Genomic DNA, 57,671 nt, shown 5'->3' on the forward strand with positions numbered 1-57,671 from the left:
CCCCGTGCCGGAACGCGGCGGCGTCGCCGTATCCGGCGTCCGCGATGGCCAGCGGCACCTCGATGCCCCACGAGCGGGTCTCATCGAGCATGTCCAGGGCCAGCTGCCACTTCTCCACATGCCCGACCTGCTCGGGGATGCCGCACGATGCGCGGCGGGCGACCTTGACCGCATCGGCTTTCGACGAGGCCGGGTCCCAGGCCTGCGGCAGGAACAACCGCCAGTTGACCGCCGCCGAGGCGTGGTCGGACGCGAGGTGGAGTGAGACGCCGACCTGGCAGTTCGTGACCTTGCCTGCGGTGCCGGTGTACTACCGCGCCACACACGCCGAAGCCGTGCCGTCCTTGAGGAACCCGGTGTCGTCGAAGACCAGGGCCCTGGGCCCGATCGCCGCCTCCATCCGCCAGGCGAGCTGGGCCCGGATGTGCGCCGGATCCCAGGGACTGGTGGTGATGAAATTCGCCAGTGCCTGACGGTTCCCGTCCTGCCCGAGCCGGGCGGCCATCGGCTCGACCGACTTGCGCTGCCCGTCGGTCAGCAGTCCCCGCAGGTAGACCTGCCCCCACCGACGCTGATCCTTACGCGCAAACGGCTCGAACACCTCCGCCGCAAACGCCTCCAACTCACCACGCACACCAGCAATCTCGCCCGGAGTCACACACCCTCAACGCCACACCAGGCCCGCAGGACACGCACCACCCCAACCAACCTGACCAAGCCCTACTAGGGCCTGTTTCGAAAGTGCGGGATCTGGGAGCATGGTGCGATGGATCATGTTCGGCAGATCGTCAGTTCTGGCTCACCACTCGAACCCCAAATAGGGTTTTCCCGGGCAGTCCGCAAAGGGGCGCACGTCGCGGTCGCTGGGACTGCTCCCATCGGGGACGACGGGGCGACCGTGGGGCGAGGCGACGTCTATGCCCAGACTGTCAGGTGTCTGGACATCGCAGACGCCGCGTTGAAGGCAACAGGGGCGTCGCTGGGTGACGTCGTGCGGACCCGCATCATGCTCACCGACGTGACTCGATGGAAAGAAGCCGCGCGAGCGCACGGAGAGCGGTTCGCGTCGGTCCGTCCAGCCTGCACCTTCGTTGAGGTCTCACGCTTCATCGATCCCGACTGGCTCGTTGAAGTGGAGCTTGACGCCATTCTCGACTGACCTCCTAAAGTGCTGGTCGCAGCCACTCGTTGATGGCCGTGACCAGCACTTTGGCTTCGTAGCGGACGGCGAGCTTGTCGTACCTGGTGGCCACGGCACGGTGGCGCTTGAGGCGATTGATCCCGCACTCCACCGCGTGGCGCTCTTTGTAGTCGTCCTTGTCGAACTTCGGGGGCCGTCCGCCGAGGGAGCCGCGCTTCTTCCGGTTGGCGATCTGGTCGCGCTTCTGCGGGATGGTGCAACGGATGCCGCGTCGGCGAAGATGGTCGCGGTTGGCGCGGGAGCCGTACGCCTTGTCGGCGCGGACCTTGTTTCGGGCGGGTGCGTGGTCGTCCCGGGCCGAGCCGGGGAACCCGGATGCGGCCCAGGACGACCTGGAACTGTGGGGAGTCACCGCGCTGTCCGGCCGTGATTACCAGGGACATCGGCTTCTGGGCTTGCTCGACTGCGAGGTGGATCTTGGTCGTCAGTCCGCCGCGTGAGCGTCCGAGGCCGTGGTCGTCGGGCTCGGTGAACACACCGCCGGGCGGCTCGACCTGCAGATCCCCTTTTTTACGGGCGCCGGCCGCATGCTGGTGGGCGCGAGCGATCGTGGAGTCCACCGAGATGTCCCAGCTGATCAGCCCCTTCGCATCGGCGCGCGCCTGAAGCTGCTCGAAGATCCGGTGCCACGTGCCGTCCCGCTGCCAGCGCCGGAAGAGCCCGTACACCGTCTCCCAGGGCCCGTACCGCACAGGAAGGTCTCGCCACGGGACGCCAGCCCGGGTGCGGAACCGTATCCCGTCGATCAGCTGCCGCTTGCTGTGAACCGGAGGCCGACCAGGCTTGATGCCTATCGGCAACAACGGTTCCAGCACTGCCCACTGCGCGTCTGTCAGATTTCCCCGAGCCACGGGCCAAGATCATCCCAGGTCCTTGATCCACTTCTGAAACAGGCCCTAGGTGTACTGACCCGTGAGGTTGGGGACGCGGCTGGCGGGTGGTTGGCCCTTGAGCGCGGTGTGTCCGCGGTGGTGATTGTAGGTGTGGAGCCAGGCGGGGTAGGCGTCGCGTCGTTCAGTCTCGTTGCGGTAGGGCTGTGCGTAGGCCCATTCGTCGAGGAGGGTGCGGTTGAAGCGTTCGACTTTCCCGTTGGTCTGGGGCCGGTAGGGCCGGGTCCGCTTGTGTGAAATCCCTTGCCCTGCAAGGTAGTTGCGCCAGAGGTGGGATTTGTAGCAGGCGCCGTTGTCGGTCAGGACGCGTTCGACGGTGATACCGGCCTGGGCGATGAACACGTGGGCCCGCTGCCAGAATCCGACGGCGGTTTCCTTCTTCTCGTCGGTGAGGATCTCGCTGTAGGCGAGGCGGGAGTGGTCGTCGACGGCGTTGTGGAGGTAGCTGTATCCGGCTCCGGAGCGGTTCTTGCGGCCGGCCTGGCGTCCGAGGGTCTTGTGACCTCCGCCGTCGGGGATGTTGCGGAGCTTCTTGATGTCGACGTGCACCAGCTCGCCGGGCTTCTCGCGTTCGTAGCGGCGTATGACGCGGCCGGTGGCACGGTCCAGATGGGCCAGGCGGGCGAGGCGGTAGCGGGTCAGGACCCGGTGGACGGTCGCGGGGTTCAGCCCCAGGAGGTAGGCGATACGGGCCGGTCCCCACCGGCGGAGCACGCGGACCTTGATGATCCTTCGTTCGGTGCGGGTCGGGGTCCGGCGTGGGCTGTGGTGCGGGCGCGAGGACCGGTCGCTCATGCCGGCCTCGCCGAGCTCGCGGTACCGGGCAGCCCAGCGCCGAGCCGTCGTGGGTGCCGCCGTCCGCGAGGCCCTCGGCCTCACAACCGGCCCTCCCCGGTCCGCTGACGTCACGCAGTGACAGCGGGCGGCGACGTTGTGGTTACGCCGACCGTGCCGTGGCGAGCGCCCGTGCCGTGGCGAGCGCCGGGGATGGGCTGTGTGAGGCGGGGTAGGTGGCCACTGCAGCTCTGAGCGGAGGATCGATGGCGGTTTGACCGCTGCCGGTAGCCTGCAACGGGTGCCCAACCCATGGTGTGGATCTCCGTGTCTGCGGCGATGGCTGGGCAGCAGTCCTACGGAGGCCCAAATGACCGGCGAGGCAGCACAGCAGCGACCCAACCTCGGGCTGGACGAGCTGCAGGCACGTCTCGATCTGGCCAGAGAGGCCCAGGAACGGGTGCACAGCCTCCTGGAGGCGGTGCTCGCCGTGGGCCGGGAGCTGGAGCTCGAGCAGGCACTGCGGCAGATCGTCGATGCCGCTGTGGTGCTGGTGGACGCCCGTTACGGAGCGCTGGGGGTGATCGGCGACGGCCGGCGGCTGTCGCAGTTCATCACCGTGGGCCTGGACGAGGCCCAGATCGCGGCGATCGGCCCGTTGCCGCAGGGGCACGGTCTGCTGGGCGAGCTGATCAACCATCCCGTCCCCTTGCGCACGCCGAAGCTCTCCGAGCACCCCGCTTCGTACGGTTTTCCGGAGCACCACCCCCCGATGCACTCCTTCCTCGGGGTCCCCATCCGGGTGCGCGGCGAGGTGTTCGGCAACCTCTACCTCACGGAGAAACACGGCGGCGGCGAGTTCAACGGCGACGACGAGTCCGTACTGTCGACCCTCGCGGTGGCGGCCGGGGTCGCCATCGACAACGCGGAGCTGTACCGCGCGGCACGGCAGCGGGAGCGCTGGCTGGCCGCGAACGCGGAGGTGACTCGCTCCCTGCTCTCGGGCAGTCCGCAGGGCGAGGTGCTGCATCTGGTGGTCGACCATGCCCGGGAGATCGCCGAGGCGGATCTGGCCGTGATCGCGCTGCCGGTCGGCGAGTCCGGTGAACTGAGGGTGGAGCTCGCCGTCGGCGAGGGCGCCAAGGTGCACCAGGGCCTGCTGCTGCCCGGTGACGGCTCCTTCGTGGGCGCCGCACTGCGATCCGGACAGCCCATCATCAGCCCGGATGTCCAGGAGGACCCGAGGATCACAAAGGGTTCTCCGCGCTGGGAGGGCCTGGGCCCGGCGGTCGCGGTGCGGATGGGCACCGACGAGGGAGGAGTGCGCGGGGTGCTGATGCTGGCCCGCACGATGGGTGCCGCCGAGTTCACCGGACAGGAGTCCACGCCGCTGCTGGGCTTCGCCGGCCAGGCGGCGCTGGCGCTGGAACTGGCCGAGCGGCGCCGGGACGCGGAACAGATCGCCTTGCTCCAGGACCGCGACCGTATCGCCCGCGATCTGCACGATCTCGCGATCCAGCGGCTGTTCGCCACCGGAATGACCTTGCAGAGCGCGGAACGTTTCATCGAGCACCCGGAGGCGACCGAACGGGTGCAGCGGGCGGTGGACGACCTTGATGCGACCGTGAAGATCATCCGGTCGACGATCTTCGGACTGCGCGCACGCGGGCCTGGCAGGCACGGGCTGCGAGCCGGCATCGTCGAGGCCGTTGAGCGCGCGGTCCCCGCTCTCGGTTTCACCCCAGGTCTCCGGATGGAGGGCCTGCTGGACACCGAGGTTCCGTCCGAGATCGCCGGAAACCTCCTCGCCGTGCTCGCTGAGGCGCTGAGCAATACCGCCCGCCATGCACGGGCCCACAACGGCGAAGTGACCATCTCGGCGTCCCGCACCGATCTCACCCTCAGCGTCGTGGACGACGGCGTCGGCATCGCGGACGGGGTTTCCCGCAGCGGCCTGGCCAACCTGGCCGAACGGGCGCAGCGGTGCGGCGGGATCTTCACTGTCGAACGTGGTGCCGCAGGCGGTACCCGCCTGCTCTGGCGCGTTCCCCTGAAACGGAACTGATGGTCCGCCGGTACGGGTGACCCCGGTTCCTCACCGCCGCCTGTCGGCCGCCGGTGCTCCGTCACTCGTGGCGACGCGGTTGGCGTGGCCGGACAGCATGGCGGCCTGAATGCGTCGTTCGACCCCGAGTTTGGCCAGGATCCGGGAGATGTGATTCTTCACGGTCTTCTCGGCAAGGAAGATCTTCTGACCGATCTGACGGTTGGTCAGCCCCTCGCCGATCAGTGCCAGGATGGCCAGTTCCCGCTCGGTGAGCGAGGCGAGGACCGGATCGGGCCGCGCCTGGGGCTCCTGCTGACGGCGCAGGCTGTCCATCAGCCGTCCGGTGGTCGCCGGGTCGAGCATCGACTGGCCCGAGGCGACCGTGCGCACCGCAGCGACGAGGTCGGAACCCTTGATCTGTTTCAGGACATAGCCGGCGGCCCCGGCCATGATCGAGTCGAGCAGGGCGTCGTCATCGTCGAAGGAGGTCAGGATCAGGCAGGCGAGCTCCGGCATCGCCGAGCGCAGCTCCCGGCAGACCGTCACCCCGTCACCGTCCGGCAGTCGCATGTCGAGCACCGCGACGTGCGGGCGCAGCGCCGGGATCCGGACCAGCGCCTCGGCGCAGGTCGAGGCCTCGCCCACCACCGTGATGCCGTCCTCGGCCTCCAGCAGGTCGCGCACGCCGCGTCGGACCACCTCGTGATCGTCCAGCAGGAATACCTGGACCGGTGCTTCCACCGATGGGAGAGCCGCGTTCATTGGATTCCTCGCAGGATCGGACGGTCATGGACGGGCACGACAAATGGTCCACTAGCCGCAGCATGACTCGGACCCCACCCGTTGCACAGGGCCGACCGGCCCTTTTACAGCGTCGCGATGCCGGATCGTCGGGCGTCCGCGGCCGGAGCGTCCACGGATGAGGTGTCACCCTGTCGCGTGCGCCCGGCCGTGATCGTGGTTCCCGCGGTGCCGTTCAGGACCGCGGTCGCCTCGGACAGCGATCCGATGGCGGCCGACCGGCCGGTGGCCGATACGAAATGGCGGCAGGCCGCGATCTTGGGACCCATGGAGCCGGCGGGGAAGTGCAGGCCCGCCGGCTCGTCGAGGTCCAGGTGGTCCAGCGGAGCGGCCTGGGGGGTGCCGAAGTGCTCCATCACCGCCGGGACGTCGGTAAGCACCAGCAGCCGGTCCGCGTGCACGGCGATCGCGAGGAGGGCCGAGGTGGCGTCCTTGTCGACGACGGCCTCCGCTCCCTGTAGCCCTCCCGCTCCGTCATCGATGACCGGTGCTCCGCCGCCGCCACCGCAGATGACCACCGTCCCGGCGTCCAGCAGCCGCGTGATCGAGGCCTGTTCGACGATCCGCTGCGGGTCGGGCGAGGGGACGACCCGTCGCCACCGGTCCCCGTCGGCGGCGACGGCCCAGCCGTTCCGGTCGGCCAGCACCAATGCGCGCCGATGGTCGTAGACGGGTCCGATGAACTTCGTCGGTGCGGCGAAGGCCGGGTCGGACGGATCGACCAGCGTCTGGGTGATGAGGCTGAGGACCGGCTTGGTCACCCCGGCGTTGCGCAGGCATTGGGCCAGCCAGTAGCCGATCATTCCCTGGGTCTGGGCGACGAGAACGTCCAGCGGGTAGGGGCGGGTCAGCGCGGGGTCGGATTCGCTCTCGCGGGAGAGCATGCCGACCTGCGGACCGTTCCCGTGACAGATGATCAGCTCGTGATGCTCGGCCAGCGGGGCGAGAGCCTGGGCGGCGGCGCGGACATGGTCGAGTTGGATGCCGGCGTCGGGCCTCTCGCCGCGTCGCAGGAGAGCGTTGCCGCCGAGGGCGGCCACGATGCGCATCTCAGCGGCCGAGCGCGGCGACGAGGACGGCCTTGATGGTGTGCAGCCGGTTCTCCGCCTGGTCGAAGACGATCGAGCGCGGTGATTCGAAGACGTCGTCGGTGACCTCCGCACCGTCCAGGCCGTGCTGGTCGAACAGCCGCTTGCCGAGCTGGGTGCTGCGGTCGTGAACGGAGGGCAGGCAGTGCAGGAACTTGGTACCGGGCTTACCGGAAGCCTGCATGACCTTCTCGGTGACCCGGTACGGCAGCAGCAGCGGGATGCGGGCGTTCCACTGCTCATCCGATTCGCCCATGCTGACCCAGACGTCGGTGTAGACGAAGTCGGCGCCGGCCACCGCCTGTTCGACGTCGTCGGTCACCAGCACCCGGGCGCCACTGGCCTCGGCGAGGCGTTCGGCGGTGGCGATGACGTCAGCGGGGGGCCACAGGTCGCGGGGCGCGGCTATGCGGACGTCCATGCCCAGCAGCGCGCCGGTGACCAGCAGCGAACGGGCGACGTTGTTGCGTCCGTCGCCGAGGAAGCAGTAGGCGATCTGCTCCAGCGGGCCCGGGTGGTGCTCGGTCATGGTGAGAATGTCGGCGAGCATCTGGGTGGGGTGCCAGGAGTCGGTGAGTCCGTTCCACACCGGTACTCCGGCGTGGTCGGCGAGCTGCTCGACGGTGTCCTGGGCGAATCCGCGGAACTCGATGCCGTCGAACATGCGGCCCAGCACGCGGGCGGTGTCGCGGATCGACTCCTCGCGTCCGATGTGGGAGCCCTCCGGGCCCAGGTAGGTGACATGGGCGCCCTGGTCGTAGGCAGCCGTCTCGAATGCGCAGCGGGTGCGGGTGGAGCTCTTCTCGAAGACCAGCGCGATGTTCCGACCGGTCAGCGCGGGCCGCTCGGCACCTTCAGCCTTCGCGGTCTTGAGCCTCCTGGCCTCGTCGACCAGCGCCAGGAACCTGGTTTTGTCCAGGTCGAGTTCCTTGAGCAGGGATCCGGGGCGGCGGTGGGGTGCGGTCTGCGTGACAGTCATGAAGGTGGTCCTTACGTCGGGGGTGCGCGGTGCGGTGCAGGGGTTCAGATGCCGTCGCGCCGGGTGGGGCAGGTCATACACCGGGCGCCGCCCCGGCCGCGGCCCAGTTCGCTGCCGGGGATGGCGATGACCTCGATCCCGTTCTCGCGCAGCATGGAGTTGGTCACGGTGTTGCGCTCGTAACCGACGACGACGCCGGGTGCGAGGGTGAGGAAGTTGTTGGCGTCGTCCCACTGCTCACGCTCGGCGGCCCTGGAGTCCTCGTCGGCGGACAGGACGCGGAGCGAGTCGACGCCCAGGGCGTCGGCGATGGCGGCGAACAAGTCGTCGCGCGGCTCGACGTGCAGGGCCCCGGTGTCGTGCTCGACGGTCTCCTCGGGGTCGGCGGGGACGATCACCCAGGTCCGCAGGTTCTTCGGGTCGAGGTAGGGGTAACGGACGAAGGTGTCCACGTCGATCATGGTCAGGACGGTGTCCAGGTGCATGAAGGCATGTGACTTGGGGAGCTGGACAACGATCACGGTGGTGGCCTGCCGGCTGCGGAACAGTTCCCTCGCCAGAATCTCCACACCCATCGCGGTGGTGCGCTCCCCCATCCCTATCAGCACAACACCCCGCCCCAGGACGTGGATGTCTCCGCCTTCCAGGGTGGCGGGCTGGTGGCTGACGTCGTCGTTGCCGACGTAGACCGGGAAGGTCGCGTCGGCGAACAGCGGATGAAACCCGTACACGGCCCGGCTGTGCAGGGACTCGCGCTGCCTGGCGGCCTTGGCCATCGGGTTGATGGTCACACCACCGTAGATCCAGGCCGAGTTGTCGCGCTGGAACAGGGTGTTGGGCAGCGGCGCCAGGACGAAGTCGTCCAGGTCCAGGGTCTGCCAGCGCAGGCTGCGCACCTGGAGCGGTGAGAGATCCGCCCGGGTCACTCCCCCTATGAGCAACTCGGCCAGCGTGACCGGATCGGCCTCGTCGGCAAGTCGGCGCAGCGGTCCGGCCAACGTGGGCCCGACCTGCTCGGGAGTACAAATGCGGTCCAGGACGAACGCCCGCGCCTGCGGGAGTTTCATCGTCTCGGCGAGGAGCGTGTCGAAATGATGCACCGTCACGCCCCGGTCGCGGAGCACCTGGTTGAACGTGTCATGCTCCTCTCGGGCCTTCGCGGCCCACAGCACGTCGTCGAAGAGCAGCTCGTCGCAGTTGCCGGGCGTCAGTCGGCTGAGTTCCAGCCCGGGGCGGTGGACGATGGCCTCACGCAGCCGGCCGACTTCGGAATGCACACCGAGGGTTCGGGTCACAGCGGTCTCCTTGAAAGGGTGGGTCAAGTGGACGCTCAGGCGTGCCGGGTCGGGGCGGGGGTGGCCGCGCTGTCGAAGGGGACGACCGGGCTCTCTCCGTACTCGCCGCGGCCCACCTTGAGCCAGATGTACACGGGCAGGCCCAGGAGCAGGCAGAACAGGCCGTAGTAGACGGCCTGATAGCCGCTTCCGGCCAGGGACCAGAACGCGAACGCCAGCGCGACACCGGAGACACCGCAGTCGCGAACCAGGTGGGACCACTGCGTCTGCCGCCCCCGGGTGAGCAGCCAGTACAGCTGCGCGCCCGCGCTGAACAGGTAGGGGATGACGGCGGTGACGACCGACAGCAGCACCAGCGTGGTGAAGACCTTCTCGAACTGGGTGTAGCTGACGGCGGTCAGTACCGAGGCGAGCAGGGTGGATCCGACGATGCCGACCACCGGGATCCCTCGGCGGGTGCGGCCGAAAGCCGCCGGGAACAGCCCGTCCTTGGCGGCGGCCATCGGCATCTCGGCCACGATCAGAGTCCAGCCGATCAGGCAGCCGAGACCGGAGACGATCGCGGCGACGGCGACGGCCTGGCCGGCCCACTGGCCGCCGAAGATGGCGTTGGCCGAGTCGGTGAAGGGCGCGGTGGACTTCCGCAGGTCCGCGTTGGACACGGTGCCGAAGACCGTCAGTGTGCCCAGGATGTAAACCACCGCGCACCCGATGGTGCCCAGCACGGTGGCCCGGCCGACGTTGCGCTGCGGATCGCGGACCCGGCCGGCGGCCACCGACGCGGTCTCGATGCCGAGGTAACTGAACAGGGCGATGGCGGCCGCGGCGGAGATCGCCGCACCCGTCGAGGTACCGCTGGCGTTGAAGGAGCCGAAGTTGTGCGCCTTGATGAACAGCAGGCCGATGGTGGCCATGAACAGCAGCGGCACGAACTTCAGCACGGTGGTCACGTTCTGGGTGACGGCCATGCTGCGTACGCCGGACAGGTTGATGACCGCCGGGATCCACAGACCGGCCATGGCGATGGCGATCGACCAGACCTTGGCGTGTCCGGTGTTCCAGAACACCTCGACATAGCCGACCCAGGCCACCACGATGGCGGCGTTGCCCGCCCACGCCGTGATCCAGTACGACCAGGCGTTGAGGAATCCGGCGAAGTCACCGAACGCGTCCCTGGCGTACACATACGGGCCGCCGGACCCCGGCACCCGCTTGGACAGCGAGCCGAACGTGAACGCCAGGGCCAGCGCGCCGAGGGTGACCAGCACGAAGGCGACCAGGCTGATCGGACCGTACGGGGCGAGGGCGGTCGGCAGCGCGAACACCCCGGTACCGATCACCGAACCGATGACCAGTGCGGTGGCGGTCGGCAGGCCGAACTTCTGTCTCGTCGCCATCTTCGCCGGCCCGTCCGGAGGACCGGGGGCGGCATCAGGCGCCGACGGCACCTCGGAGGCATCGTCCCTGGGGGCGTCGTCCTGGGGGGCGTCGTCCTTCATGTGGATGGCCATGTGCGTCTTCCTCGCTGCTCATTGCTTCCGGGGTCGGCGGGCCGGTCCCGTCGAACGTCAACCACCTTTCGGGCAACGCCTATCGGCCGGTGCCCTGGGGTGCGCCGTTGAGCGCGGGACTCGGCATCGCAGCCGCGGCAGCTGTCGGGGCAGCAAGGGGTTCCGCTGACGGCGGGGATGCCGGGGATACGGCGGATGCCGGGGATACGTCCACCGGGACGGGCGGGGTCGCGGCGGCGACCTCACGGGCGAGGAAGGAGCCCAGCTCGCCGATGGTGCTCATCAGCGGGGCGGGGAAGACGACGGTGGTGTTCTTGTCGACGCCGATCTCTACCAGACTCTGCAGATTGCGCAGCTGCAGCGCCAGCGGGTGGGCCATCATGATGTCCGAGGCGTCGCCCAGGGCCGCTGCGGCCAGGGACTCGCCCTCGGCGTTGATGATCTTCGCTCGCTTCTCCCGCTCGGCCTCGGCCTGACGGGCCATCGCCCGCTTCATACTGTCGGGCAGTTGGATGTCCTTGAGCTCCACCAACGTGACCTCTACGCCCCACTCGACCGTGGTGACGTCGAGGATCTCGCGGATGTCCAGATTGATCGTGTCGGTCTCGGACAGCGTCTCGTCGAGGGTGTGCTGGCCGACGACCTTGCGCAGCGTCGTCTGGGCGATCTGGTTGATGGCGGCGTGGACGTTCTCGATGGCCACGACGGACTTCACCGGGTCCACCACCCGGAAGTACGCGACAGCCGAGACGTCCACGCTGACGTTGTCGCGGGTGATGATGCCCTGGGACTGGATCGGCATGGTGACGATCCGCAGCGACACCCGGTGCATGACGTCGATGAACGGGATGATGATGCGGAGTCCGGGCTCCCGCGCGCCGAGCACGCGTCCCAGCCGGAAGAGCACCCCCTGCTCGTACTGCTTGACGATCTTCACTGCCAGTGCGAGGAGCAGCAGGAGTATCAGTACGACGACGATGATGATCAGAACGGCCATGGTGTGCCTCTGTTCGGATTCCGGTCGGTTCACGGCGGGGGCCGTTGGCACCATCCTCAGGCGGCGGCGTTCCTGGACGCAGGGCCTGCCGGGGCCGGGGTGGCGGGCCGTTGGTCCCGAAGACCGGGGCTGACCGGCGAGGAAGCCGGTATCAGGGGTGCTGGGGCGGGAGGGGTCCGCGGTGGCTGAAGCGGGCGGCGCGCCGCTGGATGCGGTGCCGCAGCGTGCGGGTGCGGGCCCGCGGCCTGGTGGGCCGGGCTTCGAGACGGCTGAAGAAGATCTGCTTGACCGCCTCGATCAGGGCCACGTAGAGGACGGTCATCACAGCGAGGGCCAGGAAGAAGCCGACCGGGAGCGCCTGGAAGCCGAGGGTGTCCGCGAGCGGTGACATCGGCAGAGCGACGCCCAGAGCCACGACGCCCAGCGCGGCGGCCAGCAGCGGGCGGCTGGGCCGGCTGCGGAAGAACGGGACCCGGCGGGTGCGGATCGCGAAGATGACCAGTGTCTGGGTGGCCAGCGATTCCACGAACCAGCCGGAGCGGAAGAGAGCGGGACCCGCGTGGAAGATCCCGATCATCACCCAGAAGGTGAGGAAGTCGAAGGCCGAACTGACCGGGCCGAAGACCAGCATGAAGCGGCGGATGAAGCCGATGTCCCAGTGCGAGGGCGCCCGCAGCTGCTCCTCGTCGACGTGGTCGGTGGGAATGGTCAGCTGACTGGCGTCGTAGAGCAGGTTGTTGAGCAGGATCTGGGAGGGCAGCATCGGCAGGAACGACAGCACCAGCGAGGCGCCGGCGGCGCTGAACATGTTGCCGAAGTTGCTGGAGGTGCCCATCAGCACGTACTTGATGGTGTTGGCGAAGATCCGGCGGCCTTCGGCGACACCGTCGGCCAGCACCCCGAGGTCCTTCTCCAGCAGCAGGACGTCGGCCGCGTCCTTGGCCACGTCGGTGGCGGTGTCCACGGAGATCCCGACATCGGCCGCGTGCAGAGCCAGGGCGTCGTTCACCCCGTCGCCCAGGAACCCGATGTCCCGGCCGCGGCGGCGCAGCGCGCCGACGATCCGTGCCTTGTCCTGCGGGGAGACCCGGGCGAAGACGGTGGCCTCCTCGGCCGCCTCCGTCAGCTGCGCGTCGTCCATCGCCTCGATGTCACGACCGGTCAGGGCCCGGCCGGAGGGCAGCCCGAGGTCGGCGCAGACCTTCTGGGCGACCAGCGCGTTGTCCCCGGTGCAGATCTTCACGGTGATTCCGAGCCCGGCCAGCCGCCGCAGTGAATCAGCCGCCCCCGCCTTCGGCGGATCGAGGAAGACCAGGAACCCGGCCAGCCGCAGACCCGACTCGTCCCCGGGAGCGATACCGGTGAGCGGGCCGGCGTCCTTGGTGGCCACGGCGACCACCCGGCTGCCGGCCGCGAAGCGGGCCTTGAGCACCGCGGCGGCCTGTTCGGGTACCTGCAGGCAGCGTGCCAAGACCTGTTCCGGGGCGCCTTTGGCGACCAGAAGGCGGCTGCCGTCCGGGTGTTGGAGGAGGGTGGAGGTCAGTTGCCGCTCGTGGTCGAAGGGCAGCACGGCCAGCCGGCGGACACCGTCAGGTGTCCGCTCGGCGGCGCCTTCGGCCTGCCACAGGGCGCTGTCCAGCGGGTTGCCGCCCAGATGGTCGCCACCGGGTTCGCCCTCGGTGGCCAGGAGACCCAGCCGCAGTACGTCAGGGGCGTCGGTTCCCACGGGGTCCAGGGCGGCCTGGAAGCTGATCCGGCCCTCGGTCAGGGTACCGGTCTTATCGGTGACCAGCACATCCATGTCGCCCAGGTCCTCGATGCACACCAGGCGCTTGACCAGGACCTTGCGCTTGGCCAGTTGCCGCGATCCGGTGGCCAGACTGGTGCTGACCACGGCGGGAAGCAATTGCGGGGTGATGCCCACCGCGATCGCAAGGGAGAAGAGCAGCGCGTCCAGCAGCGGCCGCTGCAGTACCAGGTTGATCGCGAAGATGGCCGTGGTCAGCACGACCGCGACCTTGAGCAGCAGCATGGAGAAGCGGCGCAGCCCGGTCTGGAAGTCGGTCTCGGGCTGGCGCTCCCCCAGTCCCAGGGCGATGCGTCCGAACTCGGCGTCCCCGCCGGTGGCCACGACCACCGCGGTGGCGGCGCCCGCGTGGACCACCGTTCCCATCAACGCACAGGAGGTGAGCTCGGCCAACGCGACACCTTCGGGCACCGGAGCGGTGCTCTTGTCGACCGGTGCGGACTCGCCGGTGAGCACGCTTTCGTCGCAGGCGAAAGCGGTGCACTCCAGCAGCCGCAGATCCGCTGGCACCACCTGGCCCAAGGTCAGACGCACCACGTCGCCCGGGACCAGCTCGGTGACATCCACCTCCACCGCGGCGGGAGCCGGTCCCGTCTCGTCCGGCTCAACGCTCCTGGCGTCTTGGACGTCGGCGCCGTGCGGTGCCTCCCGCGCGCGGGAGGGGGCGGCACGCAGGACGACGGTGGTGTGCCGTACCCGTGAGTGCAGGGCCTCGGCGGCTTTCTCGGCACGCAGCTCGTTGGCGAAGCCCAGCAGGACACTGAGCACCAGAATCACGCCGATGATGACCGCGCCGGCCCGCTCGCCGAAGGCGAACGACAGCGCGGCGGTGGCGGCGAGCAGCAGAAGCAGGGCGCTGCGCAACTGGCGGCCCAGCACGGCCCAGACGCGGACGTGATGCGAGCGGACCGCGTTGGGCCCCACCACGGCGAGCCGCTCACGGGCCTCGGAGGCGGACAGCCCCCGCGGACCGCTGTGCAGTGCGTCCAGGACGTCCTGGACGCTGCGTGCGGCGGCCTCTGCCACCCGTATGCCGGCTCCCGCGGAGTCGGTCACATCCAGGTCCAGTCCTGGACCTCGGGCATGTCCTCCAAGTGCTCGCGAATGTAGTGGTGGTGGCGTTCCAGCATGGCGCGGCAGTACTCCGCCAGCCGCGTTCCGCCTTCGGGTGCGCGCCGGGAGCGGCGCAGGGCCTCCAGTACGAGGTGGTAGCGGCTCATGCCGTTGAGGACGACCATGTCGAAGGGTGTGGTGGTGGTGCCCTGCTCGTTGAAGCCGCGGACGTGGAAGCGGCCGGGGGCGGTGCGTCCGTGCAGGAGCTCGTGGACGGCCCTGGGGTAACCGTGGAAGGCGAACACCACATCCGTGCTGGTGGTGAAGAGCTCGTGGAACTTCTCGTCGGTGAAGCCGTGCGGGTGGTCGTCGGCGGGGAGCAGGCCCATCAGGTCGACGACATTGACCGTGCGCACCCGCAGGTACGGAACGTACTCGCGGAGCAGCCGGGCGGCGGCGAGGGTCTCCAGGGTGGGAACGTCTCCGGCGGCGGCGAGCACGATGTCGGGTTCGTCGCGCAGGCTCGGGTCCTCCGTCTCGGTTCCGGCCCAGTTCCACACCGACGCTCCGGCGGCGCAGTGCGCGTCGGCCTCGGCCAGGCTGAGGTACTGCAGATGCGGCTGCTTGTCGACGACGATGAGGTTGACGTGGTCGCGGCTGCGCAAGCAGTGGTCGGCGATGGACAAGGTGGTGTTGGCGTCCGGCGGCAGCCAGATCCGCACCACGGCGGGAGCGAGTGGGATCGCGGTGTCGATCAGGCCCGGTCCCTGGTGGGAGAAGCCGTTGTGGTCGTTGCGCCAGCAGGTGGAGGTGAGCAGCACGTTCAAGGAGGCCACCGGCTCGCGCCAGGGCAGATCGGCGGCGTGCTGGAGCCATTTGGTGTGCTGGATCAGCATGGAGGCGGAGACCATGGCGAAGGCTTCGTAGGTGGCGAACAACCCATGGCGGCCCGACAGGAGGTAGCCCTCGAGCCAGCCTTCGCACAGGTGCTCCGAGAGGACCTCCATGACCCGGCCCTCGGGGGACAGATGGTCGTCGGTGGGCAGGACGGGCGCCTGCAGGCAGCGGTCCGTGGCCTCGAAGACGGCTTGGAGCCGGTTGCTGGCGGTCTCGTCCGGGCAGAAAAGCCGGAAGGTGCCGCCGCCGTCGGACTCCCGGGTGGTGGCGGTGTACACATCGCGCAGCAGGGCACCCAGCGGCCGGGTGTTCTCGTGCTCCAGGACCCCGGGTTTGTCCACGGCCAGGGCGTAGCGCTCCAGCGCCGGGAGGTCCAGGTCCCGCAGCAGGCGGCCGCCGTTGGCGTACGGCGTCGCAGCCATGCGCTTGTCGCCCTCGGGTGCGAGCGCCGCCAGTTCCGGCACGAGCCGGCCATCGGCGTCGAACAGGGTCTCCGGGCGGTAGGAACGCAACCACTGCTCCAGCCGACGCAGGTGGTCCGGGTTCTCACGGACCTTCGAGAGGGGGACCTGGTGCGCGCGGTAGGTGCCTTCGACCTGGACGTCGTCCACGACGTCGGGGCCGGTCCAGCCCTTGGGGGTGCGCAGGATGATGGCCGGCCACCGGGCGGGCCTGAAGTCGGCAACCGCGGGAGCGGGGGGCCCGGTGCGGGCCTGTTGCTGGATCGCGCGGATACGGGAGTGGGCGGCGGACATCGCGTGATGGAGGTCGGTGAACACCGTCGCCGGATCGTCGCCGCCGACCACGACCGGGTCCCAGCCCTGTGAGGAGAGCAGGCCGATGACGTCGGCGTCCTCCGCCCGGCCCAGCACCGTGGGGCCCGAGATCTTGTAGCCGTTCAGGTGCAGGATGGGCAGCACCGCGCCGTCGCGGCGGGCGTTGAGGAACGCGGGGATCTTCCAGGACGCGGCCAGCGGCCCGGTCTCGGCCTCCCCGTCGCCGACCACGCAGGCGACCACCAGATCGGGGTGGTCGAACGCGGCCCCTGCGGCGTGGGCCAGCGCATAGCCCAGCTCTCCGCCCTCGTGGATGCTCCCGGGTGTCTGCACACTGACGTGGCTGGGCACTCCACCGGGCGTGGAGAACTGCCGCACCAGCGCGGTCAGACCGTCCAGGCCCGCCGGGATGTGCGGGTAGACCTCGCTGTAGGTGCCCTCCAGATAGGCGTTCGCCAGCAGCGCCGGGCCACCGTGGCCCGGACCTGTCACATAGAGGCAGTCGGCGTCGGTGGTGCGGATGAGCCGGTTCAGCAGGGTGTAGATCATCGACAGGCCCGGGCTGGTGCCCCAATGGCCCAGCAGCCGGGGCTTGACGTCGTCGGCGGTGAGTGGTTCGCGCAGCAGCGGGTTGGACTTCAAGTAGATCTGGGCGACCGTCAGATAGTTGGCCGCCGCCCACCACCGCAGGTCCAACTCCCGGTCGCGGTCGGCGTACTCCTGCTCTCCGGTCATCGGTGTGTTTGTCGGCGTGGTGCGCTCCACTGTTCCCATCCCCTCATCCGGGTGGTGCGTGACTGACTCCATCGATACCGCGACGGCGCCCGGCTCTCCCGCTCTGTGGAACGGGTCGTCCCATTGGCTCCTCGGCCGTCTCCACCGTAGAGCCGGCCGAAGATCTCCCCCCAGTGCCGGACGGGTCCTGGGAAGGGACCGTTCGGCCCCCTCCCGGGCGACGCGGGGCATCGGGTGTGGGGCGTGGCACGCGATCCCGGACCGGACATGAGGTGAACCAGGACCGGTCGGCGGCGATCCAGGGACGGGTCGGCCCTCGTACCCGGGCACTTCGGGGGCCAGGCTCGGAGGTATGAGCCGCGACGGCTCATCGCCGGATGGACGCAGCCGTGAACCACCCGTCACACCTCGAGAACAGGGAGACACCGATGGCGACTTCAGTTCTTGCCACGCGCTCGCACGAAGGCGCAGAACAGACACTCCGCCTTCAACTGGCGCGCCACGGCGACCATCCCGGCATCCTGGACGGGGCCTGGTGGCCCCACTCCCGTGATCTGGCCCGGGAACTTCCGGTACTGCTCGCCGTCCTCGACCCGCTCTGGGGACGCATCACTCACGCCTCCGTACACCGGGCGACCTGGCCGCACATCCCCGGCAAGGTGCCGGCAGCGGGGCACATCCTGCGCCTGGGCTGGTTCGACGCCGAACAGGACGCGCACACGATCAGCCTGCTCTCCTATACGGTCGGCCGCTGGGACCTGCTGGTCGTCCCCCCGCCACGATCCTGCTACCTGCCGCGTCGCCGGGCAGCGGCTCTCAGTCGTGCGGGACGACGGCGACCGGCGCGTCGCAGTGGTGCAGTACCGCGTGGGTGATGGGGCCGATGTGCGTACCGATCGCCGAGTGGTTGGTGCGGCGGCCGACGACGACGAGGGAAGCACCGGATGCCGCCTCCACCAGATGCTCGGCCGACCTGCCGATCACGGCCTGTGCGGTCACTTCGACGCCGGGGAACTTGTCCCGCCACGGCCGCAGCGCCTCGGTCAGCGCACCCTCCTCCTGCGCCGCGAACTCGGCGTCCAGTCCGGGATCCAGGACTCCCGGGCAGTAGCCGTAGACCGACGGCGGCTTCCAGCCGTGGATGACGCGCAGCGTGGCACCGCGCTGGGCCGCGGCGACGAAGGCGAACTCCACCAGCCCCTCGCACGGCCTGGTGGGATCCAGCCCGAGCACCACGTCCCGGTACGGGGTGGCATTCGACGCCAGTCCGTTCGCGTCGGGCAGGTGCTCGTCCTCCGCCGCCTCCCCCGGCCGCACCAGAACGACCGGCCGCTCGGCGTGAGCGACGGTGGCCTGCGCGACGGATCCGACGAAGAAGCCGGCGATGCCGCTGAGTCCCCGGGAGCCGAGGACCAGCAGTTCGGCCTCCTCGGCCACGACGGGCAGGACCGCTGCGGGCCGACCCGTCAGCTGGTCCGCAGTGATCTCCAGGCCCGGGTGGCCGCGCCGGAGATCGGCGGTGGCGTCGCGCGGAATCCGCTCGGCCCAATGCTGTTGCGTCTCGGCAGCCGCGATGGGTGCCTGGGCGGTGGGATGCCGTTCCCAGACGTGGACGACCCGCAACGGCATTCCGCGCCGCAGCGCTTCGCGGGCGGCCCAATGGGCGGCGGTCATGCTTTCGGGAGAGCCGTCCAGGCCGACGGTGACGGTACGGGACATGATGCCTGCCTCAGGTCGGAAAGCCGCGGGATGTTCACCGGCTGGGGGATGTTTACTTCCAGCCTCGGTGCTGCCGGGCGCCGGGAGCAGGGGCCGCAAGGCCCTCATGGGGACCGACCGGCCCCTCAGGGCCAGTCCGTGCGGGGCCGTCTACCAGGACGGGACGATTTCGGGTGCCACGGGGACCAGTACGACCGGGCAGTGGGAATGGCGCAGCAAGGCGGAGGTGACCGGGCCGAGTTGCGGGCCCAGCCGGCCAGGCCGCCGGTGCGCGGCCACCACGATGACACCGGCCGCGCGCGTTGCCTCCAGCAGGGCATGCGCCGGTCCTGACCGTACGGAGAGGGTGTGCACGGGAACCCCCGGATGGCGGCACCTCAGCGTTGCCACCACGTGCCCTGGCACGGCGCTCTCGGTTCGTGACCGCAGGTCGATGTCGTCCTGCACACGGCTGGTGGGCATGGGTACGAGCCCGGCGGGGGCGAGGTGCCGGTAGGTCCAGGCGTGCAGGACGCGCAACGGTGATCCGCGCCGTGCCGCCTCTTCGAAGGCATACGCGGCGGCGTCGGTGTCGGTGTCGCTTTCAATGCCGAGCAGTACCTCACCGGGTCCCGCGCCGGGCTGCGGCAGGACGTGGTCACCCCGGACGACCAGGAGCGGGCTGCGGGTGCGGGCCGCCACCCGCAGGCTGACCGAGCCGAGCAGCAATCCGGCGAAGCCGGGCAGGCCGCGGGAGCCGACGACCGTGAGTGCGGCGTTCCGCCCCCGGCACACCAGTGCCTCGGCCGCGTCTCCGGCGACCGGTGTGGTGCTCAGCGGCAGTCCGGGGTGGCGGCGCCGTACCCGCGTCGCGGCGGAGGCCAGTACCGGTCCTGCCTCGTCGAGGTCGGGCACGGCGTGGACGATTTCCAGGCCGGCGCCGCGCCGGACCGCCTCCGCGGCGGCCTCGTCCAGTGCCCGCACCGCGACGACAGAGCCGTCGACTCCAACGACCACATGCCGGGTAGTCATGTCTGGTCCTCCGTGTGTTCGGTCAAGGGTCGGGGCGACCGCGGATCGCGGTCGTCGTCACCGTGGCACCGGCCGGACAGCGGGGGCGAGGGGCGGTTCGGGCCCCCTTGTGGGCCCGTTCGGCCCTCAGGCACCGGCGGGTGGGCGCAAAAGGCCGAACGGCCTCTCGCTCAGCCCGGCCAGCCCCTGTGATCCGCTCCGGATCCGCTGGACCGTGGAGCCGGGAGCCACAGGGCGCCCGAAGGAGAGAGGTCCGCGATGACGCACACCGCACACCGCACCGGACAGGTCCACGCACTGCTGACTGACGGCAGGACCGTCGGAATACGGCCCGCGGGGCCCGATGACCACGATCAGATGCGGCGGCTGTACGAGGAGATGTCGGCGGAGAACCTGCGGTTGCGGTTCTTCGGAGTGAGCCTTCTTTCGGGCCCTCAGGCCGCCGAGCGGGCCTGTGCCCCGCCCCGCCCCGGCCACCGCGCGCTGACCGCATGCTTCGACGGCCGGATCGTGGGAGTCGCCGAGTACGTATGCGGCTCCGACCCCGCCGAGGCGGAGATCGCGCTGGCGGTCGCCGACGCGTTCCACCACTGCGGCGTCGGCACCTTGCTCCTGGAACATCTCGTGAACGCCGCCCGCGAGGAGGGCATCACCTCCTTCACCGCTGACGCGCTCACGGCGAACCACCCCATCGTGACGGTCTTCGCCGAGCTGGGCCTCAACACCGCCCGCCGCTTCGAGGGCACAGAAGTGCACTACACGATCCGGCTCGACGAGGACGACGAGCGCTACCTCACAGCCGTCGACGAACGCGGCAGGACCGCCGGCACCGCGAGCCTGCGCCCGCTGCTGCGACCGCGCTCCATCGCCGTGGTCGGCGCGGGCACCCGGGCCGGATCGGTCGGGCGGGCGGTCCTGAAGAACATCCGCGACGCCGGCTTCCCCGGGCAGTTGTACGCGGTCAATCCGCACGCCCATGCCATCCTGCGGATCCCCTGCTATCCGGCCGTCACCGCCCTGCCGCACCCGCCCGACCTCGCGGTACTCGCCGTGCCCGCACACGCCGTCCCCGAGACCGCCCAGCAGTGCGGCAAGAGCGGAGTGGGCGCCCTGGTCGTGCTGACCGCCGGCCTGGACCGCCACCAGGCGGCCGACCTGCTCGACGCCTGCCGGCACTACGGGATGCGGCTGGTCGGCCCGAACTGCCTGGGCATCGCCAACACCGAGGACGACGTCCGCCTGGACGCCACCTTCGCCGCGGACCGGCCGCTGCCGGGAACCGCCGGGGTCGCCGTACAGTCCGGCGGCATCGGGATCGCGCTGCTCAGCGGGCTGTCACGGTTGGGGATCGGCGTGTCCAGCTTCGTTTCGCTCGGCGACAAGTACGACGTCAGCGGCAACGATCTGCTCCAGTGGTGGGAGGGCGACGGCCGCACCGACCTGGCCCTGCTGCATGTGGAGTCCTTCGGCAATCCGCGCGCCTTCTCCCGCACCGCCCGCCGGGATCGCCCGCGGGATGCCGGTCCTGACGGTCGACGCGGGGCGCTCCGAGGCAGGACGGCGGGCCGCCGCCTCGCACACCGCGGCCGCCGCGACCCCGACCGTGACCCGGCAGGCACTGTTCCGCCAGGCCGGGATCACCGCCACCGGCTCCATCGGCGAACTCCTCGACACCGCAGCGTTGTTGCACTCCCAGCCGCTGCCCACCGGCAGCCGGGTGGCCATCGTGTCCAACGCGGGAGGCGCGGCCGTGCTGGCCGCCGATGCCTGTTCAGAAGCGGGTCTGACCATTCCCGAACTCCCCGCCGACCTCATCGCCGAACTCCTCGCGCTGCTCCCTGAAGGGGCCTGCGCCACCAACCCCGTGGACGCCTCACCCGCCGTGGGCGCGCGGGCGCTGGGCGCGTGCGTGGACCGGCTCGCGGAACACGGCGCGGTCGACGCGGTGCTGATCGTCCTGGTGCCCACCGCGCTGGCCGCGGCGACCGGTGACGATCCCACCCGGGCACTGACCGAGGCCACTCCGGAACGGCGCTCCCGCCCGGTCGTCGCCGTCCTCCTCGACCAGGACGCACGCGTCCGTCTGCTACAGGCCGACGACGGTCCCGTCCCCGCGTACGCCGACCCCCAGAACGCCGCCCGCGCCCTGGCCCACGCCGCCGACCGGGCCCGGTGGCTGGCCCAGCCCGCGGGCACCGTCCCGGAGCTGTCCGGAACCGACCCGGCGGCCGCCCACACCCGCGTCGGGGAATTCCTCGCCGCCAACCCCGAGGGCGGCTGGCTCGACCCCCGCGGCTGCGCGGCCCTGCTCGACAGCTACGGCATACCGCGGCTGCCGCACGAGTGGGCCGAGGACGAGCAGACGGCTGTCGACGCGGCGGCCCGCCTGGCCGGCCCCGGACAGCACGTCGTCCTCAAGGCCCACTGGCCCGGTCAGCTGCACAAGAGCGACCAGGGCGCGGTTCGGCCGGATCTGAACGGAGAGGCCGACGTCCGGGCCGCCTACCGCGATTTCACGGCCCGTTTCGGCAAGGTCATGGATGGGGTCCTCGTGCAGCCCATGGCGCAGCACGGCATAGAACTCGTCGCGGGCGTCGTCCAGGACGAGGTCTTCGGCCCGTTGGTCCTGTTCGGTCTCGGCGGCACCGCCACCGAACTGCTCGCCGACCACGCCGCCCGACTCGCCCCGCTCACCGACCGGGACGTCCATGAGCTGATCACCGCACCGCGCTGCGCCCCGCTGCTGTTCGGTTACCGCGGCGGCGGCCCCGTCGAACTCGAGGGACTGGAGCAGCTGCTGCTCCGGCTGTCAACGATGGCCGGCGATCTGCCGCAGCTCGCCGAGGCCGATCTCAACCCGGTCCTCGCCCGGCCCGACGGCGTCACAGCCCTCGATGTCCGCATCCGCCTGCTCCCCCGAGAAGCCCACGACCCGTACCTGCGCCGGCTGCGCTGAGGAGGAGACAGCACGCTGTAGGCCGGGCCCCTGGTCCCGTCCGGCCTCCCGCTCCAACCTGCGAATCTCCTATGAATCCCGCCAGGGGCCCCGGTTCAGAGCCTGCTCAGAGGTTACGACGGCACAGTGGGTCGTCAGCCGATGAGAGGGGTTACATCGTGGCGACGACCTACGACCGCCGGGCGGCCGGGCACCGGTCCGCGCCGCCCGAGCCGCGCGGCCGCCGTTCACCGGCCGGGCCGGTGCTCGCCCTGATCGGGGCAGGGGCGATCGCGGTGCTCGCGCTGTGGTGGAACGACACCCCCGCGATCGTCGGCCCCGCGGGCTGGCTGATCGGCGCGGGCCGCATAGCCGGCCTCCTCACCGGATACGGATGCGCCGTCCTGGTCGGCCTGATGGCCAGGATCCCCGCCCTGGAACGCGGAGCGGGCAGTGATCGCGTGGCCCGCTGGCACGCGATGGCCGGGCGGTACACCATCAGCCTGCTCCTGGCCCAAATCGTCCTGATCATCACCGGTTACGCGGTCCAGGCCAGTACCTCCGTGGTGCACGAAACCACCACGGTGGTGCTCAACTATCCGGAGATGCTCAAAGGGACCGCCGGAGCCCTGATTCTGATCGCCGTCGGGGTGGTCTCCGCGCGCGCGATACGCCGCCGGGTCAGCTACGAGTTCTGGTACTACCTGCACGTTCTGACCTACCTCGCACTGTTCCTCGCCTTCGGCCACCAAATCGCCCTCGGAGCCGATTTCGCCGGGCACGCGGCGGCGCAGAACGCCTGGTACGCCCTGTATCTCGGGGTTACGGCGCTCGTGCTGTGGTTCCGGGTCCTTGCCCCGGTGCGCCTGAATGCCCGGCACCGGCTGCGCGTGGCGGCCACGGTCCGCGAAGCGCCCGGCGTCGTCTCCGTCCTGATCCAAGGGCGCCGGCTGGAGGAGCTGAACGCCGAACCGGGGCAGTTTCTGCGCTGGCGGTTTCTCACCTCCGGACTGTGGTGGACCTCCAGCCCGTACTCCCTGTCGGCCGCCCAGCGGCCGGACCGGTTGCGCATCACCGTCAAAGCGGTCGTCGAACCCAGTGCGGCCCTGGCCGCGCTGCGACCCGGCACCCGCATCTGGGCGGAGGGCCCGTGCGCTGACCTCGGACCGCAGGACTCGCCCCAAGGTGCTGCTGCTCGCAGGCGGAGTGGGGATCACCCCGCTGCGCGCGCTGTTCGAGACCCTGCCGGCCCGGCCGGGCGACCTGACCCTGCTGTACCGGGCACGTACATCCCGGTATCTGGCGCTGCGCGGTGAGCTGGAGTCGATAGCGGCGGCCCGCGGGGCCCGGCTGTACTACGCGGTCAATGATCCGGACGGCACCCGCGCCTCCATCACCGCGCGCGACGGCTGGTTCAGCGCCCGCTACGCGGGCTCCCTCGACCCGACCGGCCTCGTCAAAGGGTGGGCGGTGGAACGGGCCGCCGCGATGCTGCGTTCCTCCGGCGCCGACACCGTCTGCGTCAACGGCGGCGGTGATGTGCAACTGCACGGCGGACCGTGGCGTGTGGGCGTGGCCGACCCGCTGCGGCCCGGAAGGATCGCGGCCAGGATCGAGACGTCGCACGGCCTGGCCGTGGCCACCTCGGGCCCCGCCGAGCGCGGCTGCCACATCCTCGACCCGCGCACCGGCGCTCCGCCGGCCCCTTCCCTCGCTTCCATCACGGTCATCGGCCGCAGCCTGACCGAGGCCGACGCCTGGGCCACGGCCCCCTACGCCATGGGCGCCGCCCGGGCCCGCGGCTGGCTCGAGCAGCTCCCGGGCACGGAGGCCTTCGCCGTCGCATCCGACGGCAGCACCTGGCAGACCAGCGGGTTCGCCAGGACAGCCGTCCCGGGTCCGGCCCAGGTGTAGCCCGCTCAGCGCGGATTCAGACGAAACACACAGCGGAGCCGCCGCCCGCTGGACGACGCTTCGGGAGATGCTGACAGGACCATGGACACTCACCGCGCGCAGCCCTTCCTGCATCGCCCCGACGGGACGCCGGTGCGAGTCCTCGTGGTCGACGACGAGCCCGACCTGGCCGAGGTGCTGGCCGGCGCCCTGACCGGCGAGGGCTGGCACGTCCGCACGGCCGCCGACGGTGCCACCGCACTCAGCACAGCCCGCGAATTCCGTCCCGACGCGGTCGTCCTTGACTGGATGCTCCCGGACATGGACGGCCTGCGGGTGCTGCGCGACCTTCGCCGCGATGCCGCGCGCGTCTGCGTCCTGTTTCTGACCGCCCGGGACTCGGTCGAGGACCGGATCGCCGGCATCACCGCCGGCGGGGACGACTACGTCACCAAGCCGTTCAGCCTGGAGGAGGTGCTGGCCCGGCTCCGCGGGCTGCTGCGCCGGTCCGGTATGGCCACCGAGCCGGGCGAGAACTGGCTGGCTGTCGGGGATCTCATGATGGACGAGGAAGCCGGGGAGGTCAGACGCGGGAGCGAGATCGTGGACCTGTCCCGCACCGAGTTCGAACTCCTGCGGTACTTGATGCGCAATCCGCGCCGCGTGCTGTCCAAGGAGCAGATCCTCGACCGGGTCTGGGCCTACGATTTCGGCGGCCGTGCCCATGTCGTCGAGCTCTACATCAGCTATCTGCGGAAGAAGATCGACTCGGGCCGGCATCCGATGATCCATACGGTCCGCGGCGTCGGTTACGTCCTCAAGCCGGAGTCCTCGTGAGGCGACCGCCCCCGCACACCCTGCGGGGCCAGCTCACCGCCGGACTCGTGTGCCTCCTCGCCATCGCCTGCCTTGCTGTCGGCGTGACCACGGCCCTCGCCCTGCGCGGCTTCCTCATGGGACGTGTGGACCAGCAGCTCACCTCTTCCGGCGGCCGTTTCGCCGCCAGCCTGGAACACGAAGCGCACCCCGACGCCGACAACCAGCCCGACACCCGCGGCCAAGCGGAGGCCACCTTCGGGGCCAGGCTGCTGAAGGGCTCGGTCACCCAGGCCGCCGTGGTCGATGACAAGAACGACCGCCGCGTGCCGCTGACCGCGGGCGACCAGCGGACCCTGGCAGCCGTCCCGGCCGACAGCCGGGGTCACCGCATCCGGCTCTCCGCGCTCGGCTCCTACCGGGTCGTGGCCGTCTCCGGCGACGACGGCGACGTCCTGATCACCGGCCTGCCGCTGCACCCGGTGGAGGAGACCATCCACCACCTGGAAGCCGTGGAGACTGTGGTGTTCGGCGTGGCACTCCTGGTCACCGGCATCGCGGGTGCCCTGTGGGTGCGGGTCTCACTGCGTCCCCTGCGGCGGGTCACCGCGCAAGCCGCGAGCGTCGCCCGGCTGCCGCTCGCCAGCGGCGAGGTGGCCATGCCCGGCCCCCTGACCGTCAGTGATCCGCGCACAGAGGTCGGCCAGGTCGCAACCGCGGTCAACCAGATGCTCGGACACGTCGGAGACGCCCTCGCCCAGCGGCACGCGAGCGAGGAGAGGCTGCGGCACTTCGCCGCGGACGCCAGCCACGAACTGCGCACCCCGGTCGCCAACATCCGCGGCCACGCCGAACTCGCCCTGCGCCACCCCGAGCCCGTGCCCGCACCGGTACGTCACTCCCTCGAACGCGTCCAGTCCGAATCCCAGCGCATGACCCATCTCGTCGATGACCTGCTGCTCCTCGCCCGGCTCGACGCTGGGCGGCCCCTCGAACGCGAGACGGTCGATCTGACCCGGCTGGTCCTGGACGCAACGGACGACGCGCGGGCAGCAGGGCCCGGTCACCGCTGGCTGCTCGACCTGCCCGAGGAACCCGTGACGGTCACCGGCGACGCCCACCGCCTCCAGCAGGTGATAGGCAACCTCCTCGCCAACGCCCGCGCCCACACCCCGTCCGGCACCGAGGTCACCGGGCGGCTCGCTACGCAGGACACCGGCATCCACCTGACCGTGACCGACAACGGACCCGGAATCCCCGCGGAACTCCAGCCCGAGGTGTTCGGCCGCTTCGTCCGCGCGGACCACAGCCGCTCCCGCACCACGGGCAGTACCGGTCTCGGCCTGGCCATCGTCCACGCGGTCGTCACCGCCCACGGCGGCACCGTCAACCTCACCAGCACCCCCGGCCACACCGCCTTCGAGGTGACGCTCCCCCGCTGACCCCGGCCGTGCGGCCTGCGTGGGGCACCGGAGTCTGCAGTGCTGCATGGGCTCAGAGGTAACTGAGAGGTTCCTGTGCCTGCCTGACGGCGTTTCCGCCGCTCCATTCGTGTCCTGCAGACGACGGATCACTCGACCCTGCCCTGGCGTGGGCAGGCCGCACCGCGCAACTGTCCGAGCCGCCGAGAGATCGCCGGTCTGTCGGGGCCGAGCGTCTTCGCCGGCCTCTCGACCCGGCCGTCGCCGAAAGCCTGACCCTTGTGCGTCAGGTCGCAGCGATGTACCACCCCGCGGTCGTGCGGAGGATCGATCACACCCTCATGCCGACCGAGACCACCTGGCCGCCCGCCGCATGGAACGGACACGCCGCCCGCAAACAGCCCGCGGACTGACATCCCCCTCCGGCCTGACGGCCCGGATGCCCTGCCAAGATCAGGCATGGATGACAGCGTGTACGTGGGCAACGCCGGGCAGGACGCGGTGCTGGACCGGGGATGGCTGCTCGGGCACTTCAAGGACACGTCAGACCCTCGGTACAGCGAGGACGTCGAGATCAAGTGGGGCGTTCATCCGCCCGGTGACGAGCGTCCGCAGTGGGTGACCGGCGAGGAACGCACCGCCCTGCTCGTCCTCATCAGCGGCCGCTTCCGCGTGGAGCTTCCCGGCCACAGTGTGACGCTGGCGAAGCAGGGCGACTACGTCGTATGGGGCCAGGGCGTCGACCATTCCTGGTACGCCGAGGAGGAGTCCGTTGTGCTCACGGTGCGCTGGCCGTCCGTACCGGGATATCGAGTGAGCGGGGAGAGCCGCGCCCGCGAGGACGTCTGAACCCGGCCGGCGTGGTGCCGGACGCCTCCGGCACCACGCGGAGGCGCCCGCCGGATACCAACTAGCGGCCCCCGTCCGCGCAGCCGCACGCTCCGTGGCGTCCGCCGTGCACGCCGGCCAGGGTGGCGGGTCGTTTCTCGGCTGACGTTGCCGCCGTCCGCTGGAACGCGGCGGCCGCCTTGCCGGTCGCGGTGGAAGCGTCATGCACCGTCCGGCCGCCGACCAGCGTCCGCAGCACCTGGGTGTCGCTGATCTCGGCCACCGGCACCTTGGTGACGTCGCGGTCCAGGACCACCAGGTCGGCCGCCATGCCGCGGCCCAGCGTCCCGGTGAGCCTTTCCTGATGCAGCTGATAGGCACTGCCCTGGGTGTGCATGGCCAGCGAGGAGGCCCGGCTGATGCCCTCCAGCTCCGGGTAGAGCGCACCTTCCGCGTCGGACGAACCGCCGATCCGGTCGATCGCCGTGCGCAGCTGGTTCCACACCTGCAGCGGGTCCACCGGCCAGTCGGATCCGCCCGACAGCACGGCTCCGTGCCGCTGCAGGCTGCGGGCCGGGTACATCAGCCGGTGCCGCTTCGGGCCGATATAGGGGAGCAGCGCCTCCATGGTCCAGATGTCGCGCAGCGCCCACTGCAGCTGCATACAGGGGATCACTCCCAGCGGGGCGAAGCGCCGGAAGTCGTCGGGGTGGACCAGTTGCAGATGGGCGATGGTGTGCCGGTTGCCACGCCGGCCATTGGCGTGCAGCGCCGTCTGGTAGCCGTCCAGCGCGGTGCGCACCGCGCGGTCGCCGATGGCGTGGGCGTGCATCTGCCATCCGGCGGCGGCCAGGGTGCTCGTGAGCCGGCCGTAGTCCGCCGCCGAGACGTACAGGTCTCCGTAGTTGTCAGTGGGCCTGCCGTTGCCGTCCAGGTAGGGGGTGAGCAGGGCGGCGGTCTGCGCCGGGTATTCGATGACGCCGTCGAGGAAGACCTTGACGGTCCCGAAGGTCAGCCCGGGGACATGCCCGTACTTGCTACGCAGCCCGCGCACGTACTGCAGCGCGGCCTTCGGATCCTTGGCGAGGTCGGCGCCGACCCGCAGCGCCGGGTGGATGCGCTGCGGCAGCCGGCCGGCGGCGGCCAGCGCGGCGTACCCCTCCAACTCGCCCTCGCCGACGGACGCGTCGAGGAAGGTGGTGATGCCGCTGGCGGCGGCCCGGTTCAGCACCCGGATGTATGCCTCGTGCAGCTCGGCGGGGGTGGGGTCCGGGATGACGCGGGTGACCAGCGGCTGCGCGTCGTCCTTCAGCAGTCCGGTGGGCTTTCCGTCGGGGTCCCGGACGATCTTGCCGCCGACCGGGTCGGGGGTGGCCGCGGTGATCCCGGCCAGGTCCAGGGCGCGCTGGTTGGCCCACAGGTTGTGGCCGTCGTCGCCGATCAGGACGACGGGGCGGCGGGTGGGCAGCGCGTCGAGGTAACGGTGGTGCGGCACGGTGCCGGTGGGCAGCAGTCCGACCGGGTTCCAGCTCTCCACGATCAGCCAGCCGTCGGGTTCCGCCGGCGCGCTGTCCCGCAGGAATCCGCCCAGGATCTCCTGGAGCTGCGGAACGGTGAGGGCGGCGTCCTCCAGTGACGGATGCAGTGAGCGTTCTCCGGCACCGAGCGGATGGGCGTGGCCGTCATGGATGCCGCTCATCACGGTGCCGCCGCGCGCGTCCAGGACATCGGTATCGCGGCCGATGTACCGGCGCAGCTCGGCGGAGCTACCGGTCTCCAGGATCGTGCCGTCCCGGCCGACCGCGATGGCCTGGCGGACCGGCGTCCGCGAATCCCCGGTCAGCACCCGGGCGTTGTGCACGACCAGCGCGGCGGAACGGCGTCGGCGGGCCGGGCTGTCCGACACAGCGGCCGAGGACGCGGCGGCGGGACCGGACGTGCCGACCGCCACCGCGGCACCGAGGGCGCCAGCAGTGGCCAGCAGGCCGCGGCGGGACAGTTCAGGGCTCATGAGGTGCTCCAAGGACAGCGGGCTGTGGGGGCCGGAGGCGGGTGCGAACGTGGGAAGCGAGGTGGAATGAGCTGAACCCTGGGTGATTAATCCCGTAACCAACAGGGTCACCGAACAGCGGAATCCGACAGCCGCCTCCCCATCCCGCGACGGATTCCGTACGCTGGGCGGCGTGTCCCGCGTGACGATCCTCGATGTGGCCAAGGCCGCCGAGGTGTCGACCGCCACCGTCTCCAACGCCCTCAACGGCACCGGACGGCTGGCCGCCGCCACCCGTGGCCGGGTCCGCGCTGTCGCCACCGCGCTCGGATATCTGCCACTCGGCCGGCTGCCGAAGGCCGCCGGCTCCCGCACGCTCGGCCTGGCCGTCACGACCTACGGCTCACAAGCCTGGAACTTCGCGTCGATCGCCTACTTCGCGCAGGCCATCGCGGCCGCCACCGCCGCCGCGCACCATCGCGGCTACGCCCTCATCACGCTGCCCGCCGCACCCGGTGACGAGCTGTGGCAGTCCCTCGCCGTCGACGGCGTACTGCTGCTGGACAGTCCGGACGGCGACCCGGTGGTCCGCGCCCTGCGGGCCCGCGGCCTGCCACTGGCCTTCGACGGCCGGCCCGCTCACCCGGCCCCGGGCGAAGCCTGGGTGGACAACGACCACGCCGCCACCACCGAGGAGGTGCTGGACCACCTGGCCGCCCAGGGCGCGCGGCGGATCGCACTGATGGCGGGCTTCGGCACCGAGCACTACACCCGCGTCTGCACCGACGCCTATCGGCGCTGGTGCGCGCGCCGCGGCGTCCGGGCCGCCGAGATTCCGCTCATCGTGGACGATCCCGAGGGCCGCACCCTGGACCTGCCGTTCACCGCCCCCGACCGCCCGGACGCGGTCTACGGGATCTACGACCCCTGTGGTCACCGCATACTGTCGGCGGCCGCACGGTGCGGCCTGCACGTCCCCGCCGACCTGTTGGTCGTCTGCGCGAGCGAGGACTCCGGTTACGCCGGCACCGACCCACCGGTCAGCACGGTCTCGCTGCTTCCGCGGAGCACTACCGAGGCTGCGGTCGGCGCGCTGATCGCTCTGATCGAGAACCCGTCGGCCCCTCCGGAACCGGTGATCGTCCCGGCGCGGCTCATCGCACGGCGCTCTTCACTGCGTTGACCCGAGCGGCGTTGACCCGCGCGACCCGGCTGCCGCGGTGCGAAGGCGGTCGGCGGTGGTCCATGGTGACCGAGGCCGGGGTACTGGAACGCGTGCCGGGCGCCGGACGGCGGGAGGTCTACGAGCTGACGGCGAAGGGCGTGTCGCTCTGGCCGGTCGTCCGCTCGCTCACCGCATGGGGCGACGAGCACTACGCATCGGCCGGCCCGCGACGGATTTTCCGTCATGCCGCCGACAACGCGCCGGTCACCGCTGACGGTCGCTGCACCACATGCGGTACCACCGTGGAGGTCCAGGACATCCTGGTCAGCCCCGGCCCCGGACTCGAACCGCCTGCCGATGACGACGACTTGGTGACCGTCGCCCTCTACCGCCCGCACCGGCTGCTGCGGCCACTGCGCGAATGAGCCCGCAGCAGCACCACACGAACGCCGCTGCCCTCAGGGATACGCCCGGATCGACGTGCGCGGAGTACGCCGACGCCGGTCCCACTACGAAAGGTTCAATTTCATGAAGATCCTGGTCGTCGGTGCCGGAGCCACCGGAGGCTTCTTCGGCGCCCTCCTCGCCCAGGCAGGACGGGATGTCACCTTCCTGGTCCGCCCACGCCGCGCCGCCACCCTGCGTGAACGGGGTCTGCGCATCACCGGCCTGGGCGGGCAAGAGGTGATCGCTCCCCAACTGGTCACCGCAACCGAGCTCTCGTCCCCGTACGACCTGGTATTGCTGTCGGTGAAGTCCACCGCACTCAAGCAGGCCATCGCCGATGTCGCTCCGGCGATCGGTCCGCAGACCGCGATAGTGCCCCTTCTCAACGGCATGGCCCATCTCGGCGAACTCAACGCACGGTTCGGCACCCGGCCGGTCCTGGGCGGCGTCGCCAAGGTCGTCACCACCTTGAACAGCGACGGAGACATCGTCCGCCTGGCCCCGCTGGCGCACCTGACCATCGGCGAACAGGACGGCCGGCCGTCATCTCGCGTGGACGAGATCCACGCTCTGTTCGTCGACGCGGGCATCGACGCGGACGTGTCCACGGACGTCGTGGCTGCGATGTGGCACAAGTGGGTCTTCATCACCACCCTCGGTGCGCTCACCTGCCTGATGCGCGGCACGGTCGGCGACGTCAACGCCGTCCCCGGTGGATCCGCCCTCGGACCCGCCATCCTGGCCGAAGCCGCCGCGGTGTCGGCCGCGGCCGGCTTCCCCGTCCCGGAGGCCGAACTCGCCGCCACGACGGCGACGGTGACCCAGGCCGGAGCGTTCGCATCCTCCATGTACCGCGATGTCACGGGCGGTCGGCCGACCGAGGTCGAGCACGTCCTCGGTGACTTCGTCACGCGTGCCCGCACCCTGTCGGTCGACACCCCGCTACTCGACCTGGCCACCCTGCACCTGCGCGTCCACCAGCACCGCACCGAACAGAACACCCTTGAGCTGCCCTGACGACCAGCACTCAGAACCCATTCACGGCTGCCCGGAGGTCCGTGAAGGCTCCGGGCAGCCGGCGAAGGGTCCGCTCAGGCCGGGCGGTGGGCGATGACGCCGAACATGGTCACGGACATGTGCACAGCGCCCTGCTTGGCAGCCGCCGTCAAGTCGTCGTACAGCTGATCGCGCTGCCGCTCCGTGATCAGTTCCCGCCGCACGGCCGCCTCGCCCAGCATCCGGATCAGGGGCCAGGTGACCTTCGACGGATCCTGGATGAGCGCCTGCGAACCCAGGTCGTCGATCTCCAGCCCCGCCGCGGCCAACTGGCCGGCCAGCCGCCGCCCCGCGTACGGATTGACGGCCGTCGCCAGGGCGCCGGTCGTCAGTGCCGCGACCACTTCGGGGTCACCCGGGTGCAGGATCGACGTCGCCCAATCGGTGTCCAGCAGCGCCACCCGCCCACCCGGCCGCAGCACTCGCGCGATCTCCGCGGCTGCCCGGTCCGGCTCGGAGAGATGCTGGAACACCCGCTCGCACCAGACCACATCGACGTCGGCGTCGCCCAAGGGCAGCGACGACGCGTCGCCGTCCACGAACCGGGCCGGATTGCCGGCCTCGGCCGCCCGCTGCTCGGCAATCGACCGCAGCCCGGGGTTCGGTTCCACCCCGATCGCTTCTCCGCCGGGTGTCACCGCCGCCGCCAGCACCAGGGTCTCCGAGCCGGTACCGGCACCGATGTCGACCGCCCGCTCACCGGGCCGCGCGGCCACACCCCGGTGCGCCCACTCGCGCAACCGCCGCACGCCCGCGCTCGCCGCCTGCGTGTCCAGCGCACCGACCAGCCGGCCGGTGGTCGCGTCGGTGATGTTGTCCGTGTGAAAGGCCGAAGTCGGCCGCACATCCCCCATGCCCCCCACTGTACGGCCCACACCCGCGCCACTCGGGCAGGCGCGGTTCCAGGATTCCGCGTTCGCCGAGGCCCGAGCGCTCCTCAACCGCGAGTCCACCGTAGGGTCACGGAATGAGCAGCATCGCGGGCGGCACCGGTGACCCGGCTAACGCCGTCGGAGCACACCGCGGACGAAGGCCGCCTGGCCCACATGCTGCAGGTCGTCCGAGATGACGCTCACCAGCCGCACTCCCAACGTCACCGGCGGCGTCCAGCCCTCGTCCACGATGCGGTCGAGATCGGCCGCCTTGAGTCCCCGCACATAGCGCGACGTGTGCTCGTGCACGGCGTCGTGGTAGCCGGTGAGCAGCTCCGACGAGATCCCGCCCACGGCCGTCACCTGCTTGCTCGTGTGACCGTATCCGGTGGACCTGGCGGCGAACGGCAGCTCGAAGCGGTCCGACCAACCCTGCGACGTCCAGATCTGCTCGCTGCCCGCGGCATCGGCGACATGGTCGTCCTGAACCCGCGTCAGATGCCAGACCAGCCAGACGATCGAGTTGGCCCTTCCGTCCAGCCTCAACGCCAGCTCCTCGGGGGAAAGGCCATCGACCACGCTGTGCACGTTCTCCTGGATGCGCCCGAAGGCATCGGCCAGCAGGTCCCCAGTGTTCATGCGTGTCTCCTCGCCGGTCCTCACTCGTATCGCCCGTCTCCGACGATGAGCGACCTCACCGATTATGACCGCAGCCCCGGGTACGCGTCCGAGTACGCGCCCGGGCACACGTCCGGGCACACGTCCCGGTGCACGCCCGGGTACGCTCCCGCCCGAGGTCGGTCGGCAACCGCCGCCCGCCGGGGGATCATCTGCTCCGAGCCAGGTGTGCTCCTCCCTCGACTCGGGTCCCGATGCCTGTCAGATCCCCGAAGGGCGCCCCGTGAGTACTCCCCGCCATGTCATCTCTCGGTACCGGCGCGGTCGGAACGGCCACGCTCACCGCCCTGCTCCACCGCGGCGAGAGCGTCCGCATGGTCAACCGCTCCGGCGCCGCCCCGGTCCCCGACGGCGTCGAGGTGGTGGCCGGCGACGCACGCGACCAGGCCTTCACCACCGATGTCAGCCGCGGCGCCACGGCCGTCCATCAGGTACTCAATCCGCCGTATCACCGCTGGGCCCAGGAGTTCCCCGCCCTCCAGGCGGGCGTGCTCGCCGCCGCGGAGGCCACCGGCGCGCGGCTGGTGAGCATGGACAACGTGTACATGTACGGCCGGCCCGCAGGGCAGCCGTTCGCCGAGACCCGCCCCAACAACGCCACCACCCGCAAGGGCCGTGTCCGCGCGCAGATGGCCGAGGACCTCCTCGCCGCTCACCGGGCCGGCCGCGTCGAGGTGGCCATCGGCCGGGCCTCGACTATTTCGGCCCCGGCGGCGGCGCCCAGACCGTCCTCGGCGACCTCGTCTTCCGGTCGGCCCTGCGCGGCCGGCCCGCCACCGTGCTCGGCGACCCCGACCAGCCGCACACCTACAGCTACCTCGCCGATATCGGCGAAGGCCTCGCCGTCCTGGGCGAGCACCCTGACGCCGCCGGCGAGATCTGGCATCTGCCCAACGACCCCGACTCCCGCACGACCCGCCAACTCATCGTCACCACCAACCAGTTGGCCGGCCACCCCGACGGCGGCAAGGTGCGCGTCCTGCCGGTGTTCGCGCTGCGGGCCATCGGAATCGTGAACCCACGATGCGCGAACTCATTGAGATGCGGTACGAGTTCGAAGAGCCCTTCACCGTCGACAGCAGCAGGATCACCGAGGGCCTCGGGGCAACCGCCACTCCCGTCGAGGAGGCCCTGCGGCACACCCTCGACAGCTACCGCGCTCAGGGGAAGGCGCAGGGGAAGGCGCAGGGCGTACGGCAGTCGGGCACCGACAGCGGCCGATGGTCCCCGCATCCCTGACTTCTACCAGGATGGCCACGGGGATTGACAGTGTTCAGTCAGTAGAAGAAACTCCCCCCGGGAGAGCGCTCTCCATCGTCATCTCCGGTCACCGTGCGACGCGTCCGGAGCAACCCGTAGCCGCCACCGTGGACGCCGTCCCTGCTTCTCGTCGCTCGCCGCACGACGTGCCCACGGTGTTTCCGAGCCGTCACACCCCCACGTGGAGATGCCCATGAGCCTCCTGGCCCGGTTCCTCCGATCCGTCAAACAGCGCAGACCGTTAGTGGCCGTGGCCGTCGCGGCCGCCCTCGCGATGGGTGGCGCCCTCAACGCCACGACCGGTACCGCGCACGCGGCCGACACGCTGCTGTCACAGGGCAGGCCCGCGACCGCCTCCTCGACCGAGAACGCGGGCACACCCGCTTCCGCGGCCGTCGACGGCAACGCCGGCACCCGCTGGTCCAGCGCCGCAGCCGACCCCCAGTGGCTCCAGGTCGACCTCGGCTCCCCCCACCCCATCACCTCGGTCTCCCTCAACTGGGAGACGGCGTACGCCACCTCATTCAAGATCCAGGTCTCCGACAACGGCACCGCCTGGACCGATGCCTACTCCACCACGACAGGGCCGGGTGGCGCTCAGGCGCTCTCCGTAAACGCTTCCGGGCGTTATGTGCGCATATACGGAACCGTCCGCGCCACGGGCTACGGCTACTCCCTGTGGGAGTTCCAGGTCTTCGGATCGGGCGGCACCACCCCGGACCCCTGCGGCGCTGTCAACGCCGCCCTCAACAAGCCCGCGACCGCCTCCTCGACGGAGAACGCGGGCACACCGGCCTCCGCCGCTGTCGACGGCAACGCCGGAACCCGATGGTCCAGCGCCGCAGCCGACCCCCAGTGGCTCCAGGTCGACCTCGGCTCCTCGCAGGCCGTCTGCCAGGTCGGCCTCAGCTGGGAGGCGGCGTACGCCACCGCGTTCCAGATACAGGTGTCCGACACCGGCACCGGCGGCTGGACGACGATCTACAGCACCACCACCGGCACCGGCGGCACACAGACCCTCCCGGTCACCGGCACGGGCCGCTACGTCCGGATGAACGGCACCGCGCGCGCCACCGGATACGGCTATTCGCTGTGGGAGTTCGCGGTCCACACCACCGGCCCGGGAGACCCGGGCGGAGGCGGTGACTTCCCCGGTTCGGTCATCTCCGCCTACAAGCAGGTGTCTGCCTCCTCATGGGAGGGCGCCAACGCTCCCGCGGCCGCACTGGACGGCCGGACCAATACCCGCTGGTCGAGCCTGTCCACCGACAACCAGTGGCTGCAGGTGGACCTCGGCGGCATGGCCACGATCAGCGGCGTGGTGCTGAACTGGGAGTCCGCCTACGGCACGGGGTATCACATCGACGTTTCCGGCAACGGGACGGCGTGGACCCCGCTCTACACCACCTCGACCGGCCAGGGCGGCATCGAAAAGCTCCACATCACCGGCACGGGCCGCTACCTCCGGTTCAACGGCACCGCCCGCGCCACCGGATACGGCTACTCGCTGTGGGAGTTCCAGGTCTACGGCACGGTGGACACCTCCACCGCCACCCCGCCGATGCTCTCCGGACCCACCAAGCCCCCGGCGACGCATGACCAGTTCGCGCTGTCGGCCCCCGCGGACAAGGCCATGGTCACCAACACCCGCAGGCCCGCGCTCTCCTGGGCGGCCGTACCCGGCTCCGCCCACTACGAGGTGTGGCTCAACATCAGCCGTGCGGACTACGACTTCACCGCGTCGGGCAACCTGCTCGACCTCTACACCAAGGTCGCCGAACCCACCGGTACCAGCTACACGCCGTCCTGGGACATCACCGACCGGTGGACGTACCAGTGGTTCGCCGTCGCCGTGAACGGCTCCGGCGCGAGGACGACGTCCGACATCCGCGCCTTCACCGTCTACCTCCCGGACATCGAGCAGGTGACCGACGGCGTCAGCGTCATCAACGGCGCCCGGGACCTGAACAAGGACGGCACGATCGAACCGTACGAGGACTGGCGGCTGCCGGTCGACACCCGGGTCGGTGATCTTCTCGGCCGGATGACGCTGGAGGAGAAGGCCTTCCAGATGTTCTACAACGTCCAGTCGTACCCCATGTCCGGCTGGCATTTCGGACCGGCGCAGCCGGCTGATCTGCACAACGTCCTGCTCTCCACGGCGGCCACGAGGCTGGGCATCCCGCCCGTCTCCGCGGGCGACACCACCGCCGGCTACCAGACCACGTACCCGTTGCAGAGCACACTGGCCGCGGGCAAGGACTACCCGCTCGACTACCAACTGGGCAATATGCAGCGCAAGGAGGAGCTGGAGGTCGGGGCGCGCGGCACCCTCTCGCCGCTCGCGGAGGTCGGCACCAAGGTGCTCTACCCCCGTATCCAGGAGGGCGGCGGCGAGAACGCCGACGTCGCGGCGGCCCAACTGCGGGCGCTGATAGCGGGACTTCAGGGCGGACCCGAACTCAACCCCGGCTCGGTCCTGGCGACCGTCAAGCACTGGCCCGGTGAGGGTGCCGGCGGCGAGGCGGGCATCGTCTACGACGCGGTGACCATCAAGTACCACATGATCCCCTTCCGGGCCGCGATGGAGGCCGGGGCGGTCAACATCATGCCGGGCTACGCGGGCAGTTCCTACCTCGACCCGGGCGGGCCGGGAGCCGGTGACAGCGCCAAGATCCTCACCTATCTGCGGCAGAACCTGGGCTATACCGGTCTCATCACCACCGACTGGCTGCCGTCGGGCGCGTGGGTGAACGCGGCGAACGCCGGCTCGGACGTGATGGGCGGCGCCGACCCGGGCGCGGTCGGCTTCACCATGGCCGGCTTCGAGTCGCAGGTACCGCTCGCGCGGATCAACGACGCGGTGACCCGGATCCTCAAGCTCAAGTTCCAGCTGGGCATCTTCGACCACCCGTACGGCGACCCGGTGAACGGCCCCTACCGTTTCCACCAGCCGGGTTACGCCGCGCTGGCCAACCAGGCCGCGCGCGAATCCAACACCCTGCTCAAGAACAACGGTGTGCTGCCGGTCAGGCTCAACGCCGGCGACAACATCGTCGTCGCCGGTCCCCGGGCCACCGACGGCGCCGCGTGCTGCATCTGGTCCAGCTACTTCCACTCGGACTACGGCTCACTGACCGTCCTGGACGCGGTCAAGGCCAGAGCGGCCACCGCCGGCGTCCACGTCTACCAGGACACCGGCCCCGCACCGAAGCTGGCCGTCGTGGCCGTCGGCGAGCCGTCGTACACCCATGCCACCTCCTGGCCCGACACCCAGCCCTATCTGCCCGCCGACCAGCTCGCCCTCATCCAGAACTTCAAGAACCAGGGCATCCCGGTGGTGGTCGTGCTGACCCTGCCGCGACCGATCGTGATCAGCGACTGGAACGGCCTGGCGGACGCCATCGTGGTGACCTACCGCGGCGGCGAGGAAGTCGGCCCGGCCACCGCGAGCCTGCTCTTCGGCGACTACACGCCCCGCGGCAAGCTGCCCTGGCAGCTGCCCAGAAGCCTCGACCAGGTCCTCAAACCGGGCGGCGGCGACAACCAGGCCGACGCCAACGAGGCCTGGGACCTGCCCTACGACCTCGGCGCCACCGCCGCCGAACGCGCCGACATCCGCGCGAGGATCGATGCCGGCCAACCTGTACCGACTACCTACGGCAACCCGCTGTACCCCTACGGTGCCGGCCTCAGCAGCTTCACGTAGGAGTCAACCCGCAGCGAGGGGAGGTGCTTCCGTTCCCGCGCAGGGGTGGCGCCGATCGCTGCGGCGTGGGGGCCCCCCCCCCCCGGGCCGGGCGGGCCCACGTGCTGCTGCTGCCCGGCCGCCTCAGGACGAGTCCAGCAGGGATATCCGCATCGCCTCGATCAGCTTGTCGCGGCGCTCCGCAAAGGCCAGTCGGGCCTCATTGCTTGACGCGTCGTCGTTGCCGGCATCGGCGACGATGGTGTCCCGGTACGCGATCAACGAGGCCGCCACTTCGTGAGCCAGCTGCACCACTTCCGGCGATGCCGAGAGAGATGCGATTCCGTGCGGGAAAAAGGTCGGCGTTGAGTGCGGTCTGAGCCTCCCGCACACGCTCCTCCTGCGTCCCCTGCTCCACCATTCCGGAGCGCCAGATCTGCGCCCTGGCTTGTGATGCCGCCTCCAGAAAATCGGCATACACGGTCTGCAAGTTGTCGTGCCGGCGTTGCTTGACGTCTCGCCGCCACCGCGAACGATCCGCCACATGCGTCGCGTACTCCGCGATGGCTGCCCCGAGGGCGGCACTCAACGGTGCCGTCAAATCCATACGCAGCAGGTTACGGATCTCGCTCCCCCGGCACGCTCGAAACTGGAGCGCGGCCGTCACGTCATCGCCATGCCATTTGAGGTAATTGCATAAAATGGCAATTCGTTACATGATGTATCCGCTGTGTCCCCAGGCAGCAGGAAGCCGAGGCTGTCTCCAGGTGAGTGCTCTGCTGAACCGGCTCTGGACCCCGGTCCGTTCGCTGCTTCCGGTGCGCGCCGACTTCGCCGCGATGCGGCGGCAGCCACGGCGCGACCTGCTGGCCGGACTGACCGTGGCGATCGTGGCACTGCCCCTGGCCCTGGGGTTCGGGGTCTCCTCCGGGCTCGGGGCCGAGGCAGGTCTGGCGACCGCGGTGGTGGCCGGCGCGATGGCGGCGCTATTCGGCGGGTCGAATCTGCAGGTGTCGGGACCGACCGGGGCGATGACCGTGGTTCTGGTGCCGATAGTGGCTCGTTACGGACCTGGTGGGGTGCTCACCGTCGGGCTGATGGCCGGACTCATCCTGATCGTGCTGTCGGTGGCGCGGGCCGGGCGCTACATGAAGTACGTTCCCGGACCATCCCGATGGCGCCCGGTGCGGTTTACCGGGCTCGCGAGGCCGCAGAAGACGTGTACCGATCGGCATCGACCGGGCGCACCCGGTCATGGGTCCGGCGCTGCTCATCCTGAGCGAGCTGGGGCCTGTCCGGCGGATCATGAACGGCCCCTTCGCCGCCTGGCACGGCCCCTCGCGACGGACATGCGTGGCTCGAAGCCCCCGGGGACCCCCAGAGGCAGCCGTCATGTCGCCCGCTCCCCCGCGTAGCCGACCGCACATACTTGCTAATATTGGCAATGAGTAAGTTCCAGACCTCTCCTGGGGCCGGACCGCGACAGTGGCGAGGCGACCGTGCGCGCTCCGCAGCCGGGGTCCACCACCGACAGGCGCCGGGATCCGGCTCCGGAATTCTGGAGGCGGCCATCGTGCGTGCTCCGCTGTATCGACTGAAGGCCGACTTCTTCAAAACCCTCGGCCACCCGGTCCGTATCCGTGTGCTGGAACTCCTCAGCGAGCGGGAACACGCCGTGGCCGAAATGCTGCCCGAGGTCGGTGTCGAGGCGGCTCATCTCTCCCAGCAGCTCGCCGTCCTGCGCCGCGCCAACCTCGTGGTGACCCGCAAGGAAGGCTCGACCGTCTACTACCGTCTGACGAGCCCCGAGGTGGCCGATCTCCTCGCCGTCGCCCGCAGCATCCTCAGCGGCGTCCTGGCCGGCCAGGCGGAACTCCTCGAAGACCTCCGCGCCACCGCTACCTCCCTGTCGTCCTCACCCGCCGGACCCTCGTGACCGCCCTCGGGCGCACCGCGCCCGGCCCCGTACAGCGGTAGGGCCGGGGAGCGCCTCCGGCCGGGCCGTCCGGTCCCTTCCCGGTGAGGCTTCCGGGGCCGAAGTTCCCCGGTCGTGGGGCCGATCGGCCCCGACCCCGGCCGCCGGCCCATCTGTCCCCGGAATCTGGCATTCGGTCTGCTAGACACGGTGTGTCGCCATGCTGTGCGGCCCCCGTTCTGCTCTTCCTGCACCCTTCCCGGGAGGTTCCGTGCTGTCCGCCGAATCCACTGCCGTCGTCCGTGCCACTCTGCCCGTCGTGGCCGAAAACCTTGATGACATCGCCACCCGCTTCTACGCCACGATGTTCGGCGACCGCCCCGAACTCCTCGACGGAATGTTCAACCGCGGCAACCAGGCCAGCGGCGCCCAGCGCCGGGCACTGGCCGGCTCCATCGCCGCCTTCGCCAGTGCTCTGCTCGCCGACCCGGACACCCGGCCGGACGCCCTGCTGGCCAGGATCGCGCACAAGCACACCGCCGTCGGGGTGACCGAGGACCAGTACACGATCGTCCACAAGTACCTGTTCGGCGCCATGGCCGAGGTGCTCGGCGAAGCGGTCACTCCCGATGTGGTCGCCGCCTGGGACGAGGTCTACTGGCTGATGGCAGGCGCCCTCATCGCTCAGGAGGCCCGCCTCTATCAGGAGGCGCAGGTCGAGCCGGGCCGTACCTGGCGGCAGTGGACGGTCGTCGCGCGCCGCGAGGAGACCGCCGACACGGTGTCCTTCCTGCTGCGTCCCGCGGACGAAGCGCCCGCGCCACTGGCCCGCGCGGGCCAGTACGTGAGCGTGCGGGTACGGATGCCCGACGGTGTGCACCAGTTGCGCCAGTACAGCCTGTCCAGCGACCCCGACCGCGCGCTGCGCCGGATCACCGTCAAGCGGGTGACCGCCGGCGCCGCCTCCGCAGCCACCCCGGACGGCGAGGTCTCCACTCTCCTGCACGCCGGGGTCCGGCCCGGCGACCAGCTCACGCTTTCGGCACCCTTCGGCGATGTGGCGCTCTCCGACGCGGACACCCCGCTCCTCCTGGTGTCGGCCGGCATCGGCTGCACACCGATGGTGGGCATGCTCGAACACCTCGCGGCGACCGGCTCCAACCGTCCGGTGACGGTCCTGCACGCGGACCGCTCGCCCGCCGAGCACGCCCTGCGCACCGACGTACGCCAGTTGATCCGCCAATTGCCCGGGTCAGCCGCTGTCTTCTGGTACGAGCACCCCGGCGCGGAGGAATCCGACGCCCGGTGCGGCCTGATGGAAATCGACGGGCTGGACATCCCCACCGACGCCACCGTGTACCTGTGCGGCCCGCTGCCCTTCATGCGCGCCGTACGCGGGCAGCTGCTGCACGCCGGAATCCCCGCCAGGAACATCCACTACGAGGTCTTCGGCCCCGACCTGTGGCTGGCCGACGCCGCAGCCTAGGGAGAGCTACGGAGTCGGGGACGTCCGGGGCTGGCCCGGGACCGGGCACCGGCCGCACGCTGGAGGTACCGCAGATCCGCTGCGCACAGTGCCGGGAGGTATCGGATGGATCACGGCGAAGCAGCGATCGAGCTGACCGCGCTGACCAAGAGATACGGTCGCACGGTCGGCGTCGACCAGCTCGACATCACCGTCCAGCGCGGTGAGGTGTTCGGATTCCTCGGACCCAACGGCGCCGGGAAGACCACCGCCATCCGCTGTCTGATCGGGCTGCTGCGGCCCACCAGCGGACGCGTCCGGGTGCTGGGCCTTGATCCGGTCGCCGACCACCGCCGGCTCGCTCCCCAGCTGGGCTATCTCCCCGGCGAGCTGCGCCTGTATCCGGAGCTGACCGGGGCGCAGACCCTGCGCCTGCTCAGCGACCTGCAGGGTGCCCCGACGCCCCGGCGCGGCGAGCTCTGCGACCGGCTGGGACTGTCGTCGGCGGATCTGGTCCGGCCGGTGAGCCAGTACTCACGTGGCATGAAGCAGAAGCTCGGCCTGGTCCAGGCACTCCAGCACGACCCGAAGCTGGTGGTACTCGACGAGCCCACCGAAGGGCTCGACCCGCTCGTCCAGGAGACCTTCTTCACTCTGCTGGAGGAGGCCACGGCCGCCGGAGTGACCGTGCTGCTGTCCAGCCACATCCTGCCCGAGGCGCAGCGGGCCTGCGGGCGGGTGGCCATCGTGCGGGCCGGACGGCTGGTCACCGTCCGGTCCGTTACGGCGCTGCGCGAGGCGCGGGCCCGCCGGGTCCGGCTCGTCCTCGCCGACGGGTCCGCAGCGCGCGGCCTCGGAGCGGCCGACCGGTGGTCGCCTGCCTGGCAGGGCAATACCGTCCGGCTGTTCATCCCGCCGGACGAGCTGGTGGCGGCACTGCGTGAGCTGCTGGCGACGCTGCCGGTCGCCGACCTCACGGTGGAGGAAGCCGGCCTGGACGAGGCGTTCCTGGACCTGTACCGCACCCCGGAGCCCAGTCGCGGGCCGGGCCCCGGGCCGAAGGCGGAGGCCACACCGTGAGAACCGGTCGATTCCCCCTGTTCTGGCTGTCCCTGCGCCGGCGGCGGCGCATGCTGGCGTTCCTCGCGGTCGGCATCGCGGTGTTCGAGACGCTCATCGTGGTGATCGCCAGGACCGTACCGCCCACGCAGTTGTTCGCCGGCGGCGCGAACCCGCCGGGCGCCTTCAAGGCGTTCTCCGGATCGACCGGGGACGTGACCATCGCCAGTTATCCGGGGCTGCTGGGGGCAGGACTGGTGCACCCGTTCTGGATCGCCATGATGCTCACCGCCATCGGCTCGCTGGCCGCAGCCGCGGTCGCGGCCGACGTGGAGTCCGGCACCATCGAACTGCTGATGGTCCGTCCGGTGACCCGCATCCGGCTGCTCGCCGAACGCACCGCCGCCCTGCTGGCCGTGGTGGTGCTGCTCAACGCCGCCGCCACGCTCGCCATGGCCGCCGGCATCGCGCTGTCCCCGACCCTGCATCAGGCCGTGTCACTGCGCGGCGTGTTCGCCGCCGGACTGATGGGCATCGGTTTCACGGTGTGCCTGACCGGACCGGCCCTGGCCGTCTCCGCCGCCGGCCGGCGGCGGGCCCAGGTGATCGGGGCGACCATCGCCTTCGGCGCCGTCGGGTTCGCGGTCAACTTCGTCGCCATGGCCTGGAGCAGAGCCGCTCCGCTGCGGTTCCTCAGCCCGTTCCACTACTACGCCCCCGGCGATGCCCTCGCCCACGGCACCCTCGCCTGGGGCTCGCTCGCGGTACTGCTGGCCGTCGGCGTCGCGGGCATCGGCGCCGCCGTCCCCCTCCTGGCCCGCCGCGACCTCGCCCCCTGACACGTCGGCCGACCGGCCCGCACCGGCGCCATCACACCCGACGGGGCCGCAGCCCATGAGACTGCGGCCCCGTCACCGTCACCGCGGTCGCGGTCGCGGTCGTGCGGGCTAGAGCACCCGGGCCGACAGCGGTACTTCCGCCAGACGGCCGATCGCCGCCCAGGTCGGGGAGGTAGGACCAGGCGTCGTTGGTGGTGCCTTCGACGGTGATCGACTGGGCGTGCGTCTGGCAGGAGTTGATGACGCTGGTACGTCCGGGGATCGTCCGGACCACGGACGCACCGGTGTTCGGCAGGGAGCGGACGTTCAGGGAGTCACCCCAGGTGGCATGCGCGATGCCGTTGGTTCCGCCCCCGCCGGGGGCGCCCGGGTCGTCCGCCTTCGGCGCCATGCGCAGCGCACCGGCGTAGTCGTTGTTCGCACCCATCCGGAAGTCCGAGACCATGACGTGAGTGTCGGGCTCCTTGGCCTCCACCATCTTCGCGCCGCCGAGATAGATCGCGACATGATGGATGGCGCCGGGCCGGCCCCGGGCCGGTGACCCTACAACCTTGTAGGTTCCGCTCCCATCGCGGGATCGGTAGAAAGATCGGTGGAAAGGGGCAGGCCAAAGAGCGCGCGTTGCCGGGCGCGCAGGGCCATCCGCCGGTTCGCGTACGCACGGCGAACTCCCCGGTGCCGTACAGGGGTCGGCACCGGGGAAGGGCAGTCGGCCGCGCCGCCCACCGCCATGGTCCGATCGGCGGGATGCCGGTGCAGAAAGGCGGCGCGGGATGTCGGTGCGAGCAGTGTGGGACTTCCCTAGGGAAGTGCGGAGGCCGCGCAGACCGGAACAGCCGGCCTGTCATGGGTGCGCACGGACGGGAGCCACGCGTGGGTGCCGGGAACGCCGGGGAGTTGGACCCGATACCACACGGGAGTACCGATGTTGGTCTCGTCCGCCACACGGTCGCCGTCGTTGACGACGCAGTCGGCCGTCAGTGCGTCGCCGTGCCAGACCCGGTTCTCCATGAAGACGTTGCGCGCCTCGTACTTCTTGTGCGGGTCACGGGCGAGGCCGAGACTGCACGCGGGAAGCCGTTCGGTCTGGTCCTTGCAGGCGCCGTCGATGTTGAAGACCCGCACCCGCGTGGGGTCGGCGGAGGCGGAGGGCCGGGTGGAGTCCTTGGAATCCGCGTCGCTCGACGGAGCCAGGACCGCCGATGCCCATGGCAGACTCCCCGCCGACCAGGCCAGCGCCGCTGCGGTGCCGCCGGCCCCCAGCAACGCGGCCGCGGCCACGACCGCGCTCCGGCGGATACGCCGACGGCTGCGAGGCGGCCCGGCCTGCGCGGCGGCGGCCCTGATCCGGGGCAGCAGTGTGGCCATGGTGTGGGCCGCGCGGGCGGTCGGATCCGCGGTGAGGCAGTCGCTGATCACCGAATGCCAGACCGCGGGCAGCTCCGGTGCCAGGCGCAGCCGCGCGCGGCCGGCCCCGTATTCGTGCATGGCGGCGGCACGCGCTCCGGAGGTCGCGCCGGGGAACGGCAGCGATCCGCCGGTAAGCACCTGGTGCGCGGTGACGCCCAGGGCCCACACGTCAAGGCTGGGACGCGTCGCCACGCCGCGTTCACTCAGCAGCTCGCGTGACCGCTCCGGGGGCAGGTAGTCGGGCGATCCCATCGGCGGGGCATACCCGTGGGTGCCCTCGACCTGGGCGGCGAGGCCGAAGTCGGCGAGCCGGACGGCGCCGTCCGCCATGAGAAGGACATTGCCCGGCTTGAGGTCGCCGTGGACCCAGCCGGCAGTGTGCAGATAGTCCAGCGCCTCGCAGATCTGGGCCAACAGGGCCCCGGCGTCCGGCATTCGGGAGACGGGCGCCTCTCCTTGCGCGTCGGTCGATGCCGATGTGTCCGGCGTATTCATGAAGTCCAGCAGGCTGCGGCTCGCTCGCTCCATGATCAGCACCACCGCCCCGTCGAGCGCGGGGAGTGCGGAGTCGCTGATGACGGTGGTTCCGAGTACTCGGATGAGGTGGGGATGGGAGGCGGCCCGGCTGAAGGCGACCTCCCGCTCCGCGGTCTCGGCCAGCAACCGGGCCTGGCGGGGCGCGAGTCCGGCGGTGGAGAAGAACTTCAGGGCGACGTCCGCGGGCTGGTCCGACCCGGGCCGGCCGTACCGGCGAGCGGCGTAGACGATGCCCCAGCTTCCCTCCCCGATGCGTTCGGTGACTTCCCAGCCCTCTACGCGGTAGCCCGCGGGGACGGTCATCGTCCCGCACCGGTCGGAACCGTGGCGACCGTCGGCGCCGGCTCCGGGTTGCCGCCCAGGCCGCTGTACGGGCCGGGAAGCAGCGCGAGATGCTCCTCGCGCACCAGGCCGAACCGCAGCGCGAGGGACACCACGGACTCCCGCTTCCACTCCAGCCGCTGCCCGCCGCTGCCCGCCGGCTTGATCCGCAACTTGTTGCGGGCCAGATAGTCGACGTGGAAACTGACCGCCTGCCCGGTCAGTTCACGGGCGTCGGGATGGCCCCGCAGGCGCTCCACCACCTGGGGTGTCGTGGGAATGGCCGCCACTGACAGATCGCGCAGCCGGGGCTCGCACAGGGCCACCAGGACGAGGAAGTAGGTGGCCGACTCGTCGAGCGAGAACGCCGCCACCGTGTCCGAGCCGGAACGCTCGGCCGACCGGCCCGCCTCGCAGTACGTGTGGGCCGGCGCGAAGACCTGAAACCCGGCACCGGGTCCCTTTGCCGGCAGTACGACCCGGGCGAATTCAAACGGTATCGGGGCACCGATGCGGCGCGGCGCCACCCGGATGTATTCGCCCGCGCCCTCGGGGTTCTCCACCAGATAGCTCGCGGTCCCGAAGTTGCTCAGCTGCCAATGATCGGCGGCGGCGCGGATCTCCCCCGCCAGCCGGGGCACCGCCGGGTCGGGCAGGGCGATCTCGACAGGACAGCCCGGCACGCCGCGGCCGAAACGCGCGGACTGCCCGGGCCCCAGCTCCCACGTCATCGGAGCCGCCTCCCCGGACGCCGGCACGCAAACGAGCAAAACCGACACGTAACCCCCCTTTGTCTCCCCCCGATCCTCCGGCGCGGACGCTGACGAGCGGATCGCGCTCGATGAGCATCCAGGCCGTCGGAGGCGGCGCTGAACATACCACTGGCGATGCAGGGGCAATCCGCACGATTTGGCGTGGGCCAAAGCCAGTCGGCCGGCGGTTGCGGCCGGAGGACCGCAGCGGGGCGCGACTGTGCTTTCGGAAGTGCGGCTCGCGCCCTGCCCGGCGCCGACCCGCCCTCCTGGCGACCCGCGCCTTCCCCGCGAAGGCACCGCTCAGCCGCCTGGCCGTGCCTCACCGGCCGCGTCGTCCGCGGTGTGCCGGAGGTCCCGGGGATCGCGGACGGGGTCCGGGTAACGGTCGCGGCGCGAACGGTCAGTAAAGTGCGCCTTCGAACGTTTCCGATCTACGAGGTATCTGGCTGTGACCCCCGCACCACGCTTGCCCCCCCTACCACCGGCCGTGACCGTCGTCGGGATCGGAGCCGACGGCTGGGGCGGTCTTGCCACGGCGGCGAAGGCGGCCCTGTGCGGCGCCGATGTCCTGGTCGGCGGCCCGCGCCAGCTGGACCTGCTGCCGGCGGAGTGCGCGGGCGAACGGGTCGTCTGGCCCTCCCCGCTGCGGCCTGCCGTGCCGGGCCTCCTCGCCGCGCACGCGGGGCGCCGGATCGCCGTGCTGGCCAGCGGCGACCCGATGTTCTACGGGATCGGACGGGCCCTCACCGAAGTGGTCGGCGAAGGCGCGCTGCGGGTGCTGCCGCATCCGTCGTCCGTCTCGTACGCCTGCGCGCGCGTGGGCTGGCCGGTGGAGGACACCGACGTCGTCACCCTCGTCGGCCGGCCCGCCGCGCGGCTGGTCGCGTCCCTGCACGAGGGACGCCGGCTGCTGGTGCTCAGCGCCGGCGCCGAAACCCCCGCCGAGGTCGCCGCCCTGCTGAACGAGCACGGCTTCGGACCGAGCAGGATGCGTGTGCTGGAGCAGCTCGGCGGCGAGCGGGAGAACACCGCTGAGGGCACCGCCGGCGCCTGGCCGCACCCGCCCGGTGATGCCCTGAACGTGATCGCGGTCGATTGCCACCGTGCCGACGGCGCTCTGCGACTGGGCGCCGTGCCCGGGCTGCCCGACGCGGCGTACGAACACGACGGCCAGCTCACCAAGCGCCATGTGCGCGCCGCCACGCTGGGCGCGCTCGCCCCCGCCCCCGGCGAACTGCTGTGGGACATCGGCGGCGGATCAGGCTCGATCGCCATCGAGTGGATGCGGACGCATCGCTCCTGCCGGGCCGTGACCGTCGAACGGGATCCCGTGCGGGCCCAGCGCATCGACCGCAACGCCGCCCGGCTCGGCGTCCCCGCGCTGCGCGTCGTCACCGGCGCGGCACCGGCCGTGCTGGCCGGTCTTCCCACGCCGGACGCGGTGTTCATCGGCGGCGGGCTGACCGTCCCCGGCCTGATGGAGGCGTGCTGGGACGCCCTGCCCGCCGGGGGACGGCTGGTCGCCAACACCGTGACGCTGGAGTCCGAGGCGCTGCTCGCCGACTGGTACCGCCGACACGGCGGCGACCTGGTGCGGCTCGCTGTCGCGCACGCCGTACCGGTCGGCGGATTCACCGGCTGGCGGCAGGCCATGCCGGTCACCCAGTGGATCGTTCAGAAGTATCCGTTCAACCCCCTTCCAGGAGACGACAGATGACCGTGTACTTCATCGGCGCCGGGCCCGGCGCCGCGGACCTGATCACGGTGCGCGGCGCCCGTACGCTCGCCGCCTGCCAGGTCTGCCTGTACGCGGGCAGCCTGGTGCCGCGCGAGCTGCTCGCCGAATGCCCGCCGGACGCCCGGCTGGTGGACACCGCACAGCTCAATCTGGACGAGATCACCGCTGAGTTGATACGCGCTCACACGGCGGGCCATGACGTGGCCCGGCTGCACTCCGGCGATCCGTCGGTCTTCAGCGCGGTCGCCGAGCAGATGCGCCGTCTGGACGCGGCCGGGGTGCCGTACGAGGTGGTGCCGGGCGTTCCCGCCTTCGCCGCCGCCGCGGCCGCCCTCAAGCGGGAGCTGACGGTCCCGACCGTCGGCCAGACCGTCATCCTCACCCGCGTCGCCAACCGGGCCACCGCGATGCCGGACGGCGAGGACCTGGCCACCCTCGGCCGCAGCGGCGCGCTGATCGTGCTGCACCTGGCCGCCCAGTATGTGGACCGGGTGGTGGAGGAACTGCTGCCGCACTACGGGGCGGACTGCCCGGCCGCCGTCGTGGCGATGGCCAGCCGCCCCGACGAGCTGATCCTGCGGGGCACGCTCGACGACATCGCCGGCCAGGTGAAGGAGGCGGGCATCATCCGCACCGCGGTCATCATGGTCGGCCGCACGCTGGCTGCGGAGCAGTTCGGCGACAGTCACCTGTACTCGGCGGAGCGCGACCGGCACGCCTGCTGACGGCGCGGCAGTCGGCATTGGGGCGCTGCGCGGGGCCTCACCCCACCCCGCCTCTTCCCGGAACCGGGGGCCGGCCCCCGGACCCCCACTCCTCAATCGCCGGAGCGGCGGAATTCAGCCCCTCCGGCGATTGAGGAGCGACCCACCACCGTGCCCGCGCGGTCGATGCACACGACGTCGACCGCGACGGGCGCGCCGCGCAGCACCGCCAGCGCCTCGTCACGGGCGGCCACCGCCACCAGGTCACCCAGCGGCACCCCGGCCGCCGCGCACAACTGAAGCGCGGCCAACCCCGTGTTGGCCTCCGCCACGTCGACGGCCAGTGCCTCGTCCGCCCCGCCCCTGCGGGCCAGGCCGGCGAGAAAGCCCTTGTCCACCTGGGAACGGGCGGAGTGGAGGTCGAGATGCCCGGCTGCCAGTTTCGAGAGTTTGGCGAAGCCACCGCAGATGGTGAGCCGGTCCACGGGATGGCGGCGTACGTATTTGAGGACCGCGCCCGCGAAGTCGCCCATGTCGAGGAGGGCGATCTCCGGCAGGTCGTACTCGGTGACGACGGTCCTCTCCGAGGTCGAACCGGTGCAGCCCGCCACATGCGTCAGCCCGGCCGCGCGTGCGACATCCACCCCGCGGCGGATCGAGTCGATCCACGCGGAGCAGGAGTACGGCACCACGATGCCGGTCGTCCCCAGAATGGACAGCCCGCCCAGGATGCCCAGCCGCGGATTCCAGGTGGAGCGGGCGATCTCCTCACCATGGTCGACGGAGACGGTGATCTCGGCGTCACCACTGGCCCCGTAGCGCTCGGCGACGCGTGCGATGTGGTCGCGCATCATCTGCCGCGGCACCGGGTTCACCGCGGGCTCACCGACGTCCAGCGGCAGTCCGGGGAGGGTGACGGTGCCGACGCCGGGCCCGGCCTTGAAGACCACACCAGAACCCGGCGACAGCCGCCGCACGGTCACGCGGACCAGGGCGCCATGGGTGACGTCCGGGTCGTCGCCCGCGTCCTTGACGATGCCCGCGGTGGCCCGCCCGTCGGCCAGCTCCTCGATGGCCAGAGCGAAGGACGGCGTCTGCCCCTTGGGCAGGGTGATCGTCACGGGGTCGGGGAACTCGCCGGTCAGCAGCGCCGTGTAGGCGGCGGTGGCGGACGCCGTCGCGCAGGCACCGGTGGTCCAGCCGGGCCTCAGCCCGGTGTGCTTGAGTTGGGCGTCGCGCCCGCCGCGCGCCTCAGCCATGGAAGGTCCCGATGCACGTACTGATACTCGGCGGCACGACCGAGTCCCGCCGTCTCGCCGAGTCCCTGCATCCCGCGGTCCGGGTCACCAGCTCGCTCGCCGGCCGGGTCGCCCGGCCGGTGCTGCCGCCCGGAGAGGTCCGGATCGGCGGCTTCGGAGGAGCCGTGGGGCTGGCGCAGTGGCTGTGCGAGCACGAGGTGGACGCGCTCATCGACGCCACCCATCCTTTCGCCGAGACGATCAGTTACAACGCGGCCGCGGCCGCCGCCACGGCCCATGTTCCCCTGCTCGCTCTGCGCAGGCCCGGCTGGGTGCCGGGAGCGGGCGACGACTGGCATGCGGCGTCCTCCCTGGCGGAGGCCGCGGGGATACTTCCGGCCCTGGGGCGGCGGGTCTTCCTGACCACCGGGCGGACGGGACTCGCCGCCTTCGCCGGCCTCGACGGCCTGTGGTTCCTCGTACGGTCCGTGGACGCCCCCGACGCACCGCGCCCGCCCCGCATGGAGACCCTGCTCGACCGCGGGCCCTTCACCCTCGAGGGCGAGCGCGAGCTGCTGCGCCGCCATCGCATCGACGTCGTGGTGACCAAGGACAGCGGAGGCGCGGCCACCGCCCCCAAACTCACGGCCGCCCGCGAGGCGGGCTTGCCGGTGCTGATCGTCCGCCGGCCGGCCGTCCCCGGAGAGGTGCCCGTGGTCCATGACACCGACGAGGCCGTCCGCTGGATCCGGGACCGCGCCGTGCCGGGCGGCAGTCTCAACGGGTGAGCCTGCCGCCCGGTGCGATTCGGTCCTGCCGCCCGGTGAATCAGTCCTCCGGATAGCGGCGCGGCGTCCAGACGATCTCCTCGCCGTCACCGCGCCGAATCGTGCGGGTCTGGGACGAGCCGACGATCAGGATCGTGCGCATGTCGACCTCGGCCGGGTCGAGGTCGGCCAGCCGCACGATACGTACGCTCTCCTCCGCTCCCCCGACGTCCCGGCCCAGCACCACAGGGGTGTCCGGCGCGCGGTGTTCGAGCAGCAGCTCGCGGGCCTTGCCGACCTGCCACGTCCGGCTGCGGGAGCCCGGGTTGTACAGCGCGAGCACCAGGTCGGCCGCCGCGGCGGCGCGCAGCCGCTCCGCGATGACCTCCCACGGCTTGAGGCGGTCGGAGAGCGAGATCGTGGCATAGTCGTGGCCCAGCGGGGCACCCACCCGGGCGGCGGCCGCGTTGGCGGCGGTCACCCCGGGCAGCACCCGCACCGGGACATCCTTGTACACGTCCTGAGCGGCGACCTCCAGAACAGCGGTGGCCATCGCGAACACACCGGGGTCGCCGCCGGACACCACCGCGACCCGCCGGCCGCGCCGCGCCAGATCCAGGGCGAACTCGGCGCGCTCCGACTCCACTTTGTTGTCGGAGCCGTGCCGGCGCTGGCCGGGGCGCTCGGGCACGCGGTTCAGATACGTGGTGTAGCCGACCAGGTCATCGGCGGCGGCCAGTGCTCCGCGCGTCTCGGGTGTGAGCCACAGTGGGCCTGCCGGGCCGGTCCCGACCACCACTACATCACCGTGCTCGCGCACCGCGGCGGGTGCCCCGATCCGGCTGGGCAGCACCGCCACGGAGAAGTACGGCACCGAATCCGCTTCCACCTCGGCCAGTTCGGCCGTGCGCTCGCCGGTCATCGTGGCGCGTTCGACGTAACGGGCCTCCGCGAGCCGTCCGGAGCGCTCGACCGCGCGGCGTACGGCGGGGAAGGTGCGGCCCAGCTTCATGACCACGGCCGAGTCCGTCGATGCCAGGCGCGCGGTCAGTTCCTCCTCCGGCAGGGTGCCCGGCAGGATCGTCAGCACTTCCTCGCCCTCGACGAGCGGGACGCCCAGACGGGCAGCCGCCGCGCTCACCGAGGTCACACCCGGGATCACCTCGGTCGGATATCGGTCGGCCAGCCGCTTGTGCATGTGCATGTACGAGCCGTAGAAGAGCGGGTCGCCCTCGGCGATCACCGCGACGGTGCGGCCGGCGTCCAGATGCGCGGCCAGCAGCGCGGCCGCATCGGCGTAGAACTCCTCCATCGCGCCCCGGTATCCGTCGGGGTGGTCGGTGGTCTCGGTGGTGACCGGGTAGACCAGCGCCTCCTCGATGTGGTCGGGGCGGATGTGCTTCGCGGCGATGGACCGGGCTATGGACCGGCCGTGCCGTGCGCTGTGGTAAGCGATCACATCGGCTTCGGCGATGATCTCCACCGCGCGCAGCGTCATCAGCGACGGGTCGCCGGGGCCGAGGCCGACTCCGTACAGCCGGCCGGTGCTGTGCTCGTCCAAACCCTGCTCGCTCATGCCCTTGCTCATTCTTCCTCGCTCGCGATGGCGTTGATCGCTGCCGCGGCGATGGCGCTGCCCCCGCGCCGTCCCCGTATCACCAGGTACTCCAGACCTGAGGCGTCCTCGACGAGCGCGTCCTTGGACTCGGCGGCACCGACGAAGCCGACCGGGACGCCGATGACCGCTGCCGGGCGCGGCGCGCCTTCCCTGATCATCTCCAGCAGCCGGAAGAGCGCGGTGGGCGCGTTGCCGACGGCCACCACCGCGCCCTCCATACGGTCGCGCCACAGCTCCAGCGCGGCGGCGCTGCGGGTGGTGCCGAGCTTCGCCGCGAGGTCGATCACCGACGGGTCGGACAGCGTGCACACCACCTCGTTGCCGGCGGGCAGCCGCTTGCGGGTCACTCCGCTGGCGACCATCGCGACATCGCACAGGAGGGGAGCGCCGGAGCGCAGCGCCTCGCGGGCGCGGGCCACCACGTCCGGGGTGTAGGCGAGGTCACGTACCAGGTCGACCATGCCGCAGGCGTGGATCATCCGGACCGCGACCTGGCTGACGTCGGCGGGGAGCCCCGCGAGGTCCGCCTCGGCACGGATGGTGGCAAAGGACTGACGGTAGATCGCCGCGCCGTCCTTCTCGTAGTCGAACACTGTGCACTCGCTCATTTCGTCACTGCGTCACGGTCGTTGTGCGCGCTGCCGCCACGGCGGCGGCGAACTCTGAGGGCACGGTCACGGCTGTGTGCAGCCGCTCCCCGCGCAGGGAGATGTCGTAGCCGTCGGTGGTCGCGACCACATCCACCCAGTCACCGTGCGGGTGACCGCAGCGTCGCTCGCAGCCGGACCAGTACACGGGAAGCCCGCCCCCGGTCCCGAGTGCCTGCGCCGCGTCGGCCCGCACATCGGCCAGGGATTTGGCGCAGCCCGGCTGTCCGATACAGGCCCCCACGCCGTGCCAGGGCGATTCGGGGCCGGTGATCAGCCCGGCCGCGGACAGCTCCGCGAGCCGCTCGGCGGCGCTGCCCGGGGTCAGTCCTGGCAGGACGACACCGCGCCAGGGCGTCAGCCGCAGGCCGCCGCTGCCGTCGTGCAGCGCCGTGTCCGTCAACAGCCGCCACTGTGCGGCGGTGAGCCGGCCCAGCGGCGCCATCGCGGACAGCGCCACGCGGCCGTCGGGCCCCGCCACGATGCCGGGCGCCGGCGGAAGGGCCACGGGACCGGGCGGTTCGGTCCGGCGCATGAGTCCGGCCCTGATGTCCCGGCCGGCGAGGTGTCGCAGGACATCGCGGACGAATACGTCCGGATCGCCGGGCAGCTCACGCACCCGCCACGCACCGCCGCCACCGCCGCCACTGCCGTCGGCCCCGGCGTCGCGGGCAGCCGTGAGGAAGACCTCGGCGGTCAGGAGCGCGGACCGGGCCGCGTCCTCGGCGGGAACACCGATCGCCTCACCGGCCGCGCCGATCCACAACAACGCGCGGGAGTCCGGCGCTGCGACCAAGGTCACATCGGCGCCCAGTGCCGCCACATCACCGCGGCCGTCGTCGAGCGCGAACAGGAAGCGCCCGGACAGCGCGGCCGCCGCTTCGCTTGCGCACAGCAGACCGTCCAGCCGGCGGACCCACGGTTGCACATCGGCGGTTCCCCGAAGGTCGAGTCCGGAGAGCGGGGAAGCGACGATGTTCCGCACCCGCTCATGCCGGGGCGAGGGCAGCAGCCCCGCCCCCGCGAGAGCGTCCGCGAGTTGCTGGCCGCAGCCCGCGTCCAGTCCGCGCAGCTGCACATTGCCGCGGGAGGTGAGATGCAGGGATCCGTCCCCCAGCCGCTCCGCGGCATCCGCCAGCAACTGGGCCTGGCGCGCGGTCAGCACGCCGGCGGGAATCCTGATCCGCGCGAGCGCGCCGTCGTCCGCCGCGTGCAGCCGCAGGCTGCCGGGGCATGCGTCACCGCGGTCACGCTGGGCAGACCCCTCCCGTCGCGGGAGTGGGGCGGAGGGCATGGGCATGGCGGCGAGCATACCGACCATCACACAAGACGTATGCCCCGCATCATCTCTACGGCCCTTACTATGCTCCTCGACGGGCCGACCGGCCCGTCAATGCCAGCGACGGCAACAGGGGAGGAAGCCCGGTGCGAATCCGGCGCGGTCCCGCCACTGTGAACCCGGCCACCGAGCCGGGCGAGTCAGGAACTCCCGCCGTCCGACACCGCCCGGGGCGCGGACACCCCGAGGAAGGCCAGACGCCGCATGCATCTGCTCCTGTCGACGTCCGACACCGACCTGCTCAGCGCCCGTGCTGCGAGCGGCCCGGTGGCGTACCGATTCGCCAATCCCGCCCGCCTCGAACTCGCCGAACTGCCTGCCCTCCTGGAGGGTGTCGACCTGGTCGTCGTACGCCTCCTGGGCGGTATCCGAGCCTGGCAGGAGGGCCTGGACCTGCTGCTGGCGGACGGCCGCCCGGTCGTCGTCCTCACCGGTGAACAGGCCCCCGACGCACAGCTGATGGAAGCGTCGACCGTCCCGATGGGCATCGCCGCCGAAGCCCACGCCTACCTGGCGCACGGCGGCCCCGCCAACCTGGAGCAGCTCGCCCGCTTCCTCTCCGACACCGTGCTGCTCACCGGCCACGGCTTCGAACCACCTGCGCCCGCCCCCGCCTGGGGCCCGCTGGAACGCACCGAGCAGGACCGCGCGCGAGTCAACGGCGGTCCGACGATCGCGGTGCTCTACTACCGCGCCCACCACATGAGCGGCAACACCGCCTTCGTCGACGCCCTGTGCCGGGCCGTCGAGGATGCGGGAGGCCGCGCGCTGCCGCTGTTCGTCGCCTCGCTGCGCGCCCCCGAGCCGGAGCTGATCGACGCGCTGCGCGCCGCCGACGCGATCGTGACCACCGTCCTGGCCGCAGGCGGCACCAAGCCCGCCGAGGCGTCCGCGGGCGGTGACGACGAGGCCTGGGACGCGGGCGCGCTCACCGGCCTGGACGTCCCGATCCTCCAGGCGCTGTGCCTCACCGGCTCGCGGGCGGCCTGGGAGGACAACGACGAGGGCGTCTCGCCGCTGGACGCGGCCAGCCAGATCGCGGTGCCGGAGTTCGACGGCCGGCTGATCACCGTGCCGTTCTCCTTCAAGGAGATCGACGAGGACGGCCTGCCGGCGTACGTCGCCGACCCCGAGCGGGCCGCCCGCGTCGCCGGAATCGCCGTACGCCACGCCCGCCTCCGGCACATCGCCCCCGCCGACAAACGCCTCGCCCTGGTCCTGTCCGCGTACCCGACCAAACACTCCCGGATCGGTAACGCCGTCGGCCTGGACACCCCCGCAAGCGCCATCGCCCTGCTCCGCCGACTCCAGGGCGAGGGCTACGACTTCGGCCCGGAGGAAGTCCCCGGCCTCGCCTCCGGGGACGGCGACGAGCTGATCCGCGCGCTGATCGAAGCGGGCGGCCATGACCAGGAGTGGCTCACCGAGGAGCAGCTCGCCCGTAACCCGGTCCGTATTCCGGCCGCCGACTACCGGCGCTGGTACGACACCCTCCCGGCCCGGCTGCGCGAGCGGGTCGAGGAGCACTGGGGGCCGGCCCCGGGAGAGATGTTCCTGGACCGCAGCCGCAACCCGGAGGGCGACATCGTCCTCGCCGCCCTGCGCCGCGGCAATCTGCTGATCCTCATCCAGCCGCCCCGCGGATTCGGCGAGAACCCGATCGCGATCTACCACGACCCCGACCTGCCGCCCTCGCACCACTACTTGGCCGCCTACCGCTGGATCTCCGCCGCCGCCTCGGACGGCGGGTTCGGCGCCGACGCCATGATCCACCTGGGCAAGCACGGCAACCTGGAATGGCTGCCCGGCAAGAACGCGGGCCTGTCCGCCGCGTGCGGTCCGGACGCGGCCCTCGGCGACCTGCCGCTCATCTACCCGTTCCTGGTGAACGACCCGGGTGAGGGAACGCAGGCCAAGCGCCGCGTCCACGCCACCCTCGTCGACCATCTGGTCCCGCCGATGGCCCGCGCCGACTCCTACGGCGACATCGCGCGCCTGGAGCAGCTCCTCGACGAGCACGCCCAGATCGCCTCGATGGACCCGGCGAAACTCCCCGCCATCCGCGCCCAGATCTGGACCCTCATCCAGGCCGCCAAACTCGACCACGACCTGGGTCTCGAGGACCGGCCGGACGACGAGGGCTTCGACGACCTCATCCTTCATGTCGACGGCTGGCTGTGCGAGGTCAAGGACGCCCAGATCCGCGACGGCCTGCACGTACTGGGTTCCCCTCCTGCAGGCCCCGACCGCGTCAACCTCGTCCTCGCCATCCTGCGCGCCCGTCAGATCTGGGGTGGCACGGCTTCGCTGCCGGGTCTGCGCGAGGCTCTCGGCCTCGACGAGTCCAGCGCCACGCGCACCACGGCCGACGCGGCCGAGGAGCAGGCGCGCGCCCTGGTCGAGGCCATGGAAGCGGCCGACTGGGCAGCGTCCGCAGTCCCGTCCATAGCCGCGGGCCACCCTCAACCGGTCGCCGACATTCTCGATTTCGCGGCCCGCGAGGTCATCCCGCGCCTCGCCGCCACCACCGACGAACTCACCCACGCACTCCACGCGCTGAACGGCGGCTTCGTTCCGGCCGGTCCGTCCGGTTCGCCGCTGCGCGGCCTGGTCAACGTCCTGCCGACCGGTCGTAACTTCTACTCGGTCGACCCCAAGGCCATTCCTTCCCGGCTCGCCTGGGAGACGG

The 57,671-nt window shown here is 71.1% G+C and carries 46 protein-coding genes, 3 pseudogenes and 1 riboswitch (1 of these 50 running past the window's edge); of the genes and pseudogenes, 25 read left to right on the forward strand and 24 right to left on the reverse strand.

Annotation, left to right across the window (positions count from 1 at the left end):
- Positions 1–658, reverse strand: a pseudogene (locus QMK24_RS25205) (IS701 family transposase); the annotation flags it as partial.
- A 108-nt stretch (positions 659–766) separates the two neighbouring features.
- Between QMK24_RS25205 and QMK24_RS25210 the strand changes: the two are divergent.
- On the forward strand, positions 767–1,159 hold the full coding sequence (locus QMK24_RS25210) for a RidA family protein (protein ID WP_283469060.1): 393 nt from the start codon (positions 767–769) through the stop codon (positions 1,157–1,159).
- Between the two features lie 4 nt (positions 1,160–1,163).
- On the opposite strand, the gene QMK24_RS25215 is transcribed toward QMK24_RS25210, so the two are convergent.
- A protein-coding gene (locus tag QMK24_RS25215) for an IS5 family transposase (protein ID WP_283469061.1) occupies positions 1,164–2,052 on the reverse strand; the annotation gives its coding sequence in 2 pieces (ribosomal slippage) (positions 1,164–1,472 and positions 1,474–2,052; 888 coding nt in all).
- 45 nt (positions 2,053–2,097) lie between these two features.
- The gene (locus QMK24_RS25220; protein WP_502962537.1) at positions 2,098–3,000 is read right to left on the reverse strand and encodes an IS481 family transposase; all 903 of its coding nucleotides are present in this window, start codon (positions 2,998–3,000) and stop codon (positions 2,098–2,100) included.
- Positions 3,001–3,235: 235 nt separating this feature from the next.
- On the opposite strand from QMK24_RS25220, the gene QMK24_RS25225 reads away from it, so the two are divergent.
- Entirely contained in the window at positions 3,236–4,930 is a 1,695-nt protein-coding gene (locus QMK24_RS25225) for a sensor histidine kinase (RefSeq protein WP_283469062.1), read from the forward strand.
- Positions 4,931–4,960: 30 nt separating this feature from the next.
- Here QMK24_RS25225 and QMK24_RS25230 read toward each other — a convergent pair whose 3' ends face one another.
- The 8 genes from QMK24_RS25230 to QMK24_RS25265 form a co-directional block, all read right to left on the reverse strand.
- Positions 4,961–5,674 carry a response regulator gene (locus tag QMK24_RS25230; RefSeq protein ID WP_283469063.1) on the reverse strand — a complete coding sequence of 238 codons (714 nt, stop codon included), beginning with the start codon at positions 5,672–5,674 and terminating at the stop codon, positions 4,961–4,963.
- 104 nt (positions 5,675–5,778) lie between these two features.
- Entirely contained in the window at positions 5,779–6,762 is a 984-nt protein-coding gene (locus QMK24_RS25235) for a carbamate kinase (RefSeq protein WP_283469064.1), read from the reverse strand.
- A 1-nt stretch (position 6,763) separates the two neighbouring features.
- On the reverse strand, positions 6,764–7,780 hold the full coding sequence (gene argF / locus QMK24_RS25240) for an ornithine carbamoyltransferase (protein WP_283469065.1): 1,017 nt from the start codon (positions 7,778–7,780) through the stop codon (positions 6,764–6,766).
- 44 nt (positions 7,781–7,824) lie between these two features.
- On the reverse strand, positions 7,825–9,075 hold the full coding sequence (locus QMK24_RS25245; RefSeq protein WP_283469066.1) for an arginine deiminase: 1,251 nt from the start codon (positions 9,073–9,075) through the stop codon (positions 7,825–7,827).
- 35 nt (positions 9,076–9,110) lie between these two features.
- Positions 9,111–10,586, reverse strand: a complete 1,476-nt coding sequence (locus QMK24_RS25250) for an amino acid permease (protein ID WP_502962538.1) — start codon at positions 10,584–10,586, stop codon at positions 9,111–9,113.
- 79 nt (positions 10,587–10,665) lie between these two features.
- Entirely contained in the window at positions 10,666–11,583 is a 918-nt protein-coding gene (locus tag QMK24_RS25255) for a slipin family protein (protein ID WP_283469067.1), read from the reverse strand.
- Between the two features lie 151 nt (positions 11,584–11,734).
- Positions 11,735–14,446 carry a magnesium-translocating P-type ATPase gene (gene mgtA / locus QMK24_RS25260; RefSeq protein WP_283469068.1) on the reverse strand — a complete coding sequence of 904 codons (2,712 nt, stop codon included), beginning with the start codon at positions 14,444–14,446 and terminating at the stop codon, positions 11,735–11,737.
- Positions 14,443–16,851: a phosphoketolase family protein gene (locus QMK24_RS25265; protein WP_283469069.1), complete on the reverse strand. Its 2,409-nt coding sequence runs from the start codon at positions 16,849–16,851 to the stop codon at positions 14,443–14,445. Before QMK24_RS25265 ends, mgtA begins: the two co-directional genes overlap by 4 nt.
- Before the next feature lie 428 nt (positions 16,852–17,279).
- Between QMK24_RS25265 and QMK24_RS25270 the strand changes: the two genes are divergently transcribed.
- Positions 17,280–17,726 (forward strand): DUF5994 family protein, encoded by a 447-nt coding sequence (locus QMK24_RS25270; RefSeq protein WP_349362000.1) that lies wholly within the window; start codon positions 17,280–17,282, stop codon positions 17,724–17,726.
- Here the strand turns inward: QMK24_RS25270 and QMK24_RS25275 are convergent.
- The gene (locus QMK24_RS25275; RefSeq protein WP_283469070.1) at positions 17,668–18,570 is read right to left on the reverse strand and encodes a universal stress protein; all 903 of its coding nucleotides are present in this window, start codon (positions 18,568–18,570) and stop codon (positions 17,668–17,670) included. The two genes, QMK24_RS25270 and QMK24_RS25275, sit on opposite strands and share 59 nt — an antisense overlap.
- Before the next feature lie 150 nt (positions 18,571–18,720).
- The gene (locus QMK24_RS25280) at positions 18,721–19,581 is read right to left on the reverse strand and encodes a universal stress protein (RefSeq protein WP_283469071.1); all 861 of its coding nucleotides are present in this window, start codon (positions 19,579–19,581) and stop codon (positions 18,721–18,723) included.
- 258 nt (positions 19,582–19,839) lie between these two features.
- On the opposite strand from QMK24_RS25280, the pseudogene QMK24_RS25285 reads away from it, so the two are divergent.
- From QMK24_RS25285 to QMK24_RS25315, 7 genes and pseudogenes are all read left to right on the forward strand, one after another.
- Positions 19,840–22,537: pseudogene (locus QMK24_RS25285) on the forward strand (bifunctional acetate--CoA ligase family protein/GNAT family N-acetyltransferase).
- Between the two features lie 158 nt (positions 22,538–22,695).
- Positions 22,696–23,832 carry a ferric reductase-like transmembrane domain-containing protein gene (locus tag QMK24_RS25290; RefSeq protein WP_283469072.1) on the forward strand — a complete coding sequence of 379 codons (1,137 nt, stop codon included), beginning with the start codon at positions 22,696–22,698 and terminating at the stop codon, positions 23,830–23,832.
- A complete protein-coding gene (locus QMK24_RS25295) occupies positions 23,723–24,430 on the forward strand; it encodes an FAD:protein FMN transferase (protein WP_283469107.1) in 708 nt (235 codons plus the stop codon). The genes QMK24_RS25290 and QMK24_RS25295 overlap by 110 nt, the downstream gene beginning before the upstream one ends.
- Before the next feature lie 81 nt (positions 24,431–24,511).
- Positions 24,512–25,246 carry a response regulator transcription factor gene (locus QMK24_RS25300; protein ID WP_283469073.1) on the forward strand — a complete coding sequence of 245 codons (735 nt, stop codon included), beginning with the start codon at positions 24,512–24,514 and terminating at the stop codon, positions 25,244–25,246.
- Positions 25,243–26,667, forward strand: a complete 1,425-nt coding sequence (locus tag QMK24_RS25305) for a sensor histidine kinase (RefSeq protein WP_283469074.1) — start codon at positions 25,243–25,245, stop codon at positions 26,665–26,667. Before QMK24_RS25300 ends, QMK24_RS25305 begins: the two co-directional genes overlap by 4 nt.
- 260 nt (positions 26,668–26,927) lie before the next feature.
- Positions 26,928–27,059, forward strand: a complete 132-nt coding sequence (locus QMK24_RS25310; protein WP_283469075.1) for a hypothetical protein — start codon at positions 26,928–26,930, stop codon at positions 27,057–27,059.
- A 46-nt stretch (positions 27,060–27,105) separates the two neighbouring features.
- Positions 27,106–27,495, forward strand: a complete 390-nt coding sequence (locus QMK24_RS25315; protein WP_283469076.1) for a cupin domain-containing protein — start codon at positions 27,106–27,108, stop codon at positions 27,493–27,495.
- Between the two features lie 61 nt (positions 27,496–27,556).
- On the opposite strand, the gene QMK24_RS25320 is transcribed toward QMK24_RS25315, so the two are convergent.
- Entirely contained in the window at positions 27,557–29,485 is a 1,929-nt protein-coding gene (locus tag QMK24_RS25320) for an amidohydrolase (RefSeq protein WP_283469077.1), read from the reverse strand.
- A gap of 172 nt (positions 29,486–29,657) precedes the next feature.
- Here QMK24_RS25320 and QMK24_RS25325 point away from each other — a divergent pair, with 172 nt between their 5' ends.
- The 3 genes from QMK24_RS25325 to QMK24_RS25335 all read left to right on the forward strand — a co-directional run bounded on the left by QMK24_RS25325 (position 29,658) and on the right by QMK24_RS25335 (position 32,093).
- Positions 29,658–30,647 carry a LacI family DNA-binding transcriptional regulator gene (locus tag QMK24_RS25325; protein WP_283469078.1) on the forward strand — a complete coding sequence of 330 codons (990 nt, stop codon included), beginning with the start codon at positions 29,658–29,660 and terminating at the stop codon, positions 30,645–30,647.
- Between the two features lie 62 nt (positions 30,648–30,709).
- The gene (locus tag QMK24_RS25330) at positions 30,710–31,054 is read left to right on the forward strand and encodes a winged helix-turn-helix transcriptional regulator (protein ID WP_283469079.1); all 345 of its coding nucleotides are present in this window, start codon (positions 30,710–30,712) and stop codon (positions 31,052–31,054) included.
- 103 nt (positions 31,055–31,157) lie between these two features.
- Positions 31,158–32,093 (forward strand): 2-dehydropantoate 2-reductase, encoded by a 936-nt coding sequence (locus QMK24_RS25335; RefSeq protein WP_283469080.1) that lies wholly within the window; start codon positions 31,158–31,160, stop codon positions 32,091–32,093.
- A gap of 74 nt (positions 32,094–32,167) precedes the next feature.
- Here QMK24_RS25335 and QMK24_RS25340 read toward each other — a convergent pair whose 3' ends face one another.
- Complete coding sequence (locus QMK24_RS25340) at positions 32,168–32,986, reverse strand: methyltransferase domain-containing protein (RefSeq protein ID WP_283469081.1); 819 nt, start codon at positions 32,984–32,986, stop codon at positions 32,168–32,170.
- A 147-nt stretch (positions 32,987–33,133) separates the two neighbouring features.
- Positions 33,134–33,643 (reverse strand): mycothiol transferase, encoded by a 510-nt coding sequence (locus QMK24_RS25345; protein ID WP_283469082.1) that lies wholly within the window; start codon positions 33,641–33,643, stop codon positions 33,134–33,136.
- 278 nt (positions 33,644–33,921) lie between these two features.
- On the opposite strand from QMK24_RS25345, the gene QMK24_RS41905 reads away from it, so the two are divergent.
- The 3 genes from QMK24_RS41905 (at position 33,922) to QMK24_RS41910 (ending at position 38,651) form a co-directional block, all read left to right on the forward strand.
- The gene (locus QMK24_RS41905) at positions 33,922–34,698 is read left to right on the forward strand and encodes an NAD-dependent epimerase/dehydratase family protein (protein WP_502962539.1); all 777 of its coding nucleotides are present in this window, start codon (positions 33,922–33,924) and stop codon (positions 34,696–34,698) included.
- 7 nt (positions 34,699–34,705) lie between these two features.
- On the forward strand, positions 34,706–34,921 hold the full coding sequence (locus QMK24_RS25360) for a hypothetical protein (protein ID WP_283469085.1): 216 nt from the start codon (positions 34,706–34,708) through the stop codon (positions 34,919–34,921).
- A 214-nt stretch (positions 34,922–35,135) separates the two neighbouring features.
- The gene (locus QMK24_RS41910; protein WP_502989163.1) at positions 35,136–38,651 is read left to right on the forward strand and encodes a discoidin domain-containing protein; all 3,516 of its coding nucleotides are present in this window, start codon (positions 35,136–35,138) and stop codon (positions 38,649–38,651) included.
- 123 nt (positions 38,652–38,774) lie between these two features.
- On the opposite strand, the gene QMK24_RS25375 is transcribed toward QMK24_RS41910, so the two are convergent.
- A complete protein-coding gene (locus tag QMK24_RS25375) occupies positions 38,775–38,942 on the reverse strand; it encodes a hypothetical protein (protein ID WP_283469086.1) in 168 nt (55 codons plus the stop codon).
- A 527-nt stretch (positions 38,943–39,469) separates the two neighbouring features.
- Between QMK24_RS25375 and QMK24_RS25380 the strand changes: the two are divergent.
- From QMK24_RS25380 to QMK24_RS25400, 5 genes and pseudogenes are all read left to right on the forward strand, one after another.
- Positions 39,470–39,799, forward strand: a pseudogene (locus tag QMK24_RS25380) (SulP family inorganic anion transporter); the annotation flags it as partial.
- A gap of 404 nt (positions 39,800–40,203) precedes the next feature.
- Positions 40,204–40,566: an ArsR/SmtB family transcription factor gene (locus tag QMK24_RS25385; protein WP_283469087.1), complete on the forward strand. Its 363-nt coding sequence runs from the start codon at positions 40,204–40,206 to the stop codon at positions 40,564–40,566.
- A 250-nt stretch (positions 40,567–40,816) separates the two neighbouring features.
- Positions 40,817–42,031, forward strand: coding sequence for a globin domain-containing protein (locus tag QMK24_RS25390; RefSeq protein WP_283469088.1), 1,215 nt, complete (start codon positions 40,817–40,819; stop codon positions 42,029–42,031).
- Between the two features lie 105 nt (positions 42,032–42,136).
- Complete coding sequence (locus QMK24_RS25395; RefSeq protein WP_283469089.1) at positions 42,137–43,090, forward strand: ABC transporter ATP-binding protein; 954 nt, start codon at positions 42,137–42,139, stop codon at positions 43,088–43,090.
- The gene (locus tag QMK24_RS25400; RefSeq protein ID WP_283469090.1) at positions 43,087–43,908 is read left to right on the forward strand and encodes an ABC transporter permease subunit; all 822 of its coding nucleotides are present in this window, start codon (positions 43,087–43,089) and stop codon (positions 43,906–43,908) included. The genes QMK24_RS25395 and QMK24_RS25400 overlap by 4 nt, the downstream gene beginning before the upstream one ends.
- A gap of 31 nt (positions 43,909–43,939) precedes the next feature.
- Here the strand turns inward: QMK24_RS25400 and QMK24_RS25405 are convergent, their stop codons facing one another.
- From QMK24_RS25405 to QMK24_RS25415, 3 genes are all read right to left on the reverse strand, one after another.
- Positions 43,940–44,353 carry a hypothetical protein gene (locus QMK24_RS25405; RefSeq protein ID WP_283469091.1) on the reverse strand — a complete coding sequence of 138 codons (414 nt, stop codon included), beginning with the start codon at positions 44,351–44,353 and terminating at the stop codon, positions 43,940–43,942.
- Positions 44,354–44,709: 356 nt separating this feature from the next.
- Positions 44,710–46,158: a serine/threonine-protein kinase gene (locus QMK24_RS25410; protein WP_283469092.1), complete on the reverse strand. Its 1,449-nt coding sequence runs from the start codon at positions 46,156–46,158 to the stop codon at positions 44,710–44,712.
- Positions 46,155–46,955 carry a serine/threonine protein kinase gene (locus QMK24_RS25415; protein WP_502962540.1) on the reverse strand — a complete coding sequence of 267 codons (801 nt, stop codon included), beginning with the start codon at positions 46,953–46,955 and terminating at the stop codon, positions 46,155–46,157. Before QMK24_RS25415 ends, QMK24_RS25410 begins: the two co-directional genes overlap by 4 nt.
- Positions 46,956–47,418: 463 nt before the next feature.
- Here QMK24_RS25415 and cbiE point away from each other — a divergent pair, with 463 nt between their 5' ends.
- Both cbiE and cobM read left to right on the forward strand, forming a co-directional pair.
- Positions 47,419–48,648: a precorrin-6y C5,15-methyltransferase (decarboxylating) subunit CbiE gene (gene cbiE, locus QMK24_RS25420; protein ID WP_283469094.1), complete on the forward strand. Its 1,230-nt coding sequence runs from the start codon at positions 47,419–47,421 to the stop codon at positions 48,646–48,648.
- Positions 48,645–49,394, forward strand: coding sequence for a precorrin-4 C(11)-methyltransferase (gene cobM, locus QMK24_RS25425; protein WP_283469095.1), 750 nt, complete (start codon positions 48,645–48,647; stop codon positions 49,392–49,394). Before cbiE ends, cobM begins: the two co-directional genes overlap by 4 nt.
- A 92-nt stretch (positions 49,395–49,486) precedes the next feature.
- On the opposite strand, the gene QMK24_RS25430 is transcribed toward cobM, so the two are convergent.
- Complete coding sequence (locus tag QMK24_RS25430) at positions 49,487–50,632, reverse strand: cobalt-precorrin-5B (C(1))-methyltransferase (protein ID WP_283469096.1); 1,146 nt, start codon at positions 50,630–50,632, stop codon at positions 49,487–49,489.
- A gap of 11 nt (positions 50,633–50,643) precedes the next feature.
- On the opposite strand from QMK24_RS25430, the gene QMK24_RS25435 reads away from it, so the two are divergent.
- Positions 50,644–51,399, forward strand: a complete 756-nt coding sequence (locus QMK24_RS25435) for a cobalt-precorrin-6A reductase (RefSeq protein WP_283469097.1) — start codon at positions 50,644–50,646, stop codon at positions 51,397–51,399.
- Between the two features lie 40 nt (positions 51,400–51,439).
- Here the strand turns inward: QMK24_RS25435 and QMK24_RS25440 are convergent, their stop codons facing one another.
- The 3 genes from QMK24_RS25440 to cobG are packed head-to-tail and all read right to left on the reverse strand — an operon-like array spanning position 51,440 to position 54,955.
- The gene (locus QMK24_RS25440) at positions 51,440–52,954 is read right to left on the reverse strand and encodes a precorrin-2 C(20)-methyltransferase (RefSeq protein WP_283469098.1); all 1,515 of its coding nucleotides are present in this window, start codon (positions 52,952–52,954) and stop codon (positions 51,440–51,442) included.
- Between the two features lie 8 nt (positions 52,955–52,962).
- Positions 52,963–53,604, reverse strand: a complete 642-nt coding sequence (locus QMK24_RS25445) for a precorrin-8X methylmutase (RefSeq protein ID WP_283469099.1) — start codon at positions 53,602–53,604, stop codon at positions 52,963–52,965.
- A gap of 4 nt (positions 53,605–53,608) precedes the next feature.
- Positions 53,609–54,955: a precorrin-3B synthase gene (gene cobG / locus QMK24_RS25450; RefSeq protein WP_283469109.1), complete on the reverse strand. Its 1,347-nt coding sequence runs from the start codon at positions 54,953–54,955 to the stop codon at positions 53,609–53,611.
- A gap of 102 nt (positions 54,956–55,057) precedes the next feature.
- Positions 55,058–55,132, forward strand: a riboswitch (cobalamin riboswitch).
- Between the two features lie 54 nt (positions 55,133–55,186).
- On the opposite strand from cobG, the gene cobN reads away from it, so the two are divergent.
- Positions 55,187–57,671, forward strand: partial view of a cobaltochelatase subunit CobN gene (gene cobN / locus QMK24_RS25455; RefSeq protein WP_283469100.1) — the 5' portion only. 1,124 nt of this gene lie beyond the right edge of the window; only the first 2,485 of its 3,609 coding nucleotides appear in the window; its start codon is at positions 55,187–55,189; the stop codon falls past the right edge of the window.

The organism is Streptomyces sp. PH10-H1, from assembly GCF_030063355.1.
Lineage (GTDB): Bacteria > Actinomycetota > Actinomycetes > Streptomycetales > Streptomycetaceae > Actinacidiphila.

Bases quoted from the DNA above. Each gene is read 5' to 3' on its own strand.
- QMK24_RS25335 (WP_283469080.1), top strand. From the start codon at position 31,158: ATGAAGATCCTGGTCGTCGGTGCCGGAGCCACCGGAGGCTTCTTCGGC.
- cobG (WP_283469109.1), bottom strand. From the start codon at position 54,955: ATGCTCGCCGCCATGCCCATGCCCTCCGCCCCACTCCCGCGACGGGAG.
- QMK24_RS25270 (WP_349362000.1), top strand. From the start codon at position 17,280: ATGGCGACTTCAGTTCTTGCCACGCGCTCGCACGAAGGCGCAGAACAG.
- QMK24_RS25320 (WP_283469077.1), bottom strand. From the start codon at position 29,485: ATGAGCCCTGAACTGTCCCGCCGCGGCCTGCTGGCCACTGCTGGCGCC.
- QMK24_RS25440 (WP_283469098.1), bottom strand. From the start codon at position 52,954: ATGAGCGAGCAGGGTTTGGACGAGCACAGCACCGGCCGGCTGTACGGA.
- QMK24_RS25250 (WP_502962538.1), bottom strand. From the start codon at position 10,586: ATGGCCATCCACATGAAGGACGACGCCCCCCAGGACGACGCCCCCAGG.
- QMK24_RS41910 (WP_502989163.1), top strand. From the start codon at position 35,136: ATGAGCCTCCTGGCCCGGTTCCTCCGATCCGTCAAACAGCGCAGACCG.
- QMK24_RS25230 (WP_283469063.1), bottom strand. From the start codon at position 5,674: ATGAACGCGGCTCTCCCATCGGTGGAAGCACCGGTCCAGGTATTCCTG.
- QMK24_RS25430 (WP_283469096.1), bottom strand. From the start codon at position 50,632: ATGGCTGAGGCGCGCGGCGGGCGCGACGCCCAACTCAAGCACACCGGG.
- QMK24_RS41905 (WP_502962539.1), top strand. From the start codon at position 33,922: ATGTCATCTCTCGGTACCGGCGCGGTCGGAACGGCCACGCTCACCGCC.
- QMK24_RS25315 (WP_283469076.1), top strand. From the start codon at position 27,106: ATGGATGACAGCGTGTACGTGGGCAACGCCGGGCAGGACGCGGTGCTG.
- QMK24_RS25405 (WP_283469091.1), bottom strand. From the start codon at position 44,353: ATGGTCTCGGACTTCCGGATGGGTGCGAACAACGACTACGCCGGTGCG.
- QMK24_RS25280 (WP_283469071.1), bottom strand. From the start codon at position 19,581: ATGACTACCCGGCATGTGGTCGTTGGAGTCGACGGCTCTGTCGTCGCG.
- QMK24_RS25435 (WP_283469097.1), top strand. From the start codon at position 50,644: ATGCACGTACTGATACTCGGCGGCACGACCGAGTCCCGCCGTCTCGCC.
- QMK24_RS25395 (WP_283469089.1), top strand. From the start codon at position 42,137: ATGGATCACGGCGAAGCAGCGATCGAGCTGACCGCGCTGACCAAGAGA.
- QMK24_RS25330 (WP_283469079.1), top strand. From the start codon at position 30,710: ATGGTGACCGAGGCCGGGGTACTGGAACGCGTGCCGGGCGCCGGACGG.
- QMK24_RS25410 (WP_283469092.1), bottom strand. From the start codon at position 46,158: ATGACCGTCCCCGCGGGCTACCGCGTAGAGGGCTGGGAAGTCACCGAA.
- cobM (WP_283469095.1), top strand. From the start codon at position 48,645: ATGACCGTGTACTTCATCGGCGCCGGGCCCGGCGCCGCGGACCTGATC.
- QMK24_RS25210 (WP_283469060.1), top strand. From the start codon at position 767: ATGGATCATGTTCGGCAGATCGTCAGTTCTGGCTCACCACTCGAACCC.
- QMK24_RS25265 (WP_283469069.1), bottom strand. From the start codon at position 16,851: ATGACCGGAGAGCAGGAGTACGCCGACCGCGACCGGGAGTTGGACCTG.
- QMK24_RS25300 (WP_283469073.1), top strand. From the start codon at position 24,512: ATGGACACTCACCGCGCGCAGCCCTTCCTGCATCGCCCCGACGGGACG.
- QMK24_RS25340 (WP_283469081.1), bottom strand. From the start codon at position 32,986: ATGGGGGATGTGCGGCCGACTTCGGCCTTTCACACGGACAACATCACC.
- argF (WP_283469065.1), bottom strand. From the start codon at position 7,780: ATGACTGTCACGCAGACCGCACCCCACCGCCGCCCCGGATCCCTGCTC.
- QMK24_RS25345 (WP_283469082.1), bottom strand. From the start codon at position 33,643: ATGAACACTGGGGACCTGCTGGCCGATGCCTTCGGGCGCATCCAGGAG.
- QMK24_RS25235 (WP_283469064.1), bottom strand. From the start codon at position 6,762: ATGCGCATCGTGGCCGCCCTCGGCGGCAACGCTCTCCTGCGACGCGGC.
- QMK24_RS25255 (WP_283469067.1), bottom strand. From the start codon at position 11,583: ATGGCCGTTCTGATCATCATCGTCGTCGTACTGATACTCCTGCTGCTC.
- QMK24_RS25225 (WP_283469062.1), top strand. From the start codon at position 3,236: ATGACCGGCGAGGCAGCACAGCAGCGACCCAACCTCGGGCTGGACGAG.
- QMK24_RS25275 (WP_283469070.1), bottom strand. From the start codon at position 18,570: ATGTCCCGTACCGTCACCGTCGGCCTGGACGGCTCTCCCGAAAGCATG.
- QMK24_RS25360 (WP_283469085.1), top strand. From the start codon at position 34,706: ATGCGCGAACTCATTGAGATGCGGTACGAGTTCGAAGAGCCCTTCACC.
- QMK24_RS25445 (WP_283469099.1), bottom strand. From the start codon at position 53,604: ATGAGCGAGTGCACAGTGTTCGACTACGAGAAGGACGGCGCGGCGATC.